Source organism: Streptomyces sp. ISL-12, from assembly GCF_018614415.1.
Taxonomy (GTDB): domain Bacteria; phylum Actinomycetota; class Actinomycetes; order Streptomycetales; family Streptomycetaceae; genus Streptomyces.
The window spans coordinates 1-57,671 of the sequence record NZ_JAGGOO010000130.1 but is presented as its reverse complement, the minus strand read 5'-3'; the positions used below and the strand labels follow the sequence as shown (position 1 = coordinate 57,671).

At 71.8% G+C, this 57,671-nt stretch carries 45 protein-coding genes and 2 pseudogenes (1 of these 47 running past the window's edge); 32 read left to right on the top strand and 15 right to left on the bottom strand.

The window, feature by feature from the left end:
* The 4 genes from J7I94_RS31225 to J7I94_RS31210 all read right to left on the bottom strand — a co-directional run.
* Positions 1 to 566: the 5' portion of an amino acid ABC transporter permease gene (locus J7I94_RS31225; RefSeq protein WP_215172505.1), read on the bottom strand. 316 nt of this gene lie to the left of the window's left edge; only the first 566 of its 882 coding nucleotides appear in the window; the start codon lies at positions 564 to 566; its stop codon lies beyond the left edge, outside the window.
* Positions 563 to 1,231 (bottom strand): amino acid ABC transporter permease, encoded by a 669-nt coding sequence (locus tag J7I94_RS31220; RefSeq protein WP_215172503.1) that lies wholly within the window; start codon positions 1,229 to 1,231, stop codon positions 563 to 565. The genes J7I94_RS31225 and J7I94_RS31220 overlap by 4 nt, the downstream gene beginning before the upstream one ends.
* 87 nt (positions 1,232 to 1,318) lie before the next feature.
* Positions 1,319 to 2,152, bottom strand: coding sequence for a glutamate ABC transporter substrate-binding protein (locus J7I94_RS31215; RefSeq protein ID WP_215172537.1), 834 nt, complete (start codon positions 2,150 to 2,152; stop codon positions 1,319 to 1,321).
* A 90-nt stretch (positions 2,153 to 2,242) separates the two neighbouring features.
* Positions 2,243 to 3,019: an amino acid ABC transporter ATP-binding protein gene (locus J7I94_RS31210; protein ID WP_215172501.1), complete on the bottom strand. Its 777-nt coding sequence runs from the start codon at positions 3,017 to 3,019 to the stop codon at positions 2,243 to 2,245.
* A gap of 295 nt (positions 3,020 to 3,314) precedes the next feature.
* On the opposite strand from J7I94_RS31210, the gene J7I94_RS31205 reads away from it, so the two are divergent.
* Together J7I94_RS31205 and J7I94_RS31200 are read left to right on the top strand one after the other, a co-directional pair.
* The gene (locus J7I94_RS31205) at positions 3,315 to 3,998 is read left to right on the top strand and encodes a response regulator transcription factor (RefSeq protein WP_215172499.1); all 684 of its coding nucleotides are present in this window, start codon (positions 3,315 to 3,317) and stop codon (positions 3,996 to 3,998) included.
* Between the two features lie 9 nt (positions 3,999 to 4,007).
* Positions 4,008 to 5,405, top strand: coding sequence for a HAMP domain-containing sensor histidine kinase (locus J7I94_RS31200; RefSeq protein WP_215172497.1), 1,398 nt, complete (start codon positions 4,008 to 4,010; stop codon positions 5,403 to 5,405).
* Between the two features lie 23 nt (positions 5,406 to 5,428).
* On the opposite strand, the gene J7I94_RS31195 is transcribed toward J7I94_RS31200, so the two are convergent.
* Entirely contained in the window at positions 5,429 to 6,424 is a 996-nt protein-coding gene (locus J7I94_RS31195; RefSeq protein WP_215172496.1) for a TAXI family TRAP transporter solute-binding subunit, read from the bottom strand.
* An 88-nt stretch (positions 6,425 to 6,512) separates the two neighbouring features.
* Between J7I94_RS31195 and J7I94_RS31190 the strand changes: the two genes are divergently transcribed.
* Entirely contained in the window at positions 6,513 to 6,992 is a 480-nt protein-coding gene (locus J7I94_RS31190) for a MazG nucleotide pyrophosphohydrolase domain-containing protein (protein ID WP_251076003.1), read from the top strand.
* Positions 6,993 to 7,125: 133 nt separating this feature from the next.
* Here the strand turns inward: J7I94_RS31190 and J7I94_RS31185 are convergent, their stop codons facing one another.
* Complete coding sequence (locus tag J7I94_RS31185; RefSeq protein WP_215172494.1) at positions 7,126 to 8,370, bottom strand: cation:proton antiporter; 1,245 nt, start codon at positions 8,368 to 8,370, stop codon at positions 7,126 to 7,128.
* A gap of 4 nt (positions 8,371 to 8,374) precedes the next feature.
* Positions 8,375 to 8,860, bottom strand: coding sequence for a TrkA C-terminal domain-containing protein (locus J7I94_RS31180; RefSeq protein ID WP_215172492.1), 486 nt, complete (start codon positions 8,858 to 8,860; stop codon positions 8,375 to 8,377).
* Positions 8,861 to 9,073: 213 nt separating this feature from the next.
* On the opposite strand from J7I94_RS31180, the gene J7I94_RS31175 reads away from it, so the two are divergent.
* From J7I94_RS31175 to J7I94_RS31160, 4 genes are all read left to right on the top strand, one after another.
* A complete protein-coding gene (locus J7I94_RS31175) occupies positions 9,074 to 10,174 on the top strand; it encodes a HAMP domain-containing sensor histidine kinase (protein ID WP_308114777.1) in 1,101 nt (366 codons plus the stop codon).
* Entirely contained in the window at positions 10,171 to 10,839 is a 669-nt protein-coding gene (locus J7I94_RS31170) for a response regulator transcription factor (protein ID WP_215172489.1), read from the top strand. The genes J7I94_RS31175 and J7I94_RS31170 overlap by 4 nt, the downstream gene beginning before the upstream one ends.
* A gap of 67 nt (positions 10,840 to 10,906) precedes the next feature.
* Complete coding sequence (gene miaB / locus J7I94_RS31165) at positions 10,907 to 12,424, top strand: tRNA (N6-isopentenyl adenosine(37)-C2)-methylthiotransferase MiaB (RefSeq protein ID WP_215172487.1); 1,518 nt, start codon at positions 10,907 to 10,909, stop codon at positions 12,422 to 12,424.
* Positions 12,425 to 12,517: 93 nt separating this feature from the next.
* A complete protein-coding gene (locus tag J7I94_RS31160; protein ID WP_215172485.1) occupies positions 12,518 to 13,234 on the top strand; it encodes a class III extradiol dioxygenase subunit B-like domain-containing protein in 717 nt (238 codons plus the stop codon).
* Between the two features lie 262 nt (positions 13,235 to 13,496).
* Here the strand turns inward: J7I94_RS31160 and J7I94_RS31155 are convergent, their stop codons facing one another.
* Together J7I94_RS31155 and J7I94_RS31150 are read right to left on the bottom strand one after the other, a co-directional pair.
* The gene (locus tag J7I94_RS31155; RefSeq protein ID WP_215172483.1) at positions 13,497 to 13,769 is read right to left on the bottom strand and encodes an antitoxin; all 273 of its coding nucleotides are present in this window, start codon (positions 13,767 to 13,769) and stop codon (positions 13,497 to 13,499) included.
* Positions 13,770 to 13,804: 35 nt separating this feature from the next.
* Positions 13,805 to 14,074 carry a hypothetical protein gene (locus J7I94_RS31150; RefSeq protein ID WP_215172481.1) on the bottom strand — a complete coding sequence of 90 codons (270 nt, stop codon included), beginning with the start codon at positions 14,072 to 14,074 and terminating at the stop codon, positions 13,805 to 13,807.
* Between the two features lie 182 nt (positions 14,075 to 14,256).
* Here J7I94_RS31150 and miaA point away from each other — a divergent pair, with 182 nt between their 5' ends.
* From miaA to hflX, 6 genes are all read left to right on the top strand, one after another.
* Positions 14,257 to 15,195: a tRNA (adenosine(37)-N6)-dimethylallyltransferase MiaA gene (gene miaA / locus J7I94_RS31145; protein ID WP_215172480.1), complete on the top strand. Its 939-nt coding sequence runs from the start codon at positions 14,257 to 14,259 to the stop codon at positions 15,193 to 15,195.
* Between the two features lie 108 nt (positions 15,196 to 15,303).
* Positions 15,304 to 15,810, top strand: a complete 507-nt coding sequence (locus tag J7I94_RS31140) for a hypothetical protein (RefSeq protein WP_215172533.1) — start codon at positions 15,304 to 15,306, stop codon at positions 15,808 to 15,810.
* A 49-nt stretch (positions 15,811 to 15,859) separates the two neighbouring features.
* Positions 15,860 to 16,729 (top strand): diaminopimelate epimerase, encoded by an 870-nt coding sequence (dapF, locus tag J7I94_RS31135; RefSeq protein WP_215172478.1) that lies wholly within the window; start codon positions 15,860 to 15,862, stop codon positions 16,727 to 16,729.
* 216 nt (positions 16,730 to 16,945) lie between these two features.
* On the top strand, positions 16,946 to 19,114 hold the full coding sequence (locus J7I94_RS31130; protein WP_215172476.1) for a bifunctional (p)ppGpp synthetase/guanosine-3',5'-bis(diphosphate) 3'-pyrophosphohydrolase: 2,169 nt from the start codon (positions 16,946 to 16,948) through the stop codon (positions 19,112 to 19,114).
* Positions 19,115 to 19,234: 120 nt separating this feature from the next.
* Positions 19,235 to 20,722: a M1 family metallopeptidase gene (locus J7I94_RS31125; RefSeq protein WP_215172474.1), complete on the top strand. Its 1,488-nt coding sequence runs from the start codon at positions 19,235 to 19,237 to the stop codon at positions 20,720 to 20,722.
* Between the two features lie 165 nt (positions 20,723 to 20,887).
* Positions 20,888 to 22,378 (top strand): GTPase HflX, encoded by a 1,491-nt coding sequence (gene hflX, locus J7I94_RS31120; protein ID WP_215172472.1) that lies wholly within the window; start codon positions 20,888 to 20,890, stop codon positions 22,376 to 22,378.
* Positions 22,379 to 22,586: 208 nt separating this feature from the next.
* Here the strand turns inward: hflX and J7I94_RS31115 are convergent.
* Positions 22,587 to 23,588 (bottom strand): annotated as a pseudogene (locus J7I94_RS31115) (serine protease).
* 253 nt (positions 23,589 to 23,841) lie between these two features.
* Between J7I94_RS31115 and J7I94_RS31110 the strand changes: the two are divergent.
* The 4 genes and pseudogenes from J7I94_RS31110 to J7I94_RS31095 all read left to right on the top strand — a co-directional run bounded on the left by J7I94_RS31110 (position 23,842) and on the right by J7I94_RS31095 (position 29,906).
* The gene (locus J7I94_RS31110) at positions 23,842 to 25,086 is read left to right on the top strand and encodes an aminotransferase class III-fold pyridoxal phosphate-dependent enzyme (protein ID WP_308114776.1); all 1,245 of its coding nucleotides are present in this window, start codon (positions 23,842 to 23,844) and stop codon (positions 25,084 to 25,086) included.
* 215 nt (positions 25,087 to 25,301) lie between these two features.
* A complete protein-coding gene (locus J7I94_RS31105; RefSeq protein WP_215172529.1) occupies positions 25,302 to 27,089 on the top strand; it encodes an IucA/IucC family siderophore biosynthesis protein in 1,788 nt (595 codons plus the stop codon).
* A 51-nt stretch (positions 27,090 to 27,140) separates the two neighbouring features.
* Positions 27,141 to 27,695, top strand: a pseudogene (locus tag J7I94_RS31100) (GNAT family N-acetyltransferase); the annotation flags it as partial.
* Between the two features lie 222 nt (positions 27,696 to 27,917).
* On the top strand, positions 27,918 to 29,906 hold the full coding sequence (locus J7I94_RS31095; protein WP_215172468.1) for an ATP-dependent DNA helicase: 1,989 nt from the start codon (positions 27,918 to 27,920) through the stop codon (positions 29,904 to 29,906).
* 179 nt (positions 29,907 to 30,085) lie between these two features.
* On the opposite strand, the gene lexA is transcribed toward J7I94_RS31095, so the two are convergent.
* On the bottom strand, positions 30,086 to 30,865 hold the full coding sequence (gene lexA, locus J7I94_RS31090; protein WP_215172467.1) for a transcriptional repressor LexA: 780 nt from the start codon (positions 30,863 to 30,865) through the stop codon (positions 30,086 to 30,088).
* Between the two features lie 831 nt (positions 30,866 to 31,696).
* On the opposite strand from lexA, the gene nrdR reads away from it, so the two are divergent.
* Both nrdR and J7I94_RS31080 read left to right on the top strand, forming a co-directional pair.
* Complete coding sequence (gene nrdR, locus J7I94_RS31085) at positions 31,697 to 32,251, top strand: transcriptional regulator NrdR (protein ID WP_215172465.1); 555 nt, start codon at positions 31,697 to 31,699, stop codon at positions 32,249 to 32,251.
* A gap of 163 nt (positions 32,252 to 32,414) precedes the next feature.
* The gene (locus tag J7I94_RS31080) at positions 32,415 to 35,303 is read left to right on the top strand and encodes a vitamin B12-dependent ribonucleotide reductase (protein WP_215172463.1); all 2,889 of its coding nucleotides are present in this window, start codon (positions 32,415 to 32,417) and stop codon (positions 35,301 to 35,303) included.
* A 68-nt stretch (positions 35,304 to 35,371) separates the two neighbouring features.
* On the opposite strand, the gene J7I94_RS31075 is transcribed toward J7I94_RS31080, so the two are convergent.
* Positions 35,372 to 35,905: a TerD family protein gene (locus J7I94_RS31075; protein ID WP_215172461.1), complete on the bottom strand. Its 534-nt coding sequence runs from the start codon at positions 35,903 to 35,905 to the stop codon at positions 35,372 to 35,374.
* Between the two features lie 156 nt (positions 35,906 to 36,061).
* On the opposite strand from J7I94_RS31075, the gene J7I94_RS31070 reads away from it, so the two are divergent.
* From J7I94_RS31070 to J7I94_RS31060, 3 genes are all read left to right on the top strand, one after another.
* Positions 36,062 to 36,667 (top strand): YdbC family protein, encoded by a 606-nt coding sequence (locus tag J7I94_RS31070; RefSeq protein ID WP_215172459.1) that lies wholly within the window; start codon positions 36,062 to 36,064, stop codon positions 36,665 to 36,667.
* 85 nt (positions 36,668 to 36,752) lie between these two features.
* Positions 36,753 to 37,412 (top strand): histidine phosphatase family protein, encoded by a 660-nt coding sequence (locus J7I94_RS31065; RefSeq protein WP_215172457.1) that lies wholly within the window; start codon positions 36,753 to 36,755, stop codon positions 37,410 to 37,412.
* 20 nt (positions 37,413 to 37,432) lie between these two features.
* On the top strand, positions 37,433 to 38,362 hold the full coding sequence (locus J7I94_RS31060; protein WP_215172455.1) for an ADP-ribosylglycohydrolase family protein: 930 nt from the start codon (positions 37,433 to 37,435) through the stop codon (positions 38,360 to 38,362).
* Positions 38,363 to 38,792: 430 nt separating this feature from the next.
* Here J7I94_RS31060 and J7I94_RS31055 read toward each other — a convergent pair whose 3' ends face one another.
* Complete coding sequence (locus J7I94_RS31055) at positions 38,793 to 40,340, bottom strand: MFS transporter (protein ID WP_215172453.1); 1,548 nt, start codon at positions 40,338 to 40,340, stop codon at positions 38,793 to 38,795.
* A gap of 239 nt (positions 40,341 to 40,579) precedes the next feature.
* Here J7I94_RS31055 and J7I94_RS31050 point away from each other — a divergent pair, with 239 nt between their 5' ends.
* From J7I94_RS31050 to J7I94_RS31040, 3 genes are all read left to right on the top strand, one after another.
* A complete protein-coding gene (locus J7I94_RS31050) occupies positions 40,580 to 41,200 on the top strand; it encodes a TetR/AcrR family transcriptional regulator (protein ID WP_215172451.1) in 621 nt (206 codons plus the stop codon).
* Between the two features lie 81 nt (positions 41,201 to 41,281).
* On the top strand, positions 41,282 to 41,983 hold the full coding sequence (locus J7I94_RS31045; RefSeq protein ID WP_215172528.1) for a ribonuclease HII: 702 nt from the start codon (positions 41,282 to 41,284) through the stop codon (positions 41,981 to 41,983).
* Between the two features lie 68 nt (positions 41,984 to 42,051).
* The gene (locus tag J7I94_RS31040) at positions 42,052 to 42,696 is read left to right on the top strand and encodes a hypothetical protein (RefSeq protein ID WP_215172449.1); all 645 of its coding nucleotides are present in this window, start codon (positions 42,052 to 42,054) and stop codon (positions 42,694 to 42,696) included.
* Positions 42,697 to 42,974: 278 nt separating this feature from the next.
* Here J7I94_RS31040 and J7I94_RS31035 read toward each other — a convergent pair whose 3' ends face one another.
* Positions 42,975 to 43,589: a hypothetical protein gene (locus J7I94_RS31035; RefSeq protein WP_215172447.1), complete on the bottom strand. Its 615-nt coding sequence runs from the start codon at positions 43,587 to 43,589 to the stop codon at positions 42,975 to 42,977.
* 407 nt (positions 43,590 to 43,996) lie between these two features.
* Positions 43,997 to 46,162, bottom strand: a complete 2,166-nt coding sequence (locus tag J7I94_RS31030) for a RecQ family ATP-dependent DNA helicase (RefSeq protein ID WP_215172445.1) — start codon at positions 46,160 to 46,162, stop codon at positions 43,997 to 43,999.
* 186 nt (positions 46,163 to 46,348) lie between these two features.
* Between J7I94_RS31030 and J7I94_RS31025 the strand changes: the two genes are divergently transcribed.
* From J7I94_RS31025 to J7I94_RS30995, 7 genes are all read left to right on the top strand, one after another.
* Positions 46,349 to 47,860: a DUF4192 domain-containing protein gene (locus tag J7I94_RS31025; RefSeq protein WP_215172443.1), complete on the top strand. Its 1,512-nt coding sequence runs from the start codon at positions 46,349 to 46,351 to the stop codon at positions 47,858 to 47,860.
* A 578-nt stretch (positions 47,861 to 48,438) separates the two neighbouring features.
* Positions 48,439 to 50,358: a glycogen debranching N-terminal domain-containing protein gene (locus tag J7I94_RS31020; protein WP_251076000.1), complete on the top strand. Its 1,920-nt coding sequence runs from the start codon at positions 48,439 to 48,441 to the stop codon at positions 50,356 to 50,358.
* 131 nt (positions 50,359 to 50,489) lie between these two features.
* Positions 50,490 to 51,248, top strand: a complete 759-nt coding sequence (locus J7I94_RS31015) for an NUDIX domain-containing protein (protein WP_215172439.1) — start codon at positions 50,490 to 50,492, stop codon at positions 51,246 to 51,248.
* Positions 51,249 to 51,401: 153 nt separating this feature from the next.
* Positions 51,402 to 53,498 carry an ATP-binding cassette domain-containing protein gene (locus tag J7I94_RS31010; protein ID WP_215172437.1) on the top strand — a complete coding sequence of 699 codons (2,097 nt, stop codon included), beginning with the start codon at positions 51,402 to 51,404 and terminating at the stop codon, positions 53,496 to 53,498.
* A 162-nt stretch (positions 53,499 to 53,660) separates the two neighbouring features.
* On the top strand, positions 53,661 to 54,548 hold the full coding sequence (locus J7I94_RS31005) for a FadR/GntR family transcriptional regulator (protein WP_215172435.1): 888 nt from the start codon (positions 53,661 to 53,663) through the stop codon (positions 54,546 to 54,548).
* Between the two features lie 420 nt (positions 54,549 to 54,968).
* Entirely contained in the window at positions 54,969 to 56,495 is a 1,527-nt protein-coding gene (locus J7I94_RS31000) for an RNA polymerase sigma factor (protein WP_215172433.1), read from the top strand.
* 157 nt (positions 56,496 to 56,652) lie between these two features.
* Entirely contained in the window at positions 56,653 to 57,561 is a 909-nt protein-coding gene (locus J7I94_RS30995) for a trypsin-like serine protease (RefSeq protein ID WP_215172431.1), read from the top strand.
* Positions 57,562 to 57,671 lie beyond the last annotated feature (110 nt).

The window sequence follows — 57,671 nt, the reverse complement described above, 5'->3', positions numbered from 1 at the left end:
AGGATCAGCCGCATCAGCTGGCCCTTGCGCAGACCGATCGCCATGGCCGCCTCGGACTGCCCCTTGGGCAGGGTGAGGATGCCCGCCCGGACGATCTCGGCGAGGACCGAGGCGTTGTACAGCACCAGACCCGTGACGACCGCGTACAGCGGACGGTCGTCCGAGCTGACGTCGGTGTACTCGGCGAACAGCGCCAGGCCGAAGATCATCAGGACCAGGACGGGGATGGAGCGGAAGAACTCCACCACGATCCCGGCGGGGATCCGCACCCAGGCGTGGTCGGACAGCCGGGCGATGCCGAACACGGCGCCGAGGGGCAGCGCTATCACCACCGCGAGGGCGGCGGCCTTGAGGGTGTTCTCCAGGCCCGGCCAGATGTACGTCGACCAGGCCTCGGTGCCGGTGAAGAACATCTCCCACTTCGCCCACTCCAGCTGGCCCTTGTCCTGGAGGGTGGTGATGACCCACCAGAGCACGGCGGCGAGGGCGACCACGAAGACCGCGGTGAGGACGACGTTGCGCCGCTTGGCCCGGGGGCCCTGGGCGTCGTAGAGAACGGAGCTCATCGCTTCACCGCCACCTTCTTGCCCACCCAGCCCAGGATCAGGCCGGTCGGCAGCGTCAGAATCACGAAACCGAGGGCGATGACCGCGGAGATCAGCAGCAGCTGGGCCTCGTTCTCGATCATCTCCTTCATCAGCAGCGCCGCCTCGGCGACGCCGATCGCGGCGGCCACCGTGGTGTTCTTGGTGAGCGCGATCAGCACGTTCGCCAGCGGCGTCACCGAGGAACGGAACGCCTGGGGGAGCACCACCAGGCTCAGCACCTGACTGAAGCTGAGGCCGATGGCCCGCGCCGCCTCGGCCTGGCCGACCGGCACCGTGTTGATGCCGGAGCGCAGCGCCTCACAGACGAAGGCCGCGGTGTAGAGGATCAGGCCGAGGACGGCGAGCCGGAAGTTGAGCGACTCGAAGTCGCCTTCGGCACCGAGGTAGACGCCCAGGGTCTGGCTCAGGCCGAGGGACGAGAACAGGATGATGACGGTGAGCGGAATGTTCCGCACGATGTTGACGTACGCGGTCCCGAAACCGCGCATCAGCGGGACCGGGCTGACGCGCATGGCGGCCAGCAGAGTGCCCCAGATCAGGGAGCCGACGGCCGACAGCAGGGTGAGCTGCACCGTCGTCCAGAAGGCTCCCAGCAGGTCGTAGTCTTCCAAGAAGTCGAACACGATCTCCCGCGCTTCCGCGTGTAGGGGTGCCCGGACAGGGCGCGCCGGCCCCCACCCGGGACGGCGCACCCTGTGTCAGGCGCGGCCTCAGCTCTTGATGTCGCCGATCTTCGGAGCGGGCTCGTTCTTGTAGTTCGCGGGACCGAAGTTGTCCTTCACGGCCTTGTCCCAGGCGCCGTCGGAGACCATGTCCTCAAGAGCGGTGTTGATCTTGTCCTTGAGGTCGCTGCCCTTCTTGACGCCGATGCCGTAGTTCTCGTTGGTCATCTTGAAGCCGCCGAGCTTGAACTTGCCCTTGAACTGCGACTGGGCGGCGTAACCGGCGAGGATCGAGTCGTCCGTGGTCAGCGCGTCGATGGCGCCGTTCTGCAGACCGGTCAGACAGGCGGAGTAGGTGGGGTACGGCTGCAGCTGGGCCTTGGGGGCCAGCTTGTCCTTGATGTTCTGCGCGGAGGTCGAGCCGGTGACCGAGCAGAGCTTCTTGCTGTTCAGGTCCTCCTGCGACTTGATGGAGTCGTCGTCGGCACGGACCAGCACGTCCTGGTGCGCGAGCAGGTACGGGCCGGCGAAGTCGACCTTCGCGGCGCGCTCGTCGGTGATCGAGTAGGTCGCGGCGATGAAGTCGACGTCACCGCGCTGCAGCATGGTCTCGCGGTCGGCGCTCTTCGACTCCTTCCACTCGATCTGGTCCTCGCTGTAGCCGAGCTTCTTGGCGACGTACGTCGCGACGTCCACGTCGAAGCCCTCGTAGCCGTCCGGCGTCTTCTGGCCGAGGCCCGGCTGGTCGAACTTGATGCCGATGGTGATCTTCTTGCCGCCCCCGGAGGAGCCGCTGTCGTCGTCGTCGGAACCACAGGCGGTGGCGGACAGGGCGAGGGCGAGCACGGTGGCCGAGGCGGCGGTGACCTTGAGGAGCTTCATGGTGAACATCCTTTGACTGTGTTCAGACGAGCAGATGAGGGCCGTCGAGCGCGGGTGACGTGGACCGGTGACGCGGGGATGCCGGTCGCGTCAGTGGTGCAGGATCTTCGACAGGAAGTCCTTGGCGCGGTCGCTGCGCGGGTTGCTGAAGAACTGGTCCGGCGTGGCCTCTTCGACGATCCGGCCGTCCGCCATGAAGACCACACGGTTGGCCGCCGACCGGGCGAAGCCCATCTCGTGCGTGACCACGATCATCGTCATGCCGTCCCGGGCGAGCTGCTGCATGACCTCGAGGACCTCGTTGATCATCTCCGGGTCGAGCGCCGAGGTCGGCTCGTCGAAGAGCATGACCTTCGGGTCCATGGCCAGCGCCCGGGCGATCGCGACACGCTGCTGCTGGCCGCCGGAGAGCTGGGCCGGGTACTTCTCCGCCTGGGCGCCCACACCGACCCGGTCGAGCAGGGCGCGCGCCTTCTCCTCGGCCTTCGCCTTGTCGACCTTGCGGACCTTGACCTGGCCCAGGACCACGTTGTCGAGCACCGTCTTGTGCGCGAAGAGGTTGAAGGACTGGAAGACCATGCCGACGTCGGCCCGCAGCCGCGCCAGCTCCCTGCCCTCCTGGGGCAGCGGCTTGCCGTCGATCGTGATGGCTCCGGAGTCGATCGTCTCCAGGCGGTTGATGGTGCGGCACAGGGTGGACTTACCGGACCCGGAGGGCCCGATCACCACGACGACCTCGCCGCGGGCGATCGTCAGATCGATGTCCTGGAGCACGTGCAACGCGCCGAAGTGCTTGTTGACATCCTTCAGTACGACCAGGTCGCCGGTCTCGGCCACATCCTGCTTGGCCACCGATACTTCGGTCATCGCTCTGAGGCTCCGTCCTCCTCGGTTTTGGAGGACAGTAGTGACGCCGCACGACCTGCGTCATTACATCTGAGGGGAATCTGAGCATCACGATCCGATAGCAATCGGACACGTGTCGTAGCACTTGTCAGCAGGGCGCATATCGGCCGGATAACTTCAGGGTCTCCGCAACCGGAACCCCCTTGACGCCGTCCCTGTCCATCAGCGTGACTGCACGGGTACGCGCGCGTGCCGACGCGTCCGTGATCGTTGTACTCGTGCCGAGCGTACGGCGGGTGAACCGAAGGGGGACCGGATGAGACTGCTGCTCGTCGAGGACGACAACCACGTCGCCGCCGCCCTGTCCGCGATCCTGGCCCGGCACGGCTTCGACGTCACCCACGCCCGCAACGGCGAGGAGGCACTGCGCGCGCTGGTCCCCGAGAGCGACGGCTTCGGCGTCGTCCTGCTCGACCTGGGCCTGCCCGACCAGGACGGATACGAGGTCTGCGGCAAGATCCGCAAGCGCACCGCCACCCCGGTGATCATGGTGACCGCCCGCTCCGACGTCCGCTCCCGCATCCACGGTCTCAACCTGGGTGCCGACGACTACGTGGTCAAGCCGTACGACACCGGGGAACTGCTGGCCCGTATCCACGCCGTCAGCCGGCGCACCGCCCACGAGGACGCGCCGGGCACGGAGCACGAGGTGCGCCTCGGGGCCGTGCACATCGAGCTGGCCACGCGCCAGGTACGGGTCGACGGTACGGTCGTCCAGCTCACCCGCAAGGAGTTCGACCTGCTCGCCCTCCTCGCCCAGCGCCCCGGGGTGGTCTTCCGCCGGGAACAGATCATCAGCGAGGTGTGGCGCACCAGCTGGGAGGGGACCGGGCGCACCCTGGAGGTGCACGTCGCCTCCCTGCGCTCCAAGCTGCGCAGGCCGGCGCTGATCGAGACCGTGCGCGGCGTCGGCTACCGCCTCGTCGCCCCCACCGCGTAGCGGGTCCGGGTGCGCGCTCGTCTTCTCCCGCTGCTGATCGTCCTGATGGCGGCCATGCTGCTCGCGTTCGGCGTGCCGCTGGCCGTCAGCGTGGCCCGGGCCGAGCAGCAGGAGACGGTCGTCGACCGCATCGACGACACGGCACGGTTCGCGGCGCTGGCCCAGTTCGTCGGCGACGCGCCCTCCGGGTCGCGCACCACGCCCACCGAGCGCCTCGAAACCCTGCAGAGCGAGCTGATCAGCTACTACGAGGTCTACGACATCCGGGCGGCCGTCTTCTACACCAATCACATCCCCATGGCCAACGCCCCGACGACCTGGTTCCTCCCCCAGAAGGGCGAGGCGCGCGACGCCTTCGACGAGGCGCTGCTCAGCCGTCGCAGCCACGACCCCGAGCAGGTGTGGCCGTGGGAGGACGGCCGGCTCGTGGTCGCCTCACCGGTCATCCGGGACGGCGACGTCGTCGCGGTGGTGGTCACCGACTCGCCCACCGGACCGATGCGGTCGCGGACCCTGGACGGCTGGCTGGTCATCGCCGCCGGCGAGATCGCCGCGATGTTACTGGCCGTCGGCGCCGCCCTCCGGCTCACCGGCTGGGTGCTGCGTCCCGTACGCGTCCTGGACGCCACCACCCACGACATCGCCACCGGACGTCTCAAGTCCCGGGTCGCCCCGTCCGGGGGACCTCCGGAACTGCGGCGCCTGGCCCGGTCGTTCAACGAGATGGCGGACAACGTCGAGGACGTGCTGGAGCAGCAGCGCGCCTTCGTCGCCGACGCCTCCCACCAGCTGCGCAACCCGCTGGCCGCGCTGCTGCTCCGCATCGAGCTGCTCGCCTTCGAACTGCCCGAGGGCAACGAGGAGATCGCTTCCGTGCAGACCGAGGGCAAGCGCCTGGCCCAGGTACTGGACGACCTGCTCGACCTGGCGCTGGCCGAACACGCCGCGCCCGACCTGAAGGTGACCGACGTCGGCGCGCTGGCCTCCGAGCGGGTCGCGGCCTGGTCGCCGACCGCCGCCGCCAAGGGCGTGGTGCTGGCCGGCGACTGCCCGCCGACCACCGCCTGGGCGGACCCGGTGGCGCTCTCCAGCGCGCTGGACGCGGTGATCGACAACGCGGTGAAGTTCACGCCCGAGGGCGAGACCGTCCAGGTCACGGTCGCCTCCGACGGCACCGCCGCGACCGTTGTCGTCGCCGACCGCGGCCCCGGTCTGACCGACGAGGAACTCTCCCGTGTCGGCGACCGTTTCTGGCGCAGCGGCCGGCACCAGAACATCAAGGGCTCCGGTCTCGGCCTGTCCATCTGCCGCGCCCTGCTCGCCGCGGGCGGCGGCACGATGAGCTACGGCCACCACCATCCGCACGGGCTGGCGGTGACGGTGTCGGTGCCGAGGCACCAGCCGTGACGTTCAGGGCTCGACCTTGACGGTCATGGCTTGACGGAGGCGTAGTAGCGCCGGGCGCCCTCGTGGAGCTGGAGGGGGTCGGTGTAGATCGCCGTACGCAGGTCCACCAGCTGGGCGGAGTGGACGTGCGCGCCGATGCCGTCCCGGCTCTCGATCACCGTCCGGGTCAGCCACTCGGTGATCCGGGGATCGGCGTCGTCCCGGGTGATCATTACGTTGGCCACCGCCATGGTCGCCACCGGGTAGCCGGTCTGGACCATGGGGTAGGCCGACTCCGGCACGTTGGTGGCCCGGTAGTACCGGGTGGGACCGGGCTGGTCGTGCAGTTCGGCGACGATCTCCTCCTCGATCGGAACGAACCGGAACGACGGCTTCTTGGCGATCCTCTGCAGTCCGTCGGTGGGCAGCCCGCCCGACCAGAAGAACGCGTCCAGACCGTTCCCCAGCCGCTCCGGCCCGGTGTCGATGCCGTCGGAGGCCGGCGTGATGTCCGTCTCCGGGTCGATCCCCGCGGCCTCCAGCACCCGGGTGGCGATCAGCCGCACGCCCGAGTCCGGCAGCCCGATGGCCACCCGCTTGCCCTGCAGGTCGGCGACGGACTGGACCGTCGAATCGGCCGGGACGACGAGCTGTACGTAGTCGTCGTACAGCCGCGCCACACCGCGCAGTCGGTCCGCGCCGGGGCGGTCGTCGAACGCGTACGTCTCCACCGCGTCGGCCGCGGCGACCGCGTAGTCGGCCTTGCCGGTCGCCACGCGCGCGACGTTCTCCTGCGACCCCGCGCTGGTGAGCAGCCGCACCTTCAGTCCCGGCATGTCCTCGCGCAGCTCGGCGCGGAGCAGTTCGCCGTACTCGTGGTACACACCCGCGCGCGTGCCGGTGCTGAACGTGATCGTGCCCCTCGGCGGCTTCTCGCCCAGTGGCAGCAGCCACCACAGCAGCAGACCGAGCGCGACGACGGCCGCCGCCGCGCCCTGGAGGACACGGCGTGCGCCGACACGGGAGAACAGGGTGGGCATGGCCGCGATCCTGCCAGCCCGCATGCGCGCTGACCAGGGCGGGCGGGAGCGGAGCCGATTGTCACAGGCGGTCGTTACAGTCGGTCGCATGAGTACGTCCCCTGTCCGCCGCACGAGTTCCTCCGCCGCCGGTCGCACGAGCGGGGCCCCCGCCGGTCGCGCCGGCGGGTCCCCCGCCGACCTGGTCCGTGCCTTCCACCACGCCTTCGGGCTGGACGTCCGCGACACCCCGTCGCGGGTGGCGCCGGCCCTGGCCGCCCACCGCGGCGAACTGCTCGCCGAGGAGGCCACCGAGGTCGCCGAGGTCTCCGTCGAGGGCCCGCTCGACCGGCTCGCGCACGAACTGGCCGACGTGGTCTACGTCGCCTACGGCACGGCCCTGGTCCACGGCATCGACCTGGACGCGGTGATCGCCGAGATCCACCGGTCCAACATGACCAAGCTGGGCCCCGACGGCCAGGTCAGCCGCAGAGCAGACGGCAAGGTCCTCAAGGGCGAGCACTACGAGGCCCCGGACGTGGCGGGGGTGCTGCGCCGGCAGGGGTGGACGCCCGACGGCGAGGAATGAGGGCGCGGAGACCGGACGGCCCCGGCCTCAGTCGGCCACAGACTGAAACCTGGGCGGCCCGCCCCGCCCTGCCACAGACCGAGACCGGGCGGCCCGCCCCGCCCTGCCACAGACCGAGACCGGGCGGCCCGCCTCAGTCGGCCACCGACGCCTCCGCGTCCGCCGTCCGCCGCACCTGCTCGGGCACGTCCGGAAGGCGGTCGGCCTTGCCCCGGTCGTCGCGGCGCCGGGCCAGCCGGGTCGCGATGGACTCGGTGTACCGGGCGGTGAGCGGGCCGAGGATGACCAGGATCAGCACGTACGCCGTCGCCAGCGGGCCGAGGGACGGTTCGATGCCGGCCGACACCGCCAGCCCGGCGATGACGATCGAGAACTCGCCGCGGGCGACCAGTGCGCCGCCCGCCCGCCAGCGCCCCTTGACCGAGATCCCGGCCCGCCGCGCCGCCCAGTAGCCCGTGGCGATCTTCGTCAGCGCGGTGAGGACGGCCAGTGCCAGGGCGGGCAGCAGGACCGGCGGGATGCTCGCCGGGTCGGTGTGCAGCCCGAAGAAGACGAAGAAGACGGCGGCGAACAGGTCCCGCAGCGGGCTCAGCAGCGTGTGCGCGCCCTCCGCGACCTCCCCGGACAGGGCGATGCCCACCAGGAACGCCCCGACCGCCGCCGACACCTGGAGCTGCTGGGCCACGCCCGCGACCAGGATCGTCAGCCCCAGCACGACCAGCAGCAGCTTCTCCGGGTCGTCGCTGGAGACGAACCGGGAGATGAGCCGGCCGTAGCGGACCGCGACGAACAGCACGATCCCGGCCGCGCCCAGCGCGATCGCCAGCGTGACGCTGCCCGTCATCAGCCCGGCACCGGCCACCAGCGCCGTGACGATCGGCAGGTACACCGCCATCGCCAGGTCCTCCAGGACCAGCACACTGAGGATCACCGGGGTCTCCCGGTTGCCGACCCGGCCGAGATCGCCCAGCACCTTGGCGATGACACCGGACGACGAGATCCAGGTGACACCGGCCAGCACCACGGCGGCCACCGGGCCCCAGCCCATCAGCAGCGCCGCGACGGCACCCGGCAGGGCGTTGAACGCGCAGTCCACCAGCCCCGCCGGATAGTGGGACTTCAGATTGGTGACCAGGTCACCGGCGGTGTACTCCAGGCCCAGCATCAGCAGCAGCAGGATGACACCGATCTCGGCGCCGGTCGCGACGAACTCCTCGCTCGCGCCGAGCGGCAGCAGCCCGCCCTCGCCGAAGGCCAGCCCGGCGAGCAGGTAGAGCGGTATGGGCGAGAGGCCGAAGCGCCCGGCGAACCGGCCGAGCAGGCCGAGGCCCAGGATGATGGAACCGAACTCGATCAGCAGTACCGCGGAAGAGTGCACCGGATCACTCCCGCCCGAGTATCGCGGCGGCGGCGTCGACGCCCTCGCGGGTGCCGATGACGATCACGATGTCGCCGCCGATCAGGCGGAAGTCCGGCGCCGGGGAGGGAATGGCCTCGGCGTGCCGCAGCACGGCCACGACCGACGCGCCCGTCTCGGTCCGCATCCTGGTGTCGCCCAGCACGCGCCCGTTCCAGTGGGAGGTCGCCGACACCTCGATCCGCTCGGCGACCAGCCCGAGCGAGGAGGTGTGCAGCAGGCTCGCGCTCTGGTGCGACGGCTTCAGCGCGTCGATCAGCGCGCCCGCCTCCGAGCCGGTCAGCTTCAGGGACTGGGCGCAGGAGTCGGGTTCGTCGGCCCGGTACACGTTGACCGTGCGGGCGCCGTCACGGTGGGCCACCACCGACAACTGACGGTGTTCACGGGTGACCAGGTCGTACTGGACCCCGATGCCCGGCAGCGGCGTCGCCCTCAGGCGTGGAGCGGACACGTGTCTTCCCCTCGTTCGTTCTCGTGCTGTGCTGCGCCCGGGGCACATGGGTGTCCGGTGGCGCGCCGCCATGCTGTCATCCGCGCGTACGGTGGCGATATGGGTGTCGTGACGGATATACGCAACCGGCCGGGGGTCGGGAGACTGCTCCCGGCGGTGCCGCGCGCAAGATCCGCCAGATCCGCGAGATCCGGAAGGAGCGGGAAGAAGACCGTGTCGCTGTTCTGGCGCATCTTCTCGCTCAACGCCACCGGCCTGGTCCTGGCCACCGCGCTGCTGCTGGGACCGGTGACCGTCTCCACCCCCGTGCTGCCGCACGAGGCACTGATCCTGCTCGGCGGCCTCGCCGCGCTGCTGATCGGCAACGCGGTCGTCCTGCGGCTCGGGCTCACCCCACTGCGACGGCTGGGCCACGCCATGTCCACCGCCGACCTGCTGCGCCCCGGAACCCGCCCGGAGGTCTCCGGCCCCGCCGAGGCCGCCGTGCTGATCGCGACGTACAACACCATGCTCGACCGCCTCCAGGCGGAACGTGCCGCCGGGGCCGCACACGCCCTGCACGCCCAGGAACGCGAGCGCCACCGCATCGCCCGGGAACTGCACGACGAGGTCGGCCAGACCCTCACCGCCGTCCTGCTCCAGCTCAAACGGGTCGCCGACCGGGTGCCCGACGGGCTGCGCGACGAGGTGACCCAGACCCAGGAGGCGACCCGGGCCGGACTGGACGAGATCCGCCGCATCGCCCGCCGGCTGCGCCCCGGCGTCCTGGAGGAACTGGGCCTGGCCAGCGCCCTGCGCTCGCTCGCCGCCGAGTTCACCCACCACGGGCTCACCGTGCGCCACCAGGTCCCCGGCGACCTGCCCCCGCTCACCCCGGAGGCGGAACTCGTGCTCTACCGGGTCGCCCAGGAGGGCCTGACCAACACCGCCCGGCACTCCGCCGCCGACCGCGCCGAACTCACCCTGCGCCGGTTCCCCGACGCGGTCGAGCTCCTGGTCCGCGACAACGGCACCGGCATCGGCGGCGCCCCCGAGGGCGCCGGCATCAGCGGCATGCGGGAACGCGCCCTGCTGGTGGGAGCCGACCTCGCCGTGGTACCCGGCCCGGGCAGGGGCACGGACGTACGCCTGCGCATACCCACCGGGCCCACCGCCCCCCACGCGCGCGTACCCACCGCTCCCGCCGACACCGGCCCGCACGCGCGCGTGCCCACCGCTCCCGCCGACACCGGCCCGCACGCGCGCGTGACAGCCGAGTCCACCGGAACCGACCCCCACGCGCGCGTACCCGGCGCCCCCGGAGACCAACAATGACCGCACATTCCCCACCGCCCCCGATACGCGTCCTGCTCGCCGACGACCACACCCTGGTACGCCGCGGAGTACGCCTCATACTCGACGGCGAACCCGACCTGACCGTCGTCGCCGAGGCCGGGGACGGTGCCGAGGCGGTCGCGGCGGCCCGGGCCGGCGGCATCGACCTCGCCGTCCTGGACGTCGCCATGCCCCGCATGACCGGCCTGCAGGCGGCCCGCGAACTCTCCCGGCGCCTGCCCGGCCTGCGCATCCTCATCCTGACGATGTACGACAACGAGCAGTACTTCTTCGAGGCGCTCAAGGCGGGCGCCTGCGGCTATGTCCTCAAATCGGTCGCCGACCGCGACCTGGTGGAGGCATGCCGGGCCGCCGTGCGCGACGAGCCCTTCATCTACCCGGGCGCCGAGCGCGCCTTGGTCCGCGCCTACCTGGACCGCCTGCACCGGGGCGACGGCCTGCCCGCGCGGCCGATCACCGAGCGCGAGGAGGAGATCCTCAAGCTCGTCGCCGAGGGCCACACCTCCAAGGAGATCGGCGAACTCCTCTTCATCAGCGCCAAGACGGTCGAACGCCACCGCGCCAACCTGCTCCAGAAGCTCGGCGTCCGCGACCGCCTGGAGCTGACCCGTTACGCGATCCGCGCGGGTCTGATCGAGCCCTGACCAGCGGCTACGGCGGTTGTCCACAGGGTGCCCGGGCCACTGCCGCGGACCGCCTACCCTTATTGCCATGACCAGCATCGACCGGAGCCAGACCGTGGGCGCCCCCCGCACATACGAGGTACGCACTTACGGGTGCCAGATGAACGTCCACGACTCCGAGCGATTGTCCGGTCTGCTGGAGGACGCCGGGTACGTCCGCGCCCCCGAGGGCTCCGACGGCGACGCGGACGTCGTCGTCTTCAACACCTGCGCCGTCCGTGAGAACGCCGACAACAAGCTGTACGGCAACCTCGGCCGCCTCGCCCCGAGGAAGGCGAGCCGCCCCGGCATGCAGATCGCGGTCGGCGGCTGTCTGGCCCAGAAGGACCGCGACACCATCGTGAAACGCGCCCCCTGGGTCGACGTCGTCTTCGGCACGCACAACATCGGCAAGCTGCCGGTGCTGCTGGAGCGGGCCCGCGTGCAGGAGGAGGCGCAGGTCGAGATCGCCGAGTCCCTGGAGGCGTTCCCGTCCACCCTGCCCACCCGGCGTGAGAGCGCCTACGCCGCCTGGGTCTCCATCTCCGTCGGCTGCAACAACACGTGCACCTTCTGCATCGTCCCCGCCCTGCGCGGCAAGGAGAAGGACCGCCGCCCCGGCGACATCCTCGCCGAGGTCGAGGCACTGGTCGCCGAGGGCGTCTCCGAGATCACCCTCCTCGGGCAGAACGTCAACGCCTACGGTTCCGACATCGGCGACCGCGAGGCGTTCAGCAAGCTGCTGCGGGCCTGCGGCTCGATCGACGGCCTGGAGCGGGTCCGCTTCACCTCCCCGCACCCGCGCGACTTCACCGACGACGTGATCGCCGCCATGGCCGAGACGCCGAACGTGATGCCGCAGCTGCACATGCCGCTGCAGTCCGGCTCCGACCCGGTCCTCAAGGCGATGCGCCGCTCCTACCGCCAGGAGCGCTTCCTCGGCATCATCGACAAGGTCCGCGCCGCCATCCCGCATGCCGCGATCACCACCGACATCATCGTGGGCTTCCCCGGCGAGACCGAGGAGGACTTCGAGCAGACCCTGCACGTCGTCCGCGAGGCGCGCTTCGCGCAGGCCTTCACCTTCCAGTACTCCAAGCGCCCGGGCACCCCGGCCGCCGAGATGGACGGCCAGATCCCCAAGAAGGTCGTCCAGGAGCGCTACGAGCGGCTGGTCGCCCTCCAGGAGGAGATCTCCTGGGAGGAGAACAAGAAGCAGGTCGGCCGCACCCTGGAGCTGATGGTCGCCGAGGGCGAGGGCCGCAAGGACGGCACCACCCACCGCCTCTCCGGCCGCGCCCCCGACAACCGCCTGGTCCACTTCACCAAGCCCGGCCAGGAGGTGCGCCCCGGCGACGTGGTCACCGTCGAGATCACCTACGCCGCCCCGCACCACCTCCTGGCCGAGGGCGCCGTCCTCGACGTGCGGCGCACCCGCGCGGGCGACGCGTGGGAGAAGCGCAACACCGCGGAGCAGGCCAAGCCCGCGGGCGTGCTGCTGGGCCTGCCGAAGATGGGCGTCCCCGAGCCGCTGCCGGTCGCGGCGAGCGGCTGCGGCTGCGACTGACACACCCGCTGGCACAGTCGCTGACACAGCTGCTGTCGTCAGCGCGCGTGGCCGCGAGCGGCAGGCGGGCCGGACGGGGATACGCTGCCGATCATGCTTGTCGCCGCCGCCGTCTGTCCCTGCCCGCCCCTCCTGGTTCCCGACGTCGCCGCGGGCGCCGCGCCGGAACTCGACCCGGCCCGCGCCGCGTGCGCGGACGCCCTGGGCGTACTCGCCGCAGCCCGGCCCGACCGGCTGGTCGTCGTCGGCCCTGCCGAGGGCTCCGGCCCCGAGGAGTACCCGCAGGGCACCCCCGGATCGTTCCGCGGCTTCGGCGTGGACGTGGACGTATGGCTCGGGCCAGGCGGGGACGCCGTGACGCCCGTACGGGAGCTGCCGTACGGGCTCGCCGTCGGTGCCTGGCTGCTGGAGCGGACCGGATGGAGCGACGCCCCGGTCGAAGGGCTCGGCGTGGGGGAGTCCCTCACCGCCGGGGAGTGCGCCGCCCTGGGGCGGGACGTCGGCGCGCGGGCCGGGCGGGTGGCGATGCTCGTGCTGGGGGACGCCAGCGCGTGCCGGACGGTCAAGGCGCCCGGCTACCTCGACGAGCGGGCGGCGCCTTTCGACGCGGCGGTCGCCCGTGCGCTGGGCGCGGCGGACCTGGCGGCCCTCGGTGCCCTGGACCAAGGGCTGGCCCGCGAGCTGAAGGTGTCGGGGCGGGCGCCCTGGCAGGTCCTCGCGGGCGCCGCCGAGAACGCCGCTCTCGGCGGCGCGCTGCTGTACGAGGACGCGCCCTACGGGGTCGGATACGTGGTGGCCGCCTGGTCCTAGCCAGGGCGAACGGGCGCACACGACGGCGGACGGCCGGGAGCCGTTCCGCTCCGCGGCCGTCCGCGGTCGTGTACCTCGCCCGTGTACCCCGCCGGTCAGTGCGCCGGGGGCGTGGGGCGTGCCGCCGCCCGGGCCGGCGCCGGGACCGGGTGGCCGCCTGGTCCTAGCCAGGGCGAACGGGCGCACACGACGGCGGACGGCCGGGAGCCGTTCCGCTCCGCGGCCGTCCGCGGTCGTGTACCTCGCCCGTGTACCCCGCCGGTCAGTGCGCCGGGGGCGTGGGGCCTGCCGGGGGCGTGCCGCCGCCCGGGCCGGCGCCGGGACCGTCCTTGTGCGCGAGGCGGTCCATGGCGTGCTTGGCTTTGCCCGTACCGGACCGGATCCGGTCGCTGTACTTGCCCTTGGTCTTCTCGTCGACGGTCTTCGCCGCCCTGTCGAGCCCGTGCTGGATCTTGTCCCCGTGCTGCTGCGCGAGGTCGGAGACCTTGCCCTTGGCCGGGCCCAGCTTGGCCTTCAAGTTGTCCAGGAGACCCATGGTCCACCTTCCTGCGCGGCTGGTGCGGTCGGCTGCTACGTGCGGGCGCCCTCGTCGGCCTCGTTGTCGACTGCCTTCCCGGCGGACTGCTGCTTGGGAATCTCGACGCCGTCGGACCCGGCCGCCCCGACGGCGACCTGTGCCGCCGGCTCCGGCGTCCCGTCGGCCCCGGCGCCGGCCGGTTCCACGGCGGTGGCCGCTTTCTCCGCCTCGGTCCCGGTGTCCGGTGTCCCGGCCGGTGTCTCGGCGGCCGGGGCCTCCTCCGTCGCCTTCGACTTCCGAAGAAGCCGTGCAAAAACGCCCATATCAACTCCATACGGTACTCGTGCGGGCGAATTCCCGCGTTGCCCGGTGCGTCCGTTTGCGCGGCCCGGGCCGCCGCCCCCGTGTCTCCGGGGCGGGAACCTCGCAACGGGCAACGACCTCGATGGCGTGATGTCACGTAACTCGTTCGAGACCCCGGTGAGAGGTTTGCGAGACTGGGGCGGTGAGCAGTGCACCTCCCGCCCCCCGCGTCATCGCCGTCGTCGGACCGACCGCAGCCGGTAAGTCCGATCTGGGCGTCTTTCTGGCCCAACGGCTCGGCGGCGAAGTCGTCAACGCCGACTCCATGCAGCTCTACCGAGGGATGGACATCGGCACCGCCAAACTGACGCCCGAGGAGCGAGCGGGGGTCCCGCACCATCTCCTGGACATCTGGGACGTGACCGTCACCGCCTCCGTCGCCGAGTACCAGCGCCTCGCCAGGGAGCGGATCGACGCCCTGCTGGCCGCGGGCCGCTGGCCGATCCTGGTCGGCGGCTCGGGCCTCTACGTCCGCGGCGCCGTCGACAAGATGGAGTTCCCCGGCACCGACCCCGAGGTCAGGACGCGGCTGGAGGAGGAGCTGACCCTGCGCGGCTCCGGCGCGCTGCACGCGCGGCTGGCCGCCGCCGACCCGGAGGCCGCGCGCGCCATCCTGCCCAGCAACGGCCGCCGGGTCGTCCGCGCCCTGGAAGTGATCGAGATCACCGGCCGGCCCTTCACCGCCAACCTCCCCGGCCACGACTCCGTCTACGACACCGTGCAGATCGGCGTCGACGTGGCCCGCCCCGAGCTGGACGCCCGGATCGCACGCCGGGTCGACCGGATGTGGGAGGCCGGCCTGGTGGACGAAGTACGCGCACTCCAGGCGCAGGGGTTGCGCGAAGGGCGTACGGCGTCGCGCGCGCTCGGCTACCAGCAGGTGCTCACGGCGCTCGCCGGTGAAACCACCCTGGAGGAGGCCCGGGACGAGACCGTACGGGCCACCAAACGCTTCGCGCGCCGTCAGGATTCATGGTTCAGGCGCGACCCCCGGGTGCATTGGTTGAGTGGGGCCGTGGCGGACCTCCGGGAACTTCCGCAGCTCGCGCTGTCGTTGGTCGAACGACCGGTTACAGCCTGATCACGTCATGGCATCGGGACGCCCCGGCCGTCATCCAGGCCTCCGGGGGCGTGCCATCATCGAGCTTCGATCGACCAAGTGGAGTCCTAGTGGGGAGGGCGCGTGGCGATGGAGGCCGGCCCTCGTGACACCGCGACGAGCACCGATCACGTCACCGTCGACGGCCCGGAACCGGAGCCGGACGCGGTCCGTCCGGGCCCGGACGGGCTCGACGAGACGCGGGGCGGTGTGACCGCCGACGGCCCGGAGCCGGAGGAGATGTACGCGGGCGGCGAAGAGGTCGAGGTCGAGCTGCGTCCGCAGCGGCGACTGCGCCTGTGGCAGCTCGCGCCCATCGTCTGCCTGGCCGCGGTCGGCTCCCTGATGTTCGCCTTCCCGCTCGCCTTCGACTTCGGCGACAGCGGCGCGATGATCGCCATGCTGGGGCTGCTGATCTGCTCCTGCGCGGCCGGCTGGGGCATGATGGCCGCCCGTCGTGTCGGCCACACCTGGCCGGGCCTGCCCCAGCGGGGCTCGGGCCGCCGCCCCGACTGGCGGGTGGTCCTCGCCTACGTGGTCGTGGTCGCCGCCGTGGTCGTCCTGGCGGTGTGGCGCGTGGCCCGTCTGCGCGGCTGACGGCGCCCTGTCCGGCGGGCGTGCCGGCGCCACCCCGTACGATCGAGGAATGAGCACGCGGATCGCCTTCCTCAAGGGTCACGGGACCGAGAACGACTTCGTGATCGTGCCGGACCCGGAGAACGCCGTCGCGCTGCCGCCGGCCGCCGTCGCCGCCCTGTGCGACCGCCGCGCCGGCATCGGCGGTGACGGACTGCTGCACGTGGTGCGGTCCGCCGCGCACCCCGAGGCCCGGCACCTGGCGGCCGAGGCCGAGTGGTTCATGGACTACCGCAACGGCGACGGCTCGGTCGCCGAGATGTGCGGCAACGGCGTGCGGGTCTTCGCGCGCTACCTCCAGCACGCCGGGCTCGTGACCGAAGGAGACCTCGCCGTCGCCACGCGCGGGGGCGTGAAGAGCGTCCATCTCGCGAAGGACGGTGCCGTCACCGTCGGCATGGGCCGCGCCCTGCTCCCGGACGGCGACGTCACGGTGAGCGTCGGCGAGCGCCACTGGCCCGCGCGGAACGTGAACATGGGCAATCCGCACGCGGTCGCCTTCGTGGCCGACCTCGCGCACGCCGGCGACCTGCTCTCCCCGCCGCCGTTCAGCCCGGCCGCCGCCTACCCGGACGGGGTGAACGTCGAGTTCGTGGTCGACCGGGGCCCCGGCCACGTGGTGATGCGCGTCCACGAACGAGGCTCCGGCGAGACCCGCTCCTGCGGCACGGGCGCGTGCGCCGTCGCCGTCGCCGCCGCCCGCCGGGACGGCGCCGACCCGGCCGTGACCGGGACCCCGGCGACGTACACGGTGGATGTCCCCGGCGGCACCCTGGTCATCACCGAGCGGCCCGACGGCGAGATCGAGATGACCGGCCCGGCGGTGATCGTCGCCGAGGGCGAGATCGACGCCGAGTGGTGGACGGGGGCCGCCGTGTGAGCACCAGAGCGATCCTCGACGCCCCGCTCGGAAACGTAAACCTGCCACCCATCGCTCGAATGGGTGATCCGTTTCATGCTCGGCGAGAGGCGGTCGGCCGTACGTGATGGGCTCGATAGCATCAAGGACCGGCCCGGACGGCGGACCGACGCCGTTCCCCGTGCCCCGCCCGACCCGGGGTGGCCCGTCCGCCGGTCGACGCAGCCGGAGGTGCCCATGAACGCGGAGGCCGCGAAACCAGCGAGCCCAGGTCCGGTGACGCCCGCGACCACCGTCGCCGCCACCCCCACGACGCCCCGCCGCAAGGCCCGCCCGCGGCTCGACCTGCGGCGCCTGGGCCGCGCCGCACTGCTCGGTCCCGGCACCCGCGACCGGCTCCCCGACGCCATCGGCCATGTGGTCGAGGCCCACCGCGCCCACCACCCCGACGCGGCCATCGACCCCCTGCGCCGCGCCTATCTGCTCGCCGAGTCCTCGCACCGCGGCCAGATGCGCAAGAGCGGCGAGCCGTACATCACGCACCCCCTCGCCGTCACCCTCATCCTCGCCGAACTGGGTGCCGAGACCACCACGCTGACCGCCTCCCTCCTGCACGACACCGTCGAGGACACGGAGGTGACCCTCGACCAGGTGGGCGCGGAGTTCGGCGAAGAGGTCCGCTACCTCGTCGACGGCGTCACCAAACTGGAGAAGGTCGACTACGGCGCCGCCGCCGAGCCCGAGACCTTCCGCAAGATGCTCGTCGCCACGGGCAACGACGTCCGCGTGATGTCGATCAAACTCGCCGACCGGCTGCACAACATGCGCACCCTCGGCGTGATGCGCCAGGAGAAGCAGGAACGCATCGCCAAGGTCACCCGGGACGTCCTCATCCCGCTCGCCGAACGGCTCGGCGTCCAGGCGCTCAAGACCGAGCTGGAGGACCTGGTCTTCGCGGTCCTGCACCCCGAGGACCACCGGCGCACCAAGGAACTCATCGCCGAGAACGCCGCCCGCCCGGACGACCCGCTCGCCGCGACCGCCGACGAGGTACGCGCCGTGCTGCGCGACGCCGACATCCCGGCGGAGGTCCTGATCCGGCCCCGCCACTTCGTCTCCGTGCACCGCGTGGGCCGCAAACGCGGCCGGCTCGCCCCGACCGACTTCGGCCGCCTGCTGGTCCTGGTGAACGAGGACGCCGACTGCTACGCCGTCCTCGGCGAACTGCACACCTGTATGACGCCGGTGGTCTCGGAGTTCAAGGACTTCATCGCCGTACCCAAGTTCAACCTGTACCAGTCGCTGCACACCGCCGTGGCCCGCGAGGGCGACGGCCAGGTCGTCGAAGTCCTCATCCGCACGCACCAGATGCACAAGGTCGCCGAGGCCGGAGTGGTCGCCCTCGGCAACCCCTACACCGCGCCCGGCGAGGAGCAGTCCGCGGGCGACGGAGAACGCGTCGACCCCACCCGCCCCGGCTGGCTCTCCCGCCTCCTCGACTGGCAGCGGGCGGCCCCCGACCCCGACACCTTCTGGTCCACCCTGCGCGAGGACCTCGCCCAGGACCGCGAGATCACCGTCTTCCGCCCCGACGGCGGCACCCTGGGCCTGCCCGAGGGCGCGACCTGCGTGGACGCCGCCTACGCGCAGTACGGCGAGGACGCGCACGCGTGCATCGGCGCCCGGGTCAACGGGCGGCTGGCGACGCTCAGCACGGTCCTGCGCGACGGCGACACCGTGCAGCTCCTCATGGGGCAGGACCCGGCCTCCGAGCCCTCCCGGGAGTGGCTGGAGCACGCCCACACCCCCGCCGCCCGGATCGCCATCCAGCGCTGGCTCACCGCCCACCCGGGGCGCGGCGGCGCCGAGGACGAGGAGCCCGCCCGGCCGGGCACCGACGAGGGACTGGTCGTCCGCCGCACCCCGGAGGCGCCGGACGGCGGCGCCGACGCCCCCGCCGTCCTGGTCGACCTGCCGGACGTGACCGTACGGCTGGCCGGCTGCTGCACCCCCGTACCGCCCGACCGGGTCACCGGCTTCGCCGTGCGCGGGTCGGTCGTGACGGTGCACCGCGCGGAGTGCGCCGTAGTGGCGCGGATGAAGAGCGCGGGGCGCGCGGAGGTCGGCGTGCGCTGGGGCGACACCGCCGGCGGCCGGGTCACGCTGCTCGCCGAATCGTTCGTCCGTCCGCATCTCCTGGCCGACCTCACCGAGGCGATGGCCCTGGAGGGCGCCGAGATCGTCTCCGCGACCGTCGAGCCCCCGGACCGGCAGCGCGTCCGCCACACGTACACCGTCCGCCTCCCGGACGTCGCCCACCTGCCCGCCCTGATGCGCGCGATGCGGAACGTGGCGGGCGTGTACGACGTGAGCCGGGCGCAGCAGCCGCAGCCGACGGACGGCTGAGCGGCGGGGTCGACAGCCCGGGGCTCGGTGGTCTGGGGCGCGTGGCGCGCGGGAGCCCGTTCGGGTGCGCCGGGCGCGCGCCGTCGCCGTGGCGTGCGCGGGCGCTGATAGCCGTGGGGGATGCCGCACACTCCCCCCACCTCGCTCTCCCGGCTTCGGCCGGCGGCGCTGCTCGCGTCGGCCGCCTCGCTCTGTCTGACCGCCGCGAGCGCCCCGCCGGCCCCGCTCGGCATCGGCGACCGCCTCTTCCCGTACCTGGGCAACCCCGGCTACGACGTGCTGGCCTACGACCTCTCCTTCACCTACTCCGGCAGCAACACCGAGCCGCTGCGCGCCGTCACCACCATCGACGCCCGGACCACGGCCGACCTGGACCGGATCAACCTGGACTTCGCCCACGGCACGGTCGGCTCGGTGGAGGTCGACGGCGAGCCCGCCGCCTTCGCCGCCGCCGGCGAGGACCTGGTGATCACGCCCGGGGAGGCGGCGGCCGAGGGCGAGCGGATCCGGATCACCGTGCGGCACAGCAGCGACCCCGCCGGCCCGGAAGGACGCGAGGGCGGCTGGGTCCGCACCGCCGACGGCCTCGCCATGGCCAACCAGGCCGACGCCGCCCACCTGGTCTTCCCCTGCAACGACCACCCCTCCGACAAGGCGTTCTTCACCATCCGGGTCACCGCCCCCGACGGCCACACCGCCGTCGCGAACGGGCTGCCGCACGGCCGCTCCCCGGCCGGCGACACGGCGACCACCTGGACGTACCGCACCCGGCACCCCATGGCGACGGAACTGGCCCAGGTGTCCGTCGGCCGCAGCACGGTGCTGCGCCGCACCGGCCCGCACGGGCTGCCCGTACGGGACGTCGTCCCCACCCGGCACCGCGCGGCGCTGGAGCCGTGGCTGCGGAAGACCCCCGGCCAGATCGCCTGGATGGAGAGCAGGGTCGGGCCGTACCCCTTCGAGACGTACGGCCTGCTCATGGCCGACGCCTCCACCGGGTTCGAACTGGAGACGCAGACGCTCTCCCTCTTCGAGAGGGAACTGTTCACCGAGCGGACCCACCCCGAGTGGTTCATCGAGTCGATCATGGTGCACGAGCTGGCCCACCAGTGGTTCGGCGACAGCGTCAGCCCGCGCGACTGGTCCGACCTGTGGCTCAGCGAGGGGCACGCCACCTGGTACGAGGCCCTGTACGCACAGGAGCGCGGCGGCCAGACCCTGACAGCCCGGATGAAGGCCGCCTACAGCACGTCCGACGACTGGCGCGCCGAGGGCGGACCGCCGGCCGCGCCCAAGGCGCCCGAACCCGGCCGCAAGACGAGCATCTTCCGGCCCAGCGTCTACGACGGCTCCGCACTGGTCCTCTACGCCCTGCGCCAGGAGATCGGCCGCCCGGCCTTCGAACGCCTCCAACGGATCTGGGTGAGCCGTCACCGGGACTCCAACGCGGCCACGGCCGACTTCGTCCGGCTCGCCGGCGAGGTGTCCGGCCGTGATCTGGACGGCTTCCTGCACGCCTGGCTCCACGGTGAGCGGACCCCGCCGATGCCGGGCCACCCGGACTGGAAGCCGGCCGGGACGACTGCCGCGCCGGAGTCAGGGGAATAAGCCGATGACGAGACGCCTCGTCCCGTGCGACCATTTTCCGGTCGGCGCGCGGTTCGGGAGGCGGGAATCTCTCCGCCTGCTCACGCGTTGTGACGTACGACCGGCCTGTGGCGTGAAGAGCGCCGCGGTATCCGTTCCCGAGATTCCCAGAGACGTAAGGATCCAATGACCTCCTCTTCTTCCACTTCCCAGGACACCAAGCGCCTCGCGCACACCTATCCCGAGGGTCTTCGGGCCGATGCCCTGATGGAAGAGGACGTCGCCTGGAGCCACGGAAACGACGCGGAGTGGGACGGCGATCAGTTCGACCGCTCCGAGCGCGCGGCCCTGCGCCGCGTGGCGGGCCTCTCCACCGAGCTGGAGGACGTCACCGAGGTCGAGTACCGACAGCTCCGCCTGGAGCGCGTCGTCCTCGTCGGCGTCTGGACCACGGGCACGGCACGGGACGCGGAGAACTCCCTCGCCGAACTGGCCGCCCTCGCGGAGACCGCGGGCGCGCTGGTGCTCGACGGCGTGATCCAGCGCCGTGACAAGCCCGACGCGGCCACGTACATCGGCTCCGGCAAGGCGCAGGAACTGCGCGAGATCGTGCTGGAGACGGGCGCGGACACCGTCATCTGCGACGGTGAGCTGAGCCCCGGCCAGCTGATCCAGCTGGAGGACGTCGCCAAGGTCAAGGTCATCGACCGGACCGCCCTGATCCTCGACATCTTCGCCCAGCACGCCAAGTCCCGCGAGGGCAAGGCGCAGGTGGCGCTCGCGCAGATGCAGTACATGCTGCCGCGGCTGCGCGGCTGGGGTCAGTCGCTGTCCCGGCAGATGGGTGGTGGCCGCGGCGGTCTCGCGACCCGCGGCCCCGGTGAGACCAAGATCGAGACGGACCGGCGCCGGATCCGCGAGAAGATGGCGAAGATGCGCCGTGAGATCGCGGAGATGAAGACCGGCCGCGAGGTCAAGCGCCAGGAGCGCCGGCGCAACAAGGTGCCGTCCGTCGCCATCGCGGGCTACACCAACGCCGGCAAGTCCTCCCTGCTCAACCGCCTCACCGGCGCCGGCGTCCTGGTCGAGAACGCGCTGTTCGCGACCCTGGACCCGACCGTGCGCCGCGCGGAGACGCCGAGCGGGCGGCTGTACACCCTGGCGGACACCGTCGGCTTCGTCCGGCACCTGCCCCACCACCTGGTCGAGGCGTTCCGTTCCACCATGGAGGAGGTCGGCGACTCCGACCTGATCCTGCACGTGGTGGACGGCTCGCACCCGGTCCCGGAGGAGCAGCTCGCCGCCGTGCGCGAGGTGATCAGGGACGTCGGCGCCACCGGCGTACCCGAGATCGTCGTGATCAACAAGGCCGACCTGGCCGACCCGCTGGTCCTCCAGCGGCTGCTCCGGGTCGAGAAGCACTCCATCGCCGTCTCCGCCCGCACGGGCCGGGGCATCGAGGAACTGCTCGCGCTGATCGACAACGAGCTGCCCCACCCGTCCGTCGAGATCGAGGCACTGGTGCCGTACACGCACGGCAAGCTGGTCGCCCGCGCCCACGACGAGGGCGAGGTGCTCTCCGAGGAGCACACCCCGGAGGGCACCCTGCTCAAGGTCCGGGTGCACGAGGAACTCGCGGCGGAACTCACGCCGTACGTCCCGGCGCCGCTCGCCTGATCGCGTACGGGTCCCGCACGGACCCGGCACGTCGTACGTCCGAGGGCCCGCCTCCCGCATCGGCGGGGGCGGGCCCTCGGACGTCGTACGCCGGTGTCGTCGCCACGGGTGACGCTGAGGGATGGTGCTGCGGCCCGGCGCGTCGTCGCAGCCAGGCGGGTGCCCGGCGCCCCTCACTGCCCGGTTCCGCTGCGCTGCCCGGCGCCCTTCACCGCCCGGCGGGCTCCGCGCCGACCGCGTCGTACACGGCCTTCGCCCTCCTCGCCCAGCCGCGGACCGGCCAACCAACCCGCCTCCCACCGGGCCGATGGAGGTGTTGGACACCAGCACCGGGTCGCCGTCGGACCCGGCCGTCACCCAGCCGCCGCCGGACGAACCCCGGTCATGGTGCAGCCGATGCGGTACATCGTCGGCTCGGACGCGTCGATGGACAGCCGGCCCGGCCGGTCCTCGCACCCGTACAGCGTCTGGCCGTCGAACGGCGCCGCGGCCGGGAATCCGAGCGCCGTGAGCACAGGGATCTCCGGCGCCGCGGGCGCCGCGAAGTCCACCGGCAGGGCCGAGCCGACCGTCTCCTCCAGCGACCTGCCGCCGACGCCCCCCTCGGGCGCCACCCGGATGACGGCGAAGTCGTGCGCGGGCACCGTCACCGCCGGTGGCTGCGCCCCGCTCGATCCACTGATGAGAGGTCTGTGCCCGGTCGCCATCACACGCCGTAGGGAGCCGGCTGGTGCTCGGTGGCGTCGCGCAGGTCCTTGCCCGACAGCGCTGTGTCGTCGTACGACGGCACGAACGCGATGGTGCGGTACCAGCCCGCCCGTCCGGCCGGCGTGCACCCAGTGACCCGCGGCCCGCACCAGGTCGGACCGGCCAGGACGCGCCGGGTCCGCCACCACCGTCGCCGAACAGACCATCTGGCCAGGCGCAGCCAGTCGCCACGGTCCCAGTCCTGCCAGGCACCGTCCTTCCACCGGTCGACGTCGATCCCGTGTTCCCTGAGTCCGTCCTCGATGTGGTCCGGGATCTCGATCCCGCCGCCGGCGTCGTCCGCGGCCGAGGCGGACGAACCACCGCCTGGGCCGCCGTCCGTCCTGCGGGCGGCGGTCGGCGCCGGCACCGACGCGAGCGCGACGACGACCGGCCGCGGGAAGACGCGGCCCCGCCCGCCCCGTGGTCGTCGATCGGTGAACGCCAGCCGTACGTAACGCATGGTGTGCCCCCTTGCTGCTATCGGAATGCGATATGCCCCCTACGAGGGAACTCGGGCGGAATGTCAATGGTCGCGCAACAGGCAGATCCGGCGGCAGGCCGTAACCCCGTGCGCGATCGGGGGTTGGTAGCGGTGAGGGGTGGCCTGCGGCCCGACCGCGGCCCCTCTCTGAACAGCGGAAGGACAGGAGACCGTGGCCGAATCCGGGTGCGGGGGGTTGGTGTCGACGGGGGAGGGGGCGGCGAGGACGGCGGTGCGGTCCGTCCGGGAGGCGCCCTCGGGAACGTACGAGGGCGCCGCGCGGCGCCGGCCGGCGCGTGAGACGGCGGCGCGTACCTACGCGCGCGCCCTGCCGATCGTCCCCGTCCGGGCACGGGGACTCACCGTCGAGGGGGCGGACGGCCGGCGCTATCTGGACTGTCTCTCCGGCGCCGGAACACTGGCCCTCGGGCACAACCACCCGGTCGTGCTGGAGGCGATCCGCGAGGTGCTCGACTCCGGCGTCCCGTTGCAGGCCCCCGACGTGGCGACACCGGTCAAGGACGCCTTCGTCGACGAACTGCTGCGCACCCTGCCGCCCGTTTTCGCCGGGCACGCGCGCGTCAGGTTCTGCGGTCCCTGCGAGACGGACGCGATGGACACCGCCGTGGCACTCGTCCGCGCCGCGACCGGCCGGACGGGCATCGTCCCGTGCGGTGATGACCGGCCCGTGTGCGGCGACCAGCTCGACGCCTTCGGGACGGACGCGACGCCGGCCGGGATGCTGCTCGCGCCGGTCTCGGACGAGGGCCTGCTCCCCGTGTCCGACGACCGGATGCGCCAGGTGCGGAGGCTGACCGCCGCACGGTCCGTCGCGCTCATCGCCGACGAGCGGGGCACGGGCGTCGGCCGGACCGGCGCTTACTGGGCGGTGGACCATGCCGGGGTCGTGCCCGAGGTGATGGTCCTCTCCAGGGCGATCGGCGGCAGCCTGCCGCTGTCCGTCGTCGTCCACCACGAGGACCTCCAGCCCGGCGACCTCGGCGTCCCCGCCGGAGCCTTCTGCGGCAACCAGCTCGCCATGGCCGCGGGCACGGCGACCCTGGCCCACGTCCGCGAGAACCGCCTCGCCGAGCACGCGGCCACCCTGGGCGCCGGCCTGCTCGGCCGGCTGCGGGAGCTGACCGGCGTACACCCTTGCGTCGGGGAGGTGCGCGGGCGCGGGCTGATGATCGGGATCGAGTTCGTGCACGCCGAGGAGGACCCGCTCGACGACGGCGGCGATCACCCCTGCCGCCGTCCCGCGCCCGGACTCGCGGCCGCAGTCCAGCGGGAGTGCCTGCGCCGCGGTCTCATCGTCGGCGTCGGCGGCCGGCCCGCGAACGTCGTCCGGCTGCTGCCACCGCTGACCACCACGGAGGAGCAGGCGGCGGCGGTATTCGACCGCCTGGCCGACGCCGTCTGCGCGGTGGCCCGCGACCACTCCGGTCAGGCCCCGCCCTGCCCGCACCCGCGCTGAGCCGCTGCGCGACGCCACCCGCCACCGGCTCCGGCGCACTCGCCGTCACCGCCGCCCTCACATCTCGCGTATCCCGGCTGCGGGAGCGCGGACCGTCTGTTCGTCCCGCTCCCGGCTTTTTGCCCAATTTGTAGTACTTCCCTACGGAAAAACGTTCGCTCAGAGGATCTGCCGTGATCTCCTTCCCCCCGTCCGAAGACCACACCCGTCCGCGGATGTCCGGCACCCCGGGCGACCAGGAGACGGTGCCCAGACAGCAGGTCCCCGCCCGGACGGACCCCTTGGCGCATCCGGACCCCCACACCGCGGCCCAGGCCGCCGCCGTGGAGAACCTGCTGCGCTGCTGGCTCCGGGAGACCGACGTACCCGGCCCGGAGCACGGGGTCCTTCGCGTCCCCCTGCCCGCCAGCGGTACGGCCCTGCTGGTGCCCGTCCGCCACTGGTCACCGACGGGGTGGCACCGCTTCGGCGCGCCCTGCCTGGCCGGTGCTCCCCAGCCGGGCCGACCGGTGGACGCGGTGACCGTCGCCGCGCTGCTCGCCAGGGAGGCGCCCGGTGCCACGGCGGCCGACGCCGTCGACCTCGTGGCCCGGGTCGCCGACTCCGTCCGCCGGACCACCGTCTTCATCGGCGACCGCCGGGAACAGCCCGCCGACGCCCCCGACCTCTTCCTCGCCGCCGAGCAGGCCCTCGTCCACGGCCACCCCCTGCACCCGACACCGAAGAGCCGCGAAGGGCTCACCGAGAGCGAGCTGCGCCGGTACTCACCGGAACTGCGGGGCTCCTTCCCGCTGCACTGGATGGCGGTCGCCCCCTCGGTGCTGCGCACCGACTCCGCCTGGACCGAGCGCGGTCGCCCGGTCACCGGCCCCCAGCTCACCGCCCGGCTGGCACCACAGAGCGAGCTGCCGGACCTGCCCGACGGATACGCCGCCCTGCCCCTGCACCCCTGGCAGGCCCAGGAGATCCGGCGCCGGCCCGAGGCCGAGGCCCTGCTGGCCGCCGGTCTGCTGCGCGACCTCGGCCCCCGGGGCCTGCCCTGGTGCCCCACCTCCTCCGTACGCACCGTCCACCGCACCGCCGCGCCCGCCATGCTCAAGCTCTCCCTGGGCCTGCACATCACCAACTCGCGACGGGAGAACCTGCGCAAGGAACTGCACCGGGGCGTCGAGGTCCACCGCCTCCTGCGCAGGGGCCTCGCGGCCCGCTGGCAGGCCGCGCACCCGGGGTTCGACATCGTCCGCGACCCGGCCTGGCTCGCCGTGGACGGACCGGACGGCACACCCGTGCGCGGACTCGACGTGGTCGTCCGGCACAACCCGTTCCGCCCCCGTGACGACGTCTCCTGCGTCGCCGGACTCGTCGCGCCCCGGGCCCACACGCCCGGGTCCCGGCTGGCCGGGATCATCCACGGCCTGGCCGCCCGGACCGGACGGTCGCCCGGCGCCGTGGCCGCCGAGTGGTTCCCGCACTACCTGGAACAGATCGTCCGCCCCGTCCTCTGGCTGGACGGCGAGGCGGGCATCGCGCTGGAGGCACATCAGCAGAACACGCTGCTGCTCCTGGACGCCGACGGCCGGCCCGCGGGCGGCCGTTACCGCGACAACCAGGGCTACTACTTCCGGGAGTCCCGCCGGGCCGAACTCGACGCCCGGCTGCCCGGCCTCGGCGAACGGAGCGACACCTTCGTCTCCGACGAGGTCGCCGACGAACGGCTCGCGTACTACCTCGCGATCAACAACGTCTTCGGCCTGGTGGGCGCCTTCGGCTCCCAGCGGCTCGCCGACGAAGGGCTGCTGCTCGACGCCTTCCGCCGCTTCCTGCGCGAGGCCGCCGCGGGACCGCGCCGGATGCGCAGCTCACTGCCCGGCCGGCTGCTCGACTCACCCGTCCTGCGCTGCAAGGCCAACCTGCTGACGCGTATGCGGGGCCTGGACGAACTCGTCGGCCCGGTCGACACCCAGTCCGTCTACGTCACCCTGCCCAACCCCCTGCATCGCTGACCCGTCCGAGACAGGAGCGACACTGTGCCACGCACCGAGGCGAGTATCCAGGTGGCCGCCTGGGGGCCGGCCGACACGCCCGCCGGCGCGTTCCGCCTGCTCCCCGTGCGCCTGGAACGGGACCTGCGGCTGATCAGCCGCTGGATGAACGATCCGGCGGTCGCCCTCTTCTGGGAACTGGCCGGACCGCCGAGCGTGACCGAGGCCCATGTACGCGCCCAGCTCGCCGGGGACGGCGGCAGCGTGCCGTGCCTCGGTGTCCTGGAGGGCAGGCCGATGAGCTACTGGGAGATCTACCGCGCCGACCTCGATCCGCTGGCCCGCCACTGCCCCGTACGACCCCACGACATCGGCATCCACCTGCTCATCGGTGCTGCTGCCGACCGGGGGCGCGGCCTTGGCACCATGCTGATCAGGGCCGTCGCCGAGCTCGCGCTGGACCGGCGGCCCTCGTGCACGCGCGTCCTCGCGGAGCCGGACGTCCGCAACACCCGCTGCGTCGCCGCGTTCCTGGGCGCCGGTTTCCGGTTCCGCGGCGAGATCGCCCTGCCGGGCAAGCGCGCGGCTCTCATGATCCGGGACCGTGCCCCGCACCGTTCGCTCTGACGCCGCCGGGAGCACGTGCGGCGTCGTCCGCTGTGACGCCAGGACCGCGTGCGGCGTCGTCCGCTGTGACGCCAGGACCGCGTGCGGCGCCGTCCGCTGATGTCCACCACCCCCGCGCGCCCTCCTTTCCTCCCCTGCGCCCCTGCCGGACTGTCAGCGGCCGGCCCCTCCCCGCCGCCTGCTCGCCCGTTTGTCAGTCCCGGGCCGTAGGGTGGTCGCGCTATGACGAAGCCCTCACTCCCCGAACTCCTGCATGCTGCCGTCACTGCCGTCGGCGGCACGGAGCGCCCCGGCCAGGTGGCCATGGCCGAAGCGGTCGCGGAGGCGATCGACGACGGTTCCCATCTGCTGGTCCAGGCCGGCACCGGCACCGGCAAGTCGCTCGGCTACCTCGTGCCCGCGCTCGCGCACGGGGACCGGGTGATCGTGGCGACCGCCACCCTCGCCCTCCAGCGCCAGCTCGTCGAGCGGGACCTGCCGCGTACGGTGGACGCGCTCCACCCGCTGCTGCGCCGCCGCCCGGAGTTCGCGATGCTCAAGGGCCGGTCGAACTACCTGTGTCTGCACCGGCTGCACGAGGGCGTCCCGCAGGACGAGGAGGAGGGCCTCTTCGACCAGTTCGAGGCCGCCGCCCCCACCAGCAGGCTGGGCCAGGACCTGCTGCGCATGCGCGACTGGGCGGACGAGACCGAGACCGGCGACCGCGACGACCTCACGCCCGGTGTGTCGGACCGGGCCTGGTCCCAGGTGTCGGTGTCGTCGCGGGAGTGCCTGGGCGCCACGAAGTGCGCCTACGGCGCCGAGTGCTTCGCGGAGATGGCCCGGGAGCGCGCCAAGCTCGCCGAGGTCGTCGTCACCAACCACGCGCTGCTCGCCATCGATGCCATCGAGGGTGCCCCGGTCCTCCCGCAGCACGAGGTGCTGATCGTCGACGAGGCGCACGAGCTGGTCTCCCGGGTCACCGGCGTAGCCACCGGCGAACTCACCCCGGGCCAGGTCAACCGTGCGGTGCGGCGTGCCGCGAAGCTCGTCAACGAGAAGGCCGCCGACCAGCTCCAGACCGCCTCGGAGGGCTTCGAACGGCTGATGGAGCTGGCCCTGCCCGGCCGCCTGGAGGAAGTCCCGGAGGACCTCGGCTACGCGCTGATGGCCCTGCGCGACGCCTGCCGCACGGTGATCTCCGCGATCGGCGCCACGCGCGACAAGTCCGTGCAGGACGAGGACGCGGTACGCAAACAGGCCCTCGCCTTCGTGGAATCCGTGCACGACGTGGCGGAGCGGATCGTGAACGGCTCCGAGTGGGACGTCGTCTGGTACGAGCGGCACGACCGCTTCGGTGCCTCGCTGCGGGTCGCTCCCATGTCCGTCGCGGGCCTGCTGCGGGAGAAGCTCTTCGCCGACCGCTCGGTGGTGCTGACCTCGGCGACCCTGAAGCTGGGCGGCGACTTCAACGGGGTCGGCGCCTCGCTCGGCCTGGCCCCCGAGGGCACCGAGGGCGAGGACGTCCCGCAGTGGAAGGGCGTCGACGTCGGCTCGCCCTTCGACTATCCCCGGCAGGGCATCCTGTACGTCGCCAAGCACCTGGCGCGTCCCGCGCGGGACGGGGACCGCGCCGACATGCTGGACGAGCTGACCGAGCTGATCCAGGCCGCGGGCGGCAGGACGCTCGGGCTGTTCTCGTCGATGCGGGCGGCGCAGCTGGCCGCCGAGGAGCTGCGGGCGCGGATTCCCGAGTTCCCGATTCTGCTCCAGGGCGAGGAGACGCTCGGCGAGCTGATCAAGAACTTCGCGGGCGACCCGAAGACCTGCCTGTTCGGCACCCTCTCCCTCTGGCAGGGCGTCGACGTCCCCGGCCCCAGCTGCCAACTGGTCGTCATGGACAAGATCCCGTTCCCGCGCCCGGACGACCCGCTGATGAGCGCCCGGCAGAAGGCGGTGGAGGAGGGCGGCGGCAACGGCTTCATGGCGGTGGCCGCCACCCACGCGGCCCTGCTCATGGCCCAGGGGGCGGGCCGGCTGGTCCGGGCCTCCGGCGACCGCGGCGTGGTCGCCGTACTGGACCCGCGTCTGGCCACGGCCCGGTACGGGAGCTATCTGAAGGCCTCACTGCCCGACTTCTGGTACACCACGGACCGTAATCAGGCCCGGAAGTCGCTGGCGGCCATCGACGCGGCGGCGCGGCAGGCGGAAGCGGAAGCCGAGGCCGGGTGATCGGTGGTGGGTGGCCTGGCGCGGCGCCGCGCCAGGCCACCCACCGGTGCACAAGCCGTGGCCACCGGGGTCTCGCGACAGCACAGGTCTCGGGACAGCACAGGGCCCCGGAACCGGCGCAGGGGTCCCGGGGCCCGGTCAGGACGGCGGGGCTCTCAGCGGCCCGCCCGCCGTGACACTCAGACGCGGCGCAGAACGGCCACCACCTTGCCGAGGATGGTCGCGTCGTCGCCGGGGATCGGCTCGTACGCCGAGTTGTGCGGGAGCAGCCAGACGTGGCCGTCCTCACGCTTGAAGCGCTTCACCGTGGCCTCGCCGTCGAGCATCGCGGCCACGATGTCGCCGTTCTCCGCGACGGGCTGGCGACGGACGGTGACCCAGTCGCCGTCACAGATGGCGGCCTCGATCATCGAGTCGCCGACCACCTTGAGCACGAACAGCTCGCCGTCACCGACCAACTGCCGGGGCAGCGGGAAGACGTCCTCGACGGACTCCTCCGCGAGGATCGGGCCACCGGCCGCGATGCGCCCGACGAGCGGGACGTACGACGCGGCCGGCTTGCCCGCGGTGTCCGTGGGCTGCACGGAGGCCGCCTGGTCGGAGCCGCGCACCTCGTAGGCGCGCGGGCGGTGCGGGTCGCGGCGCAGGAAGCCCTTGCGCTCCAGGGCCATCAGCTGATGGGCGACGGAGGACGTGCTGGAGAGGCCGACGGCCTGGCCGATCTCGCGCATGGACGGCGGGTAGCCCCGGCGCTGGACCGAGTCCCGGATGACCTCGATCACCCGGCGTTGGCGGTCGGTGAGTCCCGAGCTGTCCGCCCTGATCCCTGGAGGTCGGCCGGGCATGGAGCGCTTGGCTCCCTCTGGATTCGTGGCTTCGTTCATCGCGTGCACCGGCTCGATCCGCCCCGGGGAGCGGTCCTGGGCGGTGATGGCGGCACTGTCTGCGGTGGTGGTCACGTCGGCCCCTCTCGATGGTCTCCCTGCTGGACAACGGTAGTTGCTTTCGAAAGGTTGCGCCAAACACACGTTCGAGTGAAAAAACGTAGTTTGCCTGACGTGATCAGGTGTCCAGGTGTATTGCCCCCACGGGGTTCGGCGGACATAAGGGTCCATTGCTGTACCCTTCACCGCCGGGGTGGTGGCCTCGCGGGCTGTGGCCCCAGTCTGCCATTCGGCATTCCGTCGGACGGGGAGCGGTCCTCATCTGCGCGGGAGTCGCACCTCGCCTCCCCGCGGCGCCCACGGTATCTCCGCACCCGTCGCATCGGCACCGCCCCGGGCGCACGCGCGCGTGACGTGTCGTCCCGCCTCACGGGCTCGGGGGTGCCCCGCCTTCCGCCTTGGCGGTCGGGGGGTGCCCCGCCGTCGGGTTCGCGGACGTCTCGCCGTCCCGCTTCGCGGACGTTCCGGCGTCCGGCTTCGCGGGTGCGCACGTTCCGGCTTCGCAGCCGTGCACGCGCGACCGGGCCGACGCGGCCCCGCCGGCGGACCGCGCGCGAGGGCGGGAACGAGCCGCAGGGCGGCTCCGGCGACGGCCGCGGCCGGACGTGCTCCGGTTCGCCGGGGTGAACGGCCGGGCGCCGCCCGCTGATGCGGGCGCGACACGCGTGAAGGTGTGGATGTCTGAGCCAATCCCCATATCTAGTGGTTGGATTGCATCAGTGGCCCACAAGTTGTGGTCCCCCCGGTCTTGAGGCCGGTGGCGATCGCCTATGCTTGGGGCTGCTTCGAGGGGCCTGAAGGGCCTCGTGAGGCTATTGAGTCTGCCGTGAGGAGGGTTGGAGTCCCATGCACTGCCCCTTCTGCAGGCACCCCGACAGCCGTGTCGTCGACAGCCGTACGACCGACGACGGCACGTCGATCCGCAGGCGCCGCCAGTGCCCTGACTGCTCGCGTCGGTTCACGACCGTGGAGACCTGCTCGCTGATGGTGGTCAAGCGGTCCGGGGTCACCGAACCGTTCAGCCGCGCCAAGATCATCAACGGCGTGCGCAAGGCGTGCCAGGGTCGGCCCGTCACCGAGGACGCGCTCGCCCAGCTCGGCCAGCGGGTCGAGGAGGCGGTGCGGGCCACCGGGAGCGCCGAGCTGACCAGTCACGACGTGGGGCTGGCCATACTCGGCCCGCTCCAGGAACTGGACCTCGTCGCCTACCTGCGGTTCGCCTCGGTCTACCGGGCGTTCGACTCGCTCGAGGACTTCGAGGCCGCGATCGCGGAACTCAGGGAAGAGACGGGACAGCCGGGCGTGAGCGGCGGCGACGGAGCCGGCGCGGGGAGCCAGGAAGACGGCCGCGGGCCCGAGGGGACCGCGCAGGTTCCCGAGCCCGCAGGCGCCGCCGACTGACCGGCGGGCCGGCCCCGGACCGAGGAACCGGGACCGGCCGGACGGCGGCGAAGAAGAGACCTGTTGCGGGCGGAGCGAGTGGGCCCGCAACACCAGACAGAACACCGTGCCACGGGAACATCGGGGCACTTCAGGGCGTTTTCGCCCGTATCAGGGAGGCGGCATGACAGAGACGGCGAGCGGTCCGGCACGGAGTTCCCGCGCCAAGGGCACGAAGGCGAGCAAGGGGCTCCGCGTCGAGCGCATCCACACCACCCCGGGGGTGCACCCCTACGACGAGGTGGCCTGGGAGCGTCGTGACGTCGTCATGACCAACTGGCGCGACGGCTCGGTCAACTTCGAGCAGCGCGGCGTCGAGTTCCCCGACTTCTGGTCGGTGAACGCGGTCAACATCGTCACCAGCAAGTACTTCCGGGGCGCCGTCGGCACCCCGCAGCGCGAGACCAGCCTCAAGCAGCTGATCGACCGCATCGTGAAGACGTACCGGAAGGCCGGTGAGGACTACAAGTACTTCGCCTCGCCCGCCGACGCCGAAATCTTCGAGCACGAGCTGGCCTACGCCCTCCTGCACCAGATCTTCAGCTTCAACAGCCCCGTGTGGTTCAACGTGGGCACGCCCCAGCCGCAGCAGGTCTCCGCCTGCTTCATCCTGTCCGTCGACGACTCCATGGAGTCGATCCTCGACTGGTACAAGGAAGAGGGCATGATCTTCAAGGGCGGCTCCGGCGCCGGCCTGAACCTCTCCCGGATCCGTTCCTCCAAGGAACTGCTGTCCTCGGGCGGCAACGCCTCCGGCCCGGTCTCCTTCATGCGGGGCGCCGACGCCTCCGCCGGAACGATCAAGTCCGGTGGCGCCACCCGCCGTGCCGCCAAGATGGTCATCCTGGACGTCGACCACCCCGACGTCGAGGACTTCATCGAGACCAAGGTGAAGGAAGAGGAGAAGATCCGCGCCCTGCGCGACGCGGGCTTCGACATGGATCTGGGCGGCGACGACATCACGTCCGTCCAGTACCAGAACGCCAACAACTCGGTCCGCGTGAACGACGAGTTCATGAAGGCGGTCGAGCAGGGCGGCAAGTTCGGTCTGCGCGCTCGCATGACCGGCGAGGTCATCGAGGAGATCGAGGCCAAGAGCCTCTTCCGCAAGATGGCCGAGGCGGCCTGGGCCTGTGCCGACCCGGGCATCCAGTACGACGACACCATCAACAACTGGCACACCTGCCCGGAGTCCGGCCGGATCAACGGCTCGAACCCCTGCAGCGAGTACATGCACCTGGACAACACGTCCTGCAACCTGGCCTCGCTGAACCTGATGAAGTTCCTGAAGGACGACGGCAAGGGCAACCAGTCCTTCGAGGCCGACCGCTTCCAGAAGGTCGTCGAGCTGGTCATCACCGCGATGGACATCTCGATCTGCTTCGCGGACTTCCCGACCCAGAAGATCGGTGAGAACACCCGCGCCTTCCGCCAGCTCGGCATCGGCTACGCCAACCTCGGCGCCCTGCTGATGGCGACCGGCCACGCCTACGACTCCGACGGCGGCCGTTCCCTCGCCGGTGCCATCACCTCCCTGATGACCGGCACCGCCTACCGCCGCTCCTCGGAGCTGGCCGCGGTCGTCGGCCCGTACGACGGCTACGCCCGCAACGCCGACGCCCACCAGCGCGTCATGAAGCAGCACTCCGACGCCAACGGCGCGGCCGTGCGCATGGACGACCTGGACACCCCGGTGTGGGCCGCCGCCACCGAGGCCTGGCAGGACGTGCTGCGCCTCGGCGAGAAGAACGGTTTCCGTAACTCCCAGGCGTCCGTCCTCGCCCCGACCGGCACCATCGGCCTGGCGATGTCCTGCGACACCACCGGTGTCGAGCCCGACCTCGCGCTGGTCAAGTTCAAGAAGCTGGTCGGCGGCGGCTCGATGCAGATCGTCAACGGCACCGTGCCGCAGGCCCTGCGCCGCCTGGGCTACCAGGAGGAGCAGATCGAGGCGATCGTCGCCCACATCGCCGAGCACGGCAATGTGATCGACGCTCCCTCCCTCAAGCCCGAGCACTATGAGGTGTTCGACTGCGCCATGGGTGAGCGGGCCATCTCCCCGATGGGCCACGTCCGTATGATGGCCGCGATCCAGCCGTGGATCTCCGGCGCCATCTCCAAGACGGTCAACATGCCGGAGACGGCGACCGTCGAGGAGGTCGAGGAGATCTACTTCGAGGCCTGGAAGCTCGGCGTCAAGGCGCTGGCGATCTACCGCGACAACTGCAAGGTCGGCCAGCCGCTCTCCGCCAAGACGAAGGACGTCAAGGAGGAGAAGACCGAGGCGCCCGCGGCCGTCGAGGCCAAGGTCGAGAAGGTCGTCGAGTACCGCCCGGTCCGCAAGCGCCTCCCGAAGGGACGTCCCGGCATCACCACGTCCTTCACCGTCGGCGGCGCCGAGGGCTACATGACCGCCAACTCCTACCCGGACGACGGTCTCGGCGAGGTCTTCCTCAAGATGTCCAAGCAGGGCTCGACCCTCGCGGGCATGATGGACGCCTTCTCCATCGCGGTCTCCGTCGGCCTCCAGTACGGCGTGCCGCTGGAGACGTACGTCTCGAAGTTCACCAACATGCGCTTCGAGCCGGCCGGGATGACCGACGACCCGGACGTGCGGATGGCGCAGTCGATCGTCGACTACATCTTCCGCCGCCTGGCGCTGGACTTCCTGCCCTTCGAGACGCGCTCCGCGCTCGGCATCCACTCCGCCGAGGAGCGTCAGCGTCACCTGGAGACCGGTTCGTACGAGCCGTCGGACGACGAGGTCGACGTAGAGGGCCTGGCCCAGTCGGCGCCGCGGGCCCAGGAGCTGAAGGCGGTGGCCACGCCGAAGGCCGAGGTCGAGGCGGCCAAGCCCGCTCCGAAGCAGGCGCACACCAGCGCCGAGCTGGTGGAGATGCAGCTGGGTATCCAGGCCGACGCCCCGCTGTGCTTCTCCTGCGGCACGAAGATGCAGCGGGCCGGTTCCTGCTACATCTGCGAGGGCTGCGGTTCGACCAGCGGCTGCAGCTGACGCGTAGGACCTCATGAGTAAGGGGCGCCGACCCAATGGTCGGCGCCCCTTACTCGCGTACGGCACCCTCAGGGCCGCCGCAGTGCTCCCATGGTCGCGGTGAAGTCGGCGGGATCGTCCTCGTAACCGTGCACGCCCGCGCGGAACTCCCACGCCCCGTCCTCGTCCCGGACGAACTCCGCGACCGTGGCCGCCGTCGCCCCCAGGACGTTCCCGAAGTCGGTCGAAGCGAGTTCGGTGTAACCCTCGCGGATGCGCAGGCCCGGGTGGGTCACGCTGACGAAGGTCCGCCGGCCGGCACGCTGCTGGATGACCACACCGACCAGCACGCGCGCGTAACGGGCGTCGAGCCGTTCCAGTTCCAGCGTCATGACCTCGTCGAAGCCGAAGCCCTTGCCGTCCTGGCTGTCCCGGTTGAGATAGATGGTGCCGTCGGGGGAACGGCTGTCGAAGTGCACCACATAGGAGGGATCGCCGTACGGATCGCCCGCCAGGTAGGTCGCGGCGACCACGTCCAGGTCGGCCGGCGGCTCGCCCGCCGGGTTCGGGTCCCACCTCAGGGCGACCTCGACCTTGCGGATCCCCTTGCTGAGGCCGTTCACTCACTTCCCCTTCCCAGTAGCCCGCCCTGTCCGTCCACCCCAACTGCCGAACAGCGACGGCCGGTTGTCCATCCTGCCACGCGTGCCGGTGCACGGGCGGAAAGCAGACCTCGCAAGGGTGACCGGGGCCGCCTTCCCTGGCCTTACCATGGCGCGGTGCTGGTCAAGTGGATTCGCTGCACCGTGGTGGACCGCCGCGGTTTCGAGCGGGGGCAGCGAAAGTGGGCGGGGCTTCCGGGGGAGCCGGGTTTTCGCGGACAGGGCGGGGGCTGGAGCCGGATACGCCCCGACGTGGCCCACGTGTTCACCTTCTGGGAGAGCCGCACCTTCTACGACTCCTTCATGGCCCGCTCCCACGACCGGCTCGCCGCCGCGCAGTCGGGCACCTTCAAGGACGCCAGGACCAGGCTCTTCGACTACCGCTTCGATGTGAAGACCGGCTTCGAACCGCGTTTCACGGACGCCGATCTGGTGCGGGTGGCCCTCTGCCGCGTCCACGAGGAGCGCGCCGAGCACTTCGTCCTGATGCAGGAGAAGGTGTGGAACCCCGCGATGGCCGGCTCGCCCGGCATGATCCGCGGCCTGTTCGGTGAGGCGCCCGGCAACGAGTACCTGGTGCTGTCGATGTGGCAGGCCGCCGCCGAGCACGGCAAGTACCGCACCGAGCGGGTGGAACGGCTCGCCCTGCGTGCCCAGACGGAGGCCGACATCGCGGCCCTCACCGGGGACATCGTGGAGCTGGAACCGTCCTGGACCGTGTGAGGCTGCGTGTGAGGACTGTGTGACCTACGCCGTATGGAGCCCGGCCGGGTACTCGGCGGCGGTCGGCGCGATCTAGGGTTTTGGCATGGCACGACCACGGCGCATCGTCCTTGTCCGGCACGGCGAGTCAACGGGCAACCTTGACGACTCCGTGTACGAGCGCGAGCCCGACCACGCCCTGGGCCTGACCGAGCAGGGCCGGCGGGAGGCCGGACAGGCGGGTGAGAAGTTGCGCGAGGTGTTCGGCCGCGAGCGGGTCAGCGTCTACGTCTCGCCCTACCGGCGCACGCACGAGACGCTGCGCGCCTTCCGCCTCGACCCCGATCTCATACGCGTCCGGGAGGAGCCCCGGCTGCGTGAGCAGGACTGGGGGAACTGGCAGGACCGCGAGGACGTGCGCCTGCAGAAGGCGTACCGGGACGCCTACGGCCACTTCTTCTACCGCTTCGCCCAGGGCGAGTCCGGCGCCGACGTGTACGACAGGGTGGGCGGCTTCCTGGAGAGCCTCTTCCGCAGCTTCGAGGCCCCCGACCACCCGCCCAACGTGCTCCTGGTGACGCACGGCCTGGCCATGCGGCTGTTCTGCATGCGGTGGTTCCACTGGACGGTGGCGGAGTTCGAGTCGCTGTCCAATCCTGGGAACGGCGAGATACGGATGCTCGTTCTCGGTGAAGACGGCAAGTACCGGCTCGACCGGCCGTTCGACCGCTGGCGGGATCCGGAACCGTACTGGATGACCGGGTGACTGGATAGGGTGGCAGGGCCATGACCGCACAATCTCCTGCCGGGAGACGTCTTCCGTCCGCCGCGGAGCGCCTGGACCGCGCCCTGGCCAGTCTGCGCGGACTGGCGGTGGGCGACGCGCTCGGCTCGCAGTACTTCGTACCCGTCAACCACCCCCTGCTGAAGCGACGCGAGGTGCCGCCCGGAACCTGGCAGTGGACGGACGACACGGAGATGGCCTGCTCCGTGGTGGCCGTACTCGCCGCCCACCAGCGCATCGACCAGGACGCGCTGGCCCGCTCCTTCGCGGAGCACCACGACTTCGACCGCGGCTACGGGCCCGCGGTCAACCGGCTCCTGCGGCTGGTCCGCGAGGGCGGCGACTGGCGGGAACTCGCCGCCGCGCTCTTCGACGGACAGGGCTCCTGGGGAAACGGCGCCGCGATGCGCGTCGCCCCGCTGGGCGCCTGGTACGCGGACGACCCCGAGCAGGCCACGCATCAGGCGGAGATCTCCGCCTATCCCACGCACCAGCACAGGGAAGCGGTGGTCGGGGCCATGGCCGTGGCCGCTGCCGCCGCCCTGTCCGGGGCGCCCGGCGGCCCGCCGGGCGCGGAGGCGCTCCTCGACGGCGTGATCGCGCTGGTGCCGGGCAGGAGCGCGGTCGGCGCGGGGCTGCGCCGTGCCCGGGACATGCTCGACTACGGCGACGCGGCCACGGTGGCGGCGGTCCTGGGCTGCGGACGGCGCACCACCGCTCACGACACGGTCCCGTTCGCGGTCTGGTCGGCGGCCCGGGCCCTCGGAGACTACGAGCGGGGCTTCTGGACGACGGCCCAGGTCGGTGGGGACGTGGACACGACCTGCGCCATCGTGGGCGGCGTGATCGCCGTGGGGCGGGCAGGAGCCCCGCCCCTGGCCTGGGCGGAGCGGACGGAAGCGCTGCCGGACTGGATGACGCGCACGGTCTGAGCGCGGTTCCGGTGACTCACCGCTCATGACGGGAACTCTCCGTGACCGGCTGCTCGTTGTCGCGACAAGTGCTGTGTGAGGCGTGAGACCACACACCGGTCAGCCGAGTGTCGCGAGGAGGGCGGTCATGGATTTTCTGTCAGGCCTGGTTGTTTCGGCTGTGGTCGTGTCCGCCTTTGTCATGCCCCACCTCGTCATGCCCGCCCTGATCATGTGCGCTTTCGCCGTACTGCTGGGCGCGCTGTTCCCGCCGCCGCGTGTACTGCCGGTCGGCGGACGGCGGGTGGAGAACCCAGGCTCGTGGGCGTCACGGAAGGATGCGGAGCGGTCCGGCGCGGCTGCCGCGAGCCGGCGACGCGGGAGCCGACAGGCCGAGGAGGGCAGGCCACCTGTCGACCGGCCCCGGCCGGCCCGCGCCGCCGCCGCCCTCTCAGCCGACGCCGGGTCCGGCGGTCCCGGACAGGGCCTCCAGATCGCTCTTGCGGACCCGGATCACCAGCCAGGCCGTGGCCAGGGCGAGCACGGCCATCGCGGCGGCCGGGATGAACGCCGCGGAGATGCCCTGCGCCAGTACGTCGTGCCCCCAGGGCGCGGGAAGCTGCTGTGTCCGGGCGAACTCGGCCTTCTGCTCCGGCGAGCTGTCGGCGAGGAAGCCCGGCATCTGCTTCTCCGCCTCGTTCCTGCTCGCCGTGCCGAACACGGTCGTCAGGATGGACAGCCCGAGTGCTCCGCCGACCTGCTGCATGGTGTTGAGCAGACCGGAGGCCGCGCCCGCCTCGTGCTGTGCGACGCCGGAGACCGCCGTGAGTGTGAGCGTGACGAAGTTGAGCCCCATACCGAGGCCGAAGACGAGCATGGGGCCCAGAACTCCGCCCACGTACGAGCTGTCGGAGCTGATGAGCGCCTGCCAGGCCAGCCCGATCGCCGCCAGCGTCGAGCCGGCGATCATGAACGGCTTGGGGCCGAGCACGGGAAGGAAACGCTGGGACACACCGGCGCCCAGCGCGATTACCACGGTGACGGGCAGGAAGGCGAGCCCGGCTTCGATGGGGCTGTAGCCCAGGACGTTCTGGACGAACAGCACGATGTAGAAGAACATCCCGAACATCGCGGCGGCCAGGCTCAGCATGATCACATAGGTGCCGGAGCGGTTGCGGTCGGTGAACATCCGCAGCGGGGTGATCGGTTCCCGGGCCCGGGACTCGATGCGCACGAACGCCAGCAGCAGGACCACCGCGGCCCCGAAGGAGCCGATGGTCAGGCTGTCCCGCCAGCCCTCGTCCGCGGCCCGGATGAAGCCGTACACGAGGGTCGCCATGCCCGCCGTGGAGGTCACCGCACCGGCGATGTCGAAGCGGCCGGAGTGCCGTTCGGACTCGTTGATGTACAGGGGCGCGAGCGTGGCGATCAGCAGACCGATCGGCACGTTGACGAAGAGCACCCAGCGCCAGTCGAGCCATTCGGTGAGCATGCCGCCCGCCAGCAGGCCTATGGCGCCGCCTCCCGCGGAGACGGCGGCGAAGACGCCGAAGGCGCGGTTCCGCTCCGGGCCCTCGGGGAACGTCGTGGTGATGAGCGCCAGCGAGGTGGGGGAGGCGATCGCGCCGCCCATGCCCTGAAGCACCCGCGCGGCCAGCAACTGCCAGGGCTCCTGGGCGAATCCACCGAGCAGCGAGGCGAAGGTGAAGACCAGGATCCCGGTCATGAAGACCCGGCGGCGGCCGAGGATGTCACCGGCCCGGCCGCCGAGGAGCAGCAGGCCGCCGAAGGTGAGCGTGTAGGAACTGACGACCCAGGTGAGGTCGGTGGTGCTGAACTTCAGGGCTTCTTGAATGTGCGGGAGGGCGATGTTCACAATCGTCGCGTCGAGTACCACCATGAGTTGGCAGGCCGCGATGACGGTGAGCGCGATGCCGGGACGTTGGTTCCTGCGGGTCGAGCCCGGCTTTTGATCTTGGAGCAACGGAGAGGTTGTCACTGTGAATCCCCCACGAGAGCCTTAGTGAACGATGGCGTTCACTGCCATGTCGACCGTAGTGACTCCCGGACAGTGAACGCAACCGTTCACTGTCGTCGATGTCGCGGTCTCCGTGCCCCCGCGCGGTCGCGCGGCGTGAGCCCCTCGCGGTCACGCGCCGTGTCCCCGCCCCGCGCCGTCCCCGCCCCGCGCCGTCCCCGTCCCCGATCCCCGCTCGTATGCCTCTGGAGGCAGCTGGAATGACTACTTCGCACTGGGAGGGCGCCTCCGCTCAGGCGGCCTCTCGCCGGCGCGGCGTCGTGCTCGAACGCGCGATCCTCGACGCGGCGCTGGAACAGCTCGGCACGGTCGGCTGGAACGGGCTGACGATGGAGGGGGTGGCCGCCGGCGCGCAGACCGGCAAGGCCGCCGTCTACCGGCGATGGCCGTCCAAGGAGGATCTCGTCGCGGACGCGTTGCGGTCCGGGCTGCCGCGTTTCGACATCGCGCCGGATCTGGGGAGTGTGCGCGAGGATCTCCTCGCCCTGTGTCGGAGGGCGCGCGACGCCATGTTCTCCCGGTCGGGATTCGCCTTGCGGTCGGTCATTCACGAATGCGACACCTTGCAGGCGGAACGCTTCCATGCCGTGATCGCGGAAGGGGTGATCGAGCCGACCATGAGGCTGCTGAGGGAGGTCATCAGTCGGGGAATCGAGCGGAAAGAGGTGCGCTCCGACGCGGCGAACGGCTACGTCTTCGACGCTGTCCCGGCGATGATGATGTACCGCTCGAAAGTGTGCGGCTGCGAATGGGCGGACTCGGAGATCGAGGAGATGATCGACCAGTTGATGGTTCCGCTGCTGCGCCCCCTCGGTTCCTGACAGTGCGCGGGGGAGGCCCTTGAGCCGCTGAGGGAACCGGGGTGTCGGCGGCGGTTCGAGGCGGCGTACGCTATGAGCGCCATGCCGTACGAATCACCCACCCACACCGTCGAGCGCTCTCTCCGCGCCACGACCGGAGCGAAGATCGTTGCCGGTGTCGACGAGGTGGGGCGTGGCGCGTGGGCCGGTCCCGTCACCGTCTGCGCGGCCGTCACCGGCCTGCGCCGACCCCCGGAGGGTCTCACCGATTCCAAGCTGCTCACCGTCAAGCGACGGGGTGAGTTGGCCGAGGTGTTGCGGACCTGGGTGACGTCGTACGCCTTGGGGCACGCCTCTCCCGAGGAGATCGATCGCCTGGGGATGACCGCAGCGCTGCGTCTCGCGGCGGTCCGTGCCCTGGAGGCTCTGCCGGTCCGTCCCGACGCGGTCATCCTCGACGGCAAGCACGACTACCTCGGGGCACCCTGGCGGGTACGCACGGTGATCAAGGGTGATCAGTCGTGTGTGGCGGTCGCGGCGGCCTCGGTGATCGCCAAGGTCCAGCGCGACAAAATGATGGCCGAACTGGGTATCGACCATGCAGACTTCGGTTTTGCGGACAACGCCGGGTACCCGTCGCCCGTGCACAAGGCCGCACTGGCGGAGCGGGGCCCCACCCCGTACCACCGGTTGTCGTGGGCGTATCTTGATGCGCTGCCCCAGTGGCGGCACCTCAAGAAGGCCCGCAGCTTGGCGGAGGGAAGCGTTCCGGAGATCGAGGGTCAGCTCGGTTTCGATTTCTGACGCCGCCGTCCGTGCGTATGTGCCACCCGCTGGCGCGAGCCGCACCAACGTTTGATAAAAATCAGCTCATGCCTCTCATTCCCGAGGAGCCTCAGATTCACGAGAGTGCCCAGGGTCCCCGCGCCACTCCGGCCAGCGGCCGCACCGCGCCGACCCCCCGCCCCGTTCCTGGTCCCCGCCCCGCGGCCCCGCCGCGCCCCGGGCGTCCCGGCCCGGTCCGTCCCACACCTCCGGTGCAGCGCACGTCACGTGACGCGGCTGCGGCCAAGCCGGTTCCGTCGGGTTCCGCTGCCCCTTCGGCGGCCCCTTCCACGGGTTCGGCCGCCCCGCAGATCCAGCTGATCCCGGCCTCGGTCGAAGGCGCCCTCGACGCCGCCGAAGAGGCCGTGGACCTCCTGCTGGACTCGGGTCGTGCCCCCGGCGACGTGCTGGTGCTCACCACTGGCGAGTCACATCCGTGGGCCACCCACGAACTGTCCTTCGGTGAGGCCTCCTACTGGGCTCAGCACGACGCGGGCGATGACGTCTTCTACGCCGACGCGGCCGTCGCGGACCGTGCCGCCGCGCGGCCCGTGGTCGTCGTGGCGGTCAACGGCGGTTCCGAGGCCGCTGCCGCCACCGCGCTGTCGCTGGCCCACGGGCGTGCCGGTGCCCTGCTGATCGTCTGCGGCGACCCGCAGCGCATCAACGCGGTGCTGGGCGCGAAGGTCTGAGCCGGCTCCCTCGCGCCGGGACCGCACCGGAGTGACGAAGGAGCCGCCGTGCGGCATCCGCACGGCGGCGGCTTTCGTCTCTCCCCCCCCCGGTGGGCGTCCGGTGTCCGGTCGGCACAGGGGGTACGCCTCCGTGGTCAAGGACCGCTTGCCGAGAAGCCGTTACGGCGTCTGCGGCCGGCCGGGCATTTCGACGGAAGTGCGGAACGGGCACCGCCGGTGCGCGAGGACGTGCCTGGGGGCGTCGGTGAGCAGCCGTGCGGAGCGGTGCCGGGGGGTCAGCGCGCAGCCGCGCGGCGCAGTACCTCCGAGGCCGCACCACCCGTGCGAGGCGGGGGAAGCGGTATCTCCGACGTGGCGAACGGCTCTGGCGCCGAAGCCGAGTTGGGGCGGCGTCCGCCCCGGCCCTCGCCGAACACCTGCCATCCGTCACGGGTCAGCGTGATGTACGCCCCGCAGCGCAGGCCGTGCAAGGTGCAGGCGTCCCTCAGGCCCCACATCCAGGCCCCGTCCTCCTCCGTCCAGCGCGCGTCGCCGTCACGGCAGCGCATCAGCACGGCGGTGCGCACCGGCGTGCGGCGGCGCAGGTCGTGCGGGATGACCCGGCGGAGCTGGGAGAGCAGGACATTGCGGAACATCCACCCGTCGGCCTGAGCCGGACGACTGGCGAACGAGGCGCTGGCGCGCAGGCGTTCGTCCGGGTCGAGCACGGCCACGATCGTGGTGTCGGGCCTGGGACTATGGCGCGTGTGCAGTCCGCTGACGATCTCCCGGGGGCTGCGCAGCAGCGGGATGCCGGCGGCGGCCCACTCCGCCGGTTCGAGTACACGGGTGGCGGACGTGGTGGACGGCGACAGCGACGCCGCCGAGGACGGAGCGAATCCGAAGGTCACGTTCCTCCCTTCGGCTACGCGCCCGCACGCGGGCAAGGTCGGATTCGGGGGACGCGCACCGCAGTGAAGCCCTGCCGGATCACGGACGAGCCGTGCGGGGAGCGGAGTCCAATTCTTCCTGTCGAACTGGATTGCGGCAACGAGCAATCGGAATGGTCGACCGTTATAGGGCGATGTGTGTTTTATATCCATACCCAGGGTCTCCCCGGGTGACGCATGGGACGTCTGGAACGGGTGCCCTGGCACGCGACTCCGGACACGGGTGTCCGAAGCCGAGGCCGTAAACCGGTGTCACGATCAGCCTCCGAAGCCGGACCGCATCCGGCCTGCGAAGCCAACCTCCGCGGTCGGCCTTCGGAACCGGCGTCCGAAAACAGAAGCCCGGGAGTCCGCGCGGTCGTGCGTGGTCAGCCCTGTACGGCCAGGACCAGCGGCAACACCTCATTCGCGCCGGCCCGTCGGAGCAGACGGGCGGCGACCGCGAGGGTCCAGCCGGTCTCGGTGAAGTCGTCGATGAGGAGTACGGGGCCCGGCTGCCCGGCGAGGGCGGAGGCGAGGTGGGGCGGCACGGTCAGCGCCCCGTCGAGGACCTTGAGGCGCTGCGCGCTGTTGCTGCGCGTCGCCCGGGTGGCGTCGGCCGTGTACTCGACGGCGCCCAGCAACGGCAGCCGTCCGACCTCGGCGATGCGCTCGCCGAGGGAACGGATCAGCAGGGGCCGGGTACGGGAGGCGACGGTGACCACACCGACCGGGCGCGACCGGGCTTCCGGCACGCCCGGGGCCCAGCCGGCGGGCCCCTTCGCCCAGTCCGCCAGTACTCCGACGACGGCCCGGGAGACGTCGTCGGGCACCGGCCCGTCCGGAGCCTGCGCCGTGAGCATGGGCCGCAGCCGGTTGCCCCAGCCGATGTCGGACAACCGCCCCAGCGCCCGGCCCGTCGCGGCCTGCTCACCGGCCGGGATACGGCCCTTCAGGTCGACCCCGATGGCCGGCAGTCCGGTCGGCCACATACGGCGCGGCTCCACCTCCACGCCCGCCCGGCCCAGATCGGCGCGGGCGGCGTCGAGCGCGGCGACGGACGTCTCGGTGGTGAAACGCGGCCCCGCGCAGTTGTCACAGCGGCCACAGGGCTTGGCGCCCTCGTCGTCCAGCTGCCGTTGCAGGAACTCCATGCGACAGCCCGTCGTCGACGCGTAGTCGCGCATCGCCTGCTGCTCGGCCTTGCGCTGCCGGGCGACCCAGTCGTACCGCTGGGCGTCGTACGTCCACGGCCGCCCGGTGGCGGTCCAGCCGCCCTTGACCCGCTGGACCGCGCCGTCCACGTCGAGGACCTTGAGCATGGTCTCCAGACGGGACCGGCGCAGCTCCACCAGCGGCTCCAGCGCGGGAAGCGACAAGGGCCGTTCGGCGCGGGCCAGGACGTCGAGCGTGCGGCGTACCAGGTCCTCGGAGGGGAAGGCCAGCGAAGCGAAGTACTCCCAGATCGCCTCGTCCTCCCGGCCGGGGAGGAGGAGCACCTCCGCGTGCTCGACCCCGCGCCCGGCCCGGCCGACCTGCTGGTAGTAGGCGATGGGGGAGGAGGGCGAACCGAGGTGCACCACGAAGCCCAGGTCTGGCTTGTCGAAGCCCATGCCGAGCGCCGAGGTGGCGACCAGCGCCTTGACCCGGTTGGCGAGGAGATCGTCCTCCGCCTGCTGCCGGTCGGCGTTCTCGGTCTTGCCGGTGTAGGAGGCGACCGTGTGCCCGCGCTGCCGGAGGAAGGCGGTGACCTCCTCGGCCGCGGCCACGGTGAGCGTGTAGACGATCCCCGACCCCGGCAGTTCGTCGAGGTGGTCGGCGAGCCAGGCCATCCGGGCCGGCGCGTCCGGCAGCCGCAGTACGGACAGGCTCAGGCTCTCCCGGTCCAGCGGGCCGCGCAGCACCAGGGCGTCCGAGGCGCCACCCGTGCCGAGCTGCTCGGCGACGTCGGCGGTCACGCGCGCGTTGGCGGTGGCCGTGGTGGCGAGCACCGGGACGCCTGGCGCCAGGTCGGCGAGCATGGTGCGCAGACGCCGGTAGTCCGGCCGGAAGTCGTGGCCCCAGTCGGAGATGCAGTGCGCCTCGTCCACCACGAGTAGGCCGGTCGCGGCGGCGAGCTTCGGCAGGACCTGATCACGGAAGTCCGGGTTGTTCAGCCGTTCCGGACTCACCAGCAGCACGTCGACCTCGCCCGCGGCGATCTCGTCCTGGACCACGTCCCACTCCTCGGTGTTGGAGGAGTTGATCGTCCGGGCACGGATGCCCGCCCGGGCGGCGGCGTCGACCTGGTTGCGCATCAGCGCGAGCAAGGGGGACACGATCACGGTGGGTCCGCTGCCGCGAGCGCGGAGCAGCGCCGTCGCGACGAAATAGACCGCGGACTTGCCCCAGCCGGTGCGCTGGACCACCAGGGCGCGGCGCCCGTCGGCGACCAGCGCCTCGATCGCCCGCCACTGATCCTCGCGCAGCCGGGCCTCGCCGGAGGGGTCCCCGACGAGACGGGAGAGGACCGCGTCGGCGTCTTCCCGGAGATCCGAGTTGCTCGTGTGCTCCATGCGTTCCATACAACAGGAAGCCACTGACAATCGGGGTGCCGCCTCGGTGGTCGAAGGGCGGCCGCTGGGACCTGGTGGGTCCGCGACGGTTTCTTCGACGGCTTCTTCCGGTGACGTTGACGTGTTCCTGATCGAAGTTATCCACAGGGCAAAGCGGAGCTTCGTATTCCGCGAGATCGTCGGGCCATGACGAACCACAGCGGATCGACCGGATCCTCCGAGAACGGCGACATCAGCGGACGTGAGCGGCCGGAGGGCGCCCCGCTCCCGTACGGGTACGAAGACGAGCACCCGATCACCCTGCGAACCCCGGCCGAACTGGCCGACGCGCTGCCCTACCTCCTCGGCTACCGCCCCGAGGACAGCATCGTCCTGGTAGCCCTGCACGAACGGGACGGGCGGGGCCGATTCGGTGGCCGGGCCCGGCTCGGCATCCCTCCGCACCGGGACGACTGGGAGGCCGCGGCCAGGCAACTGGTCACCGGCCTCGTGACCGGCAGCGAGCGCAGGGGCAACCGGCCCGAGCAGATGGTCGCCTACCTCTGCCAGGAGCCCGCCGAGGGCGAAACCGGACAGCAGGTCATGGCCCGGCTGCGGGCGCTGGCACAGACGCTGCGCATCGCATGCGGCGCCCTCGACGTACCCGTGGTCGAGGCCCTGTGCATCTCGGACGGACGGTTCTGGTCGTACTGCTGCGACGACCAGTCCTGCTGTCCGGCCGAGGGGACCGCGATGGGCCTGCCCGGCACATCCGTGCTGGCCGCCGCCGCCACGTACGCGGGCATCCAGGTGCGGGGCACGCTGCGCGAGTTGCAGGCCAGGCTGCGCCCCCAGGAGGGCTCCGCCGCCCGGGAACAGGAAACCGCCCTCGACGCGGCCAGCATGACGCTGGTCTCCCGCATCCTCGACGACGGGAGCCGCGCGGAGGTGGCCGAGGAGACGCTCGACCTGGCGGAGGGAATCATGAGGCGGCTGGCCGACGCCCCACCGGTGACCGGTGGGGACCGGGCGGACCTCCGTGACGACGGACTTCTCACCCATGACGAGGCGGCGCGGCTGATCCTCGGCCTCCAGGACCGGACGACCCGCGACCGAGCGGCGGAGTGGATGGAGGGCGACGAGGCCCGCTGGGCCCTTCGGCTGTGGCGTGCGCTGGCCCGCCGCTGTGCCGGGTCCTACGGAGAGTACGCGGCGGCGCCGCTCACCTTGGCGGGATGGGTCGCGTGGTCCACCGGCGACGAATTGGAGGCGCGAGAGGCGCTGGCCATGGCACTGGCGGCGGACTGCGACTATCTCTTCGCCCGACTGCTGCACCAGGCCTGCAACGAGGGCCTCGACCCGGAGTCGATCCGTGCCTGTCTGCGCGGCGAACGGGGCAGCCGAGACCGATCGGACGCAGAGACGCGAGCCGGGGGCGAGGTCACCGAGGAGGAGGACGAGAGCGTGCCGGCCCCACATGAGGACGCGCCTTCCGCTGCTCCAGCAGACAGGTCTTCCTCCGCTCCGGAACCGGCAGCCGGCCGGCCGACGCGCGCGTGCGCCACGGATTCGGCGGGCGGCTCCCGCCGCCGTCCTGGAGATCGAGCCCGAGGGACGGCTACGAACCGCGTCCGTCCGCGCACACCAGTGGGCGGCACGCGTCCGGGTGCGGCGCCGTCGGGCCGTGCGCGGCGATCAGGCCGACGGCCGCACGGGTGAGCAGAGTGAGTGCCCGCGTCAGTCGTCTGCGCGCCGGGGCGTCGGGCCGTGGGCGTGACCTGGAGGAGGCCGGTTCCGTTCACCTGAGTGGCGGAGCGCCGGAACGGGGCGTGCCGCCGCGCCACGCGCGTCCCCCCGGAGCGCGCCCCAGGCACCGCGCCTGCCCGAGTCCTGCCGAGCGCAGAGGAAGTTCCCGCATGCACGAGCCGACTCCGCCCTACGCCGCCGACGGCATCCGTCCGGTTCCGAGCGGCGCCCCGGTGTCTCACGGGCCGCAGGGCGGACCAGTACGGCCGGTGGGGCAACCACGCGCCACCGAGTGGCCGGCGGCATCCCTGGGGCAGCCGGGCAACGAGCGGGGGCAAGATATCGACTTATCCATGAATAAACTCAAAGCGTCCACCGTCGTTGCTCCTGCTCCTGCTCCTGCTCCGGCCACTCCTCCAGCCCTTGCGCGTCCGGGGGGCCGGACGCCGGCTCATGCGGGTGGACGGGCGCACAGCGCGTCGGCCACTCACCGGAGCACCTCGCCGCCGGGAGGCCGACGGTCCGGTGTTCTGCCGTCGGCTCACGACGTCATGATCTGCGTCGCGTTGCCGGGATTGGCCGTCTCCGACGAACAGGGGCAGTTGACCGGCCGCGGACTGGAAGGGTTCTATCGCGAAGGCCGACGCCTGCTCTCCCGTTGCCGACTCCTCGTGGCGGGCCGCGAACCGGTCCCCGTGCAAGCGCACAGGGCCGCCGCCGACCGTGCCCGCTTCGTCGGGACCGTGCGGATCTCCTCGCCCCCGGGGCCGGACCCGGATGTGGTGGTCGAGCGGACCCGGCAGGCGGACGGCACGGAGTGGATCACCCTGCGCAACTGGTCCCCCCGCACCTTGCGTCTCCCCGTCGAACTGTCCCTCGGTACGGACCTGGCCGACCTCGGGGCGATCGCGGCGGGCGCCGCAGGACGGGACCTGCCCGCCACCGTGCACGACTCGGGCCTCCGCTGGTCCTGCCGCGACGGAACCTCCTCGGTCACAGCAGACCCGCCGCCCGCCGACGCGCTGGCCTCCGCGGGCGTGCTGCGCTGGGAGTTCGAACTGCCCTCGGGCGGCAGCAGAACGCTGGAACTCCGGGTACGGCGGGGCGGCACCGGACCGGTCAGGGCCCCCGGCCGCGTGGTGAACAGCCCGTTCGCCCCCGCCGCCGCGAGGGGCGACGACCCGGGGGTGGCGGCGTTCCTCCGCACGAGCGTCGAGGACCTCCGCGCCCTGCTGCTACGGGATCCGGCACACCACAACGACCTGTACCTGGCGGCCGGGGCGCCATGGCGTTGCGGCCTGGCCCCCGCCGAGGCACTCGCCGCCGCCCGGATGACACTGCCCCTCGGTACCCGGCTCGCGGCCGGGACCCTGTGCATCCTCGCCCGCACCCAGATTGCCGCTCGCGGACCAGGCTCCGGCATGATCCCCGGGCCGAGACGTGACGCGGGCCCGTATCTGCCACCGGGCTGTACCGGCACCGAGGCCACCCTGCTCTTCCCCGTGCTGCTCGCGGAGGCCCGCCGCTGGGGACTGTCCCAAGCGGAGACGGAAGAACTGCTGCCGACGGCCGAACGCTGCCTGACCTGGCTGCGGAACGCCGCTGGAGACGGTCCTTACCTGCGTGACCCCCACCCCGGCGGACCGGTCCGCTGCGAGACCCAGGCCCATGCCCACCGGGCGGCCCTGCTCGGCGCCGATCTGTTCGACGCCTGTGGCAGACCGGGCGGTGCCGGGCTGCGGCAATGGGCGGAGGAGCTGCGGAGCGCGTTCCGGCGAGACTTCTGGATCGACGACCCGGGCGGTGGCCGGCCCGCCGCGGCCCGGATCTCCGACGGACGCCGGGTACCGCACCTCGGTTCGGCCGCCGCGCACCTCCTCGACACCGGGCTGCTGGGCGGGGGCGCCCACGCCCCGGGCCTGCTGGACAAGGCGCAGACCGACCAGTTGGCCCGGCTGCTGGGCACCCCGGCCCTGGACTCCGGTTGGGGGCTGCGCGGACTCGGTGCGAAGGAGAGGGGGTACAACCCGTTCGGTCACCGTGCCGGCGCCGTACGGGTTCACGAGACGGCGGTGGCGGTGGCGGGGCTGGCCGCCGCCGGGTACGAGAAGACGGCGGGTTCGCTGCTGAGAGGGGTGCTGGCCGCGGCCGGGGCCTTCGGCCACCGGCTGCCCGAGATGTACGCGGGGGAGCAGCGCACGGAGGGGAGCGTGCCCCTGCCGCACCCTGCCGCCTGCCGGCCGGCCGCAACCGCGGCGGCGTCAGGTGTCCTCCTGCTCACCGCGCTCGTCGGCATCCGCCCTGACGCCCCCGCCGGGACGGTCGCATTGCACCCCTTGCGCGGCGCGCCCCTGGGGGAGATCGGCCTGACCGGGTTGCGAGTCGCGGGCGCACCCTTCGCCGTACGGGTCAGCAGACTCGGACTGGCCATGGTCGAGGAGGCGGCCGAAGGGCTGCAGCTGGGGGTGTGACCTCGCGTGACGCCGTATCGAACGACACCCGGGAGCAGATGGTGAGCCCCATCCCGTACCCTGCTGGACCAGCGGCCGGTGCAGGCACCGAAGGGCGTGTTTATCGTCAGGAAGACGACTATGATCGCGGCATGCCCTACGACCCGTCAGCCTTCCCGCCCTTCGCCGTCACAGTGGACCTGGTCGTGCTGACCGTGCGACGCCACTCCCTGTGCTCGCTGGCGGTGCGCAGGGGCGAGCCGCCGTTCCAGGGGCGCTGGGCCCTTCCCGGCGGCTTCGTGCGGACCGACGAGGACCTCGCGCAGGCCGCGGCGCGCGAACTGGCGGAGGAGACGGGACTGTGCGTCCACGATCCCGCCGCGCCCGCCCAGGACAACGGCGCGCACCTCGAACAGTTGGCGACGTACGGCGATCCCGAGCGTGATCCCCGGATGCGGGTGGTGAGCGTGGCCCACCTCGCCCTGGCGCCCGACCTGCCCGCGCCCCGGGCGGGCGGCGACGCCAGCAACGCGCGCTGGGCGCCGGTCGAGGAATTGCTGGAGCGGAGCGCTTACGGCCGGGAGGGCGAGCCCGTCGCCCCGCTGGCTTTCGACCACGCCCAGATCCTGGCCGACGGGGTGGAACGGGCCCGCTCCAAGATCGAGTACTCCTCCCTGGCCACGGCGTTCTGCCCGCCCGAGTTCACGGTGGGCGAGCTACGCCGCGTCTACGAGGCGGTGTGGGGAGTGGCGCTGGATCCGCGCAATTTCCATCGTAAGGTCACGGGCACCCCGGGGTTCCTCGTCCCCACCGGCGGTACGACCACCCGCCAAGGCGGCCGCCCGGCCCAGCTCTTCCGGGCCGGCGGCGCGACCCTGCTCAACCCACCCATGCTGCGTCCTGAGGTGTGACGGCCGGGACCCCACGAGGACCGCGGGCCCGCACCGCCGGGGAAGAACGAGCGGACGCTCCGCGGAGCAGAGCAGCCGTGGAGCCGGAGGCCCGGTGCCGGGTGGGCCTTGCGATGCCCGGAAAACCGGACATACCGCGCTATCTTGCTGCGGGTGATCCAGGCCTTCGGACTGACCAGCACCCCACGCAAAGAGCTACCGCCAGCCGTCGACGACGTCTCCTTCGAAGCACGTGCGGGTCGCGTCACCGCACTGCTCGGAGAGCCGGGCGCCGGTAAGACCACGGTGCTCAGGCTCATGCTCGAACTGCAACGAGGCCGCGGCGTCACGCACTTCAGAGGCCGCCCCCTGCACCGGATCGCCCACCCGTCACGCGAAGTCGGCGTGCTGCTGGGCGAGGTGCCCGGGCACCCGGCCCGGACGGTCCGCGGACACCTGCGAATGCTGTGCGCGGCGGCGGGTGTCCCGGTGCGGCGCGCCGACGAAGTGCTGGAAGCGGCCGGACTCGTGAGCCTGCGCGACGAACGCCTCGGCACCCTCTCGCGCGGCACGGACCGCCGCCTCGGTCTCGCCTGTGCCCTGTTGGCCGACCCGCACACCCTCGTCCTCGACGGCCCCGCCGAAGGGCTCTCCGTACGGGAGAGCCGCTGGCTGCACGACGCCCTGCGCGCGTACGCGGTCCAGGGCGGCACGGTGCTCTACACCACGGCCGACCCCAAGGAGGCCGCCCGGGCCGCCGACCACGTCGTGACGCTGGAGCGGGGCAAGGTCGTCGCCGACCAGCAGGCGGCGGACTTCTCGCGCACCCGGCTGCGTCCCCGCGTCGCCGTCCGCAGTCCGCACGCCGCCCGCCTCGCCACGCTCCTCGCCAAGGAGGCGCGCACGGCCCACCGCTCGGTCGAGGTGGTCCGCGAAGGGGGCAACCGCCTCTCCGTGTACGGCAGTACATGTGCCGACGTCGGTGAGACCGCGTTCCGGCACGGCATCCTCGTCCACCAACTGGCCCACGAGGTGGGCGACATGGGGCCCGGCGCGGGAACCGAGGAGCGGTTCGGCCCGGAGGTCCTCACGGTCACGGCGGGAAACGGGCCGGAGCCTGGACCCCCAGCAGCCAGGGGCACGGACGCCGCGGGCGCGGAGCAGGAGACGGACCCGTCCGCCCGGCCGGGCCCGGCCGTCACGGCCGCGAAAGGGCCGGAACCCGGGCAGCCCGATGCCACGACCGTGGCGCCGACGGATGCGCGGCAGGCGACGAATCGGCCCGCACCGGCGAGCACCACGAGCACCGCGGCCACCGCGGTCGCGCCGGGAAACCGGACCGGGTCGGCCCGGCCGGATCCCGCACCCCTCCAGCCCGCGCCGACGTCAGCTCTCCGTACCCCTGCTCCTGCTCCCTCCCCGGCCCTCTCCCTCACCCCCGGCAACGACCCTCTCGGCGGCGCCTCGTCCGTCCTCCCGCCCCCCATCTCCGTCCGTTCCGCGCCCAGCCCGCTCCGCCCGCTGCGGTACGAGTTGCGCCGCGTCACCGGCGTCGGTACCGGGATCGTCACCGGAGCGGTCGTACTCGTCCTGTCCGCCGTCACCGCCGTACTCCTCGCCCGTGTCGGGCACACCCCGCAGCCACGTCTGCTGGCCGCGTGGCCGAGGGAGGTGCCCCTGCCGCCGGCGGCGCTCGGGGCCGGGCTGCTGGGGGCGCTGGCGTTCGGTGACGAGTTCCGCCATCCCGCGCTGGCGGCGGATCGCGGCACCGTGCCCCGCCGGCTGGGACTGCTGACCGCCAAACTCGTCGTCTCCGCCGCCACAGCACTGCTGCTGGCCGTCCTCACGGTGGGCTGCGATGCGCAAGTGCTCCACCTGTTCTACGGGCGAGAGTTTGTGCGGGTTCCCGCCGACTGGGCTGCGTTGAGCGCGGGTTGGGCCGGTCTGACGATCGGCTGCGCCTGGGCCGGCGTGCTGGCCGCGGGCCTCTTCCGGTCCACCACGGCCGGGCTGGCTGCGGTGGTCGCCGTACCCGTTGTCGTCGTCCCTCTCGTACAGAAGGTCTGGAACGGTCAGTCCGTACGTACCGCCGCCGACCTTCCGATGCGGGTACGCGAGATCCTCCTGAGCCAGTGGCCCTTCGGTGGAGAGCGCTACGTGGTGGCGGTGCTGCAGGCCCTCGTCCAACCCGTGGGCAGCGCCCTGGCGTTGTCGCTTACCGCCCTGCTCTGCGCGTATCTGCTCATGACCCTGCGCGGACGGGTCCGGTGACGGCCGCTCGGAACCGTCCGGTCGGGGCGTGCGCGCAACTCCCCGGGGAAAGTCCATTTATTTCCGATAAGGCGTCAATTGCGAAGGGGTGAGCGATCACCCTTTCGTGTGCTTTTCACTAAAGACCTCAAGGGAGTTGGGAACGGCGCCGACAAAGGATGCGTGAGTACCCTTGCGCACACCATGATGACCGCCGCCCGCTCCGCAGACTCCGGCCTCCAGAGCCCGGGCGAACTCGACCGCTACCCCTACGCCGAGACGCCCGGCGTCGACCGCGTCGGGGCCCCCGCCTGGGAAGGGGCGGACCCCGAACTGGGCCGCGTGGGCCGGCGTACCGCGGGCAGCCGCGGTCGCGGACTGCACGGACAACTGGTTCAGCAGCTCGGTCAGATGATCGTTTCCGGCGACCTGGGCGCCGACCGCCCACTGGTGCCCGAGGAGATCGGCCAGCGCTTCGAGGTGTCCCGCACCGTCGTCCGGGAGTCGCTGCGCGTCCTGGAGGCCAAGGGACTGGTCAGCGCCCGTCCGAACGTCGGCACGCGCGTGCGTCCCGTCAGCGACTGGAACCTGCTGGACCCTGACATCATCGAGTGGCGGGCCTTCGGACCGCAGCGCGACGACCAGCGCCGCGAGCTGAGCGAGCTGCGCTGGACGATCGAGCCGCTGGCTGCGCGCCTGGCCGCCGGGCACGGCCGGGAGGATGTGCAGCAGCGCCTGTCCGACATGGTCGGCGTCATGGGGCACGCCATGGCGCAGGGCGACGCCCTCACCTTTTCCCGTGCCGACGCGGAATTCCACATGCTGCTCATTCAGGTCGCGGGCAACCGCATGCTGGAGCACCTCTCCGGGATCGTGTCCGCCGCCCTCCAGGTCTCGGGCGGTCCGGTCACGGGCTGTGACCGGCCGAACGACGTGTCGCTGGCCCAGCACGCGCGGATCGCCGACGCCCTCGCCGCCGGTGACGGCGCGGCGGCCGAGACCGCCATGCGCCAACTGCTGACCGTCCACCCCGAGGTGGAACGCGTGGTGCCCGCCCCGCGCGAGCACTGACCGCGTCTCCGCCCCAGCGGCTCGGCCGGCCCGCCATCCCCCTCCTGTGGCGGTGCTCGGCCGGGTCGCCGCCGCCGTCGACCCCGCAGCGCCTGGACGGCTCTGCGGGGTCGACGGTGTGACGCCGTACTGTTGGCATGGTCGGATTGCACGGGCGCCGTTGCTGATTCCTTCTGACCGCATCTGGCCGAGTTTGGCCCCTTACGGGGTGTGACTCGGGCCACGCGGATTGGGCGTAACGCTCGTGGGAACAACGCGATGACCTAAGAGGTGACAGCCGAGGAGGGAATACGGACGCCGTTCACGGCGCTGTGCTTCTCCCGGCCCCGCCCGCGCCGTCGGCCCATCCCCAAGCCGGCGGTCGGACCTGTCCGCCAGGACGGGGCCGAAAGCCGTTTCCAACGTTCCGAGAGGTTGTTCGTGTCGGCCAGCACATCCCGTACGCTCCCGCCGGAGATCGCCGAGTCCGTCTCTGTCATGGCGCTCATTGAGCGGGGAAAGGCTGAGGGGCAGATCGCCGGCGATGACGTGCGTCGGGCCTTCGAAGCTGACCAGATTCCGGCCACTCAGTGGAAGAACGTACTGCGCAGCCTCAACCAGATCCTCGAGGAAGAGGGTGTGACGCTGATGGTCAGTGCCGCGGAGCCCAAGCGCACCCGAAAGAGCGTCGCAGCGAAGAGTCCCGCCAAGCGCACCGCCACCAAGTCGGTCGCGGCCAAGACGGTGACCAGCAGGAAGACCGCCGCCAGCCCGGCGCCCGCCGCGACCGAGTCCGCAGCCGAGGACGAGGCGCCCGCCAAGAAGACGGCGGCGAAGAAGACGACCGCCAAGAAGGCGGCGGCGAAGAAGACCGTCACCGCGAAGAAGACGGCGGCCAAGAAGACCACGGCCAAGAAGGACGACGCCGAGGTTCTCGAGGACGAGGTGCTCGAGGACACCAAGGTCACCGAGGAGCCCGAGGGCACCGAGAACGCCGGCTTCGTGCTGTCCGACGACGACGAGGACGACGCTCCGGCCCAGCAGGTCGCCGCGGCCGGGGCCACGGCCGACCCGGTCAAGGACTACCTCAAGCAGATCGGCAAGGTCCCCCTGCTCAACGCCGAGCAGGAGGTCGAACTGGCCAAGCGCATCGAGGCGGGACTGTTCGCCGAGGACAAGCTGGCCAACTCCGACAAGCTGGCGCCGAAGCTCAAGCGCGAGCTGGAGATCATCGCCGAGGACGGACGCCGCGCCAAGAACCACCTCCTGGAGGCCAACCTCCGCCTGGTGGTCTCCCTGGCCAAGCGCTACACCGGCCGCGGCATGCTCTTCCTGGACCTGATCCAGGAGGGCAACCTCGGTCTGATCCGCGCGGTGGAGAAGTTCGACTACACCAAGGGCTACAAGTTCTCCACGTACGCCACCTGGTGGATCCGGCAGGCGATCACCCGCGCCATGGCCGACCAGGCCCGCACCATCCGCATCCCGGTGCACATGGTCGAGGTCATCAACAAGCTCGCGCGTGTGCAGCGGCAGATGCTCCAGGACCTGGGCCGCGAGCCCACTCCGGAGGAGCTGGCCAAGGAACTCGACATGACCCCGGAGAAGGTCATCGAGGTCCAGAAGTACGGCCGCGAGCCCATCTCGCTCCACACCCCGCTGGGCGAGGACGGTGACAGCGAGTTCGGTGACCTCATCGAGGACTCCGAGGCGGTCGTCCCGGCCGACGCGGTCAGCTTCACGCTCCTGCAGGAGCAGCTGCACTCCGTCCTCGACACCCTGTCCGAGCGCGAGGCGGGCGTCGTCTCCATGCGCTTCGGTCTCACCGACGGTCAGCCGAAGACCCTTGACGAGATCGGCAAGGTCTACGGCGTCACGCGCGAGCGCATCCGTCAGATCGAGTCCAAGACGATGTCCAAGCTGCGCCACCCCTCGCGCTCCCAGGTGCTGCGCGACTACCTCGACTAGGTCATAGCGACACGGTCGGCGAAGGGCCCGCCTCCCCTCCCGGGGGTCGGGCCCTTCGCCGTACCGGGAGGACGGAGTACTCGCTCGAGCGGGGTGCGAGGCAACGCCGGGTGGATCACTCTGGGTGTTTCGTGAACACCATGAGTGAGGAGCCCGTATGCGTCGTCCCTGTGCTCGGCCGCCGGTCCGATCGCTGATCCGATTGTTGGTCCGGCCGCTGGTCCTGGCGGCCGCCATACCGCTGGTGTCACCGTGGGCGACCGCGCACCCCGCGGTCGCCGACAGCGTCGTCGTCGGGGGATTTCCGGTGGATGCCGCGGAGAGCCCGTGGACGGTGGCCCTGTCCAGCCGTGACCGGTACGGGGCGACGAGGGCGGGGCAGTTCTGCGGGGGAGTGGCCGTCGGACGGACCACCGTGCTCACGGCGGCTCACTGCCTCGGCCAGGAGAGCCTCGGGACAGCGCCGACGCGGCTGGGCGGCCTGAAGGTCATCGCGGGCCGTACGGACCTGCTGGGGGACGGGGGCGAGGAGATCCCGGTGCGCGACGTCTGGGTGAACCCGGCCTACGACGAGATGAGCAACGCCGGTGACTTCGCCGTGATCACCCTCTCCAAGGCCCTTCCGGCCGGTTCCGCCCTGGCGATGGCGGCCGAGGGCGATGCCGCGTACGAGCCGGGGACGGCCGCGGTGGTCTACGGCTGGGGCGACACCTCGGGTGTCGGGGACTACGCGAGGAGTCTGCACGGATCACGTGTGCGCGTGCTCCCCGACGCGGTCTGCGAGCGAGCGTATCCGGGCAGTGAGGAGGGTGAGTACCGCGCCGGGACGATGGTGTGCGCAGGAGATCAGGCCGGTGGCCGTGATGCGTGCCAGGGGGACAGCGGGGGACCGCTGGTGGCCGACGGGAAGCTGATCGGGCTGGTGTCCTGGGGGAGCGGCTGCGGACAGATGGGCAGCCCGGGGGTCTACACACGCGTCTCCGCCGTTCTGCGGACCCTGGGGTGGGGTCACGCGGGTGCCGCCGCCTCCAGGGGCGGCACGGGGGCGTCCGGCGCGTCCTACTGAAATTCCAGGCGTGATGTCGCGTGACGGCGGGACCTTTGAGCTGGGAGTCTCGCTGACCGTTCGGCGACATGACGCCGAGATCATCAGTAAGGGCCTGTCGTTTGGATCAG

Bases quoted from the DNA above. Each gene is read 5' to 3' on its own strand.
- J7I94_RS31215 (WP_215172537.1), bottom strand. From the start codon at position 2,152: ATGAAGCTCCTCAAGGTCACCGCCGCCTCGGCCACCGTGCTCGCCCTC.
- J7I94_RS31210 (WP_215172501.1), bottom strand. From the start codon at position 3,019: ATGACCGAAGTATCGGTGGCCAAGCAGGATGTGGCCGAGACCGGCGAC.
- J7I94_RS31205 (WP_215172499.1), top strand. From the start codon at position 3,315: ATGAGACTGCTGCTCGTCGAGGACGACAACCACGTCGCCGCCGCCCTG.
- J7I94_RS31195 (WP_215172496.1), bottom strand. From the start codon at position 6,424: ATGCCCACCCTGTTCTCCCGTGTCGGCGCACGCCGTGTCCTCCAGGGC.
- J7I94_RS31190 (WP_251076003.1), top strand. From the start codon at position 6,513: ATGAGTACGTCCCCTGTCCGCCGCACGAGTTCCTCCGCCGCCGGTCGC.
- J7I94_RS31170 (WP_215172489.1), top strand. From the start codon at position 10,171: ATGACCGCACATTCCCCACCGCCCCCGATACGCGTCCTGCTCGCCGAC.
- miaB (WP_215172487.1), top strand. From the start codon at position 10,907: ATGACCAGCATCGACCGGAGCCAGACCGTGGGCGCCCCCCGCACATAC.
- J7I94_RS31160 (WP_215172485.1), top strand. From the start codon at position 12,518: ATGCTTGTCGCCGCCGCCGTCTGTCCCTGCCCGCCCCTCCTGGTTCCC.
- J7I94_RS31155 (WP_215172483.1), bottom strand. From the start codon at position 13,769: ATGGGTCTCCTGGACAACTTGAAGGCCAAGCTGGGCCCGGCCAAGGGC.
- J7I94_RS31150 (WP_215172481.1), bottom strand. From the start codon at position 14,074: ATGGGCGTTTTTGCACGGCTTCTTCGGAAGTCGAAGGCGACGGAGGAG.
- J7I94_RS31140 (WP_215172533.1), top strand. From the start codon at position 15,304: ATGGAGGCCGGCCCTCGTGACACCGCGACGAGCACCGATCACGTCACC.
- dapF (WP_215172478.1), top strand. From the start codon at position 15,860: ATGAGCACGCGGATCGCCTTCCTCAAGGGTCACGGGACCGAGAACGAC.
- J7I94_RS31130 (WP_215172476.1), top strand. From the start codon at position 16,946: ATGAACGCGGAGGCCGCGAAACCAGCGAGCCCAGGTCCGGTGACGCCC.
- J7I94_RS31125 (WP_215172474.1), top strand. From the start codon at position 19,235: ATGCCGCACACTCCCCCCACCTCGCTCTCCCGGCTTCGGCCGGCGGCG.
- hflX (WP_215172472.1), top strand. From the start codon at position 20,888: ATGACCTCCTCTTCTTCCACTTCCCAGGACACCAAGCGCCTCGCGCAC.
- J7I94_RS31105 (WP_215172529.1), top strand. From the start codon at position 25,302: ATGTCCGGCACCCCGGGCGACCAGGAGACGGTGCCCAGACAGCAGGTC.
- J7I94_RS31095 (WP_215172468.1), top strand. From the start codon at position 27,918: ATGACGAAGCCCTCACTCCCCGAACTCCTGCATGCTGCCGTCACTGCC.
- nrdR (WP_215172465.1), top strand. From the start codon at position 31,697: ATGCACTGCCCCTTCTGCAGGCACCCCGACAGCCGTGTCGTCGACAGC.
- J7I94_RS31080 (WP_215172463.1), top strand. From the start codon at position 32,415: ATGACAGAGACGGCGAGCGGTCCGGCACGGAGTTCCCGCGCCAAGGGC.
- J7I94_RS31065 (WP_215172457.1), top strand. From the start codon at position 36,753: ATGGCACGACCACGGCGCATCGTCCTTGTCCGGCACGGCGAGTCAACG.
- J7I94_RS31060 (WP_215172455.1), top strand. From the start codon at position 37,433: ATGACCGCACAATCTCCTGCCGGGAGACGTCTTCCGTCCGCCGCGGAG.
- J7I94_RS31050 (WP_215172451.1), top strand. From the start codon at position 40,580: ATGACTACTTCGCACTGGGAGGGCGCCTCCGCTCAGGCGGCCTCTCGC.
- J7I94_RS31045 (WP_215172528.1), top strand. From the start codon at position 41,282: ATGCCGTACGAATCACCCACCCACACCGTCGAGCGCTCTCTCCGCGCC.
- J7I94_RS31040 (WP_215172449.1), top strand. From the start codon at position 42,052: ATGCCTCTCATTCCCGAGGAGCCTCAGATTCACGAGAGTGCCCAGGGT.
- J7I94_RS31030 (WP_215172445.1), bottom strand. From the start codon at position 46,162: ATGGAGCACACGAGCAACTCGGATCTCCGGGAAGACGCCGACGCGGTC.
- J7I94_RS31025 (WP_215172443.1), top strand. From the start codon at position 46,349: ATGACGAACCACAGCGGATCGACCGGATCCTCCGAGAACGGCGACATC.
- J7I94_RS31020 (WP_251076000.1), top strand. From the start codon at position 48,439: ATGATCTGCGTCGCGTTGCCGGGATTGGCCGTCTCCGACGAACAGGGG.
- J7I94_RS31015 (WP_215172439.1), top strand. From the start codon at position 50,490: ATGCCCTACGACCCGTCAGCCTTCCCGCCCTTCGCCGTCACAGTGGAC.
- J7I94_RS30995 (WP_215172431.1), top strand. From the start codon at position 56,653: ATGCGTCGTCCCTGTGCTCGGCCGCCGGTCCGATCGCTGATCCGATTG.